We start from the raw sequence: 56,631 nt of genomic DNA on the forward strand, positions 1-56,631 counted from the left end.
AGGCCGGACCGGCCTTCGAGCGCGTGGTGGAGGCCAACATCCTTCTGTCCGGCGCTGGCTTTGAGTCGGGCGGCGTTGCCGGCGCCCATGCCATCCACCATGGCCTGTGCGAGTTGCCGGACGTGCACCATCACCTGCACGGCGAAAAGGTCGCCATCGGCGTGTTGGCGACGCTGCTGATCCACGGCAATCGGGACGAATACGAAAAGGTGCGCGATTACTGCCTGTCCGTCCGGCTGCCCACGCGCCTGTCCGATATCGGCATCGTGGAGGTGAGCGACGAAAAGCTCCAAGCGGTCGCGCAGCGCGCCTGCCGGCCGGGCGAGATCATGGAAAACGAACCCATCACCGTCACGCCGGACATGGTCGTGGCGGCGCTGCGGCAATTGGCCTGACAGAGTCCCGGGGAGGATTAAATCGCATGCAAGAGACCGTCGAAACATTCCGCAAGGACCTCTTTTCCGGCCAGCACGTGATTGTGTCCGGCGCGACCAGCGGCATCGGGCTCGACATTGCCCGCGGCTTCGCCGCGCTTGGCGCCGAGGTAACGGCAACGGGATCGTCGGCCGACAAGATCGCCGGCATGGGAAGCGAGAGCGCAATCCGCTTCACGCGGCTGGATGTCCGCGACCGGGCGGCCGTCAAGGCGTTCTGCGCCGATCAGGAGCGCTGCGATGTCCTGATCAACGGCGCCGGCATCGCCCGTGGTGGCGCGGAATGGGACGAAGACATCTTCCTCGACACGATGGATGTGAACCTCAACGCCCAGTTCCGGCTTGCCATCGGCCTGAAGGACCGGCTGGCTGAGCGTGGCGGCAGCATCATCAACATCGCCTCGATGCTCAGCTACATGGCCGATCCGGGCGTGCCGGCCTACACGGCCTCCAAAACCGGTGTCCTGGGGCTGACCCGCGCGCTCGCGCACAAATGGGGCCGCGAAGGAATCCGCGTCAACGCCGTGGCGCCCGGCTACCACAAGACCGACATGACCAAGCCGATCTGGTCGGTGCCCTTCGGCGAAGAGGCCGTGTCGCGCCGCACGGCGCTGGGCCGCTGGGGCACGACGATCGATCTCGTCGGTCCGTGCCTCTTCCTCGCCTCTCCGGCCGCGGCCTACGTGACCGGAATGTGCCTGGAGGTCGATGGCGGCTTCGTGACGGGCAACCCGCTGGAGGCGTAGGCCAGCGGCACGTGCAGCACGGCATCTTTTTCGGGGGGCGGTGCCCCCCGTCCGCCGTTCAGGCGGCTCCGGCGACGGAGCGCAGCAGGCCCGCAATCGTCATCGCGGCGGGCGAAAGATAGGCGTCCGGCCGATACAGGAGCCCGAAAGAGCGGCGATATGTCGTCTGTGCACAGCGCAGCTCGACAAGCTCGGAGGCCGCCAGCCGTTCCCCGGAGCAAAAGCTGAGCAGATCGCTGCCGCCGACCAGACGCGGCATGAGCACCAGCGAATTGACCTCGATCCGGACGCGGGGCTTGCGAAGTCCCGCACGCTCGAAAGCGTGGTCCAGCCATCGCCGGAGCACGACCGAACTGGACGGCAGGATCCAGTCATAGTCGAGCATCGCTTCCATGCTTGCCTGCCGCCCGGCCAGCGGGTGGCCCGCCCGCGCCACGACGACGACATCGTCGAAGATCAGCGGCTCGGACTGGAACTCGTCCCCGCCCGGCCCCGTCGGGCTGACGAGCATGTCGAGTCGGTCCTCCCGCAGGGCGTTGCGCAGCACATCGTTCATCCCGGTCACGAGATCGATGGTGATGCCGGGGGCCTCACGCATCATCCGCTCGATGACGTCGGGCAACAGCGTCTCGGTCACCGTCGCCGACGCGCCGAGCCGCACATGCCCACTGACGCCGGTGGCATGGTCGGACAATTCCCGCCTGGCATCGTCGATCCGCTGCAGGATCGACCGCGCCCTTTGATGGAAGACCCTGCCGGCCGGTGTCGTCTCGACGTGGCGGCCCTTGCGCATCAGGAGCGGCGTGCGCAGCGCCTCTTCCAGCCGGTCGATGCATTTGGTGACCGCCGGCTGGGTGACGCCCAGCCGAGCCGCCGCCGAGCCGATGCCGCCCGTCTCGATCACCGCCGCGAAATAACGCAGATCCCGCTCGTTCAAAGCATTCCTCGAAGTTATAAATACTGGAATATTATGTATTAGACAGAATTTTTCGGCAATGGTTGATTACCCCCCGTTCTGGGAGGATCAACGCATATGCCACCTATCGTTCTCGTCACGGCACCATCGCTGGCACCGGCCGGGCGCGCCGTTTTGGACAGCGCGGGCTGCGATATCCGCTACGTGTCGGGCTTTTCGGATGTGGACGGCCTGCACCGGCTCCTGCGTGAAGAGCGGGTCGAGGGGATCATCTCCCGGACCATGCATCTGACCGCCGACATGATGGATTCCTGCCCGAGCCTCAGCGTGATCTCCAAGCATGGCACGGGCACCAGCAACATCGACATGGACGCCGCCACGCAGCGCGGGATCGCCGTGTTTTCGACGCCCGGCGCCAATGCGCGCGCGGTGGCAGAGTTCACCATCGGAACGATGATCGCCGCCATGCGCCACGTGGCCCGCTTCGATCGCAGCGTGCGCAACGGCGAATGGGTGCGCAGCGGCGACGGCGCCGAACTGTCGGGGCGCACGCTCGGCCTGGTCGGCTTCGGCCGCATCGCCCGGCAGGTGGCTGCGGTCGCCCGCGCCCTCGGAATGCGGGTCATTGCCCATGATCCGATGATCGACCCGACCATCGCCACGCTGGAGGGCGTCTCTCTGGTCCGTGAGCTGGACGCGCTGGTGCGCCAGAGCGATGTGTTGAGCCTGCATTGCCCGGCCGTGCGCGGCGCCCCGCCCATTCTCGATGCGCGGCGCCTGGCGCTGCTGCCGGTGGGCGCGGTCGTCGTCAACACCGCGCGCGGCGAACTGGTGGACGAGGCCGCCCTGGCGGCGGCACTCGAAGCGGGCCGGGTTTCGGCCGCGGCGCTGGACACCTTTGCGCAGGAGCCACTGGCGGACGGGCCCCTGCGGCGCAATCCCAACACCGTCCTGACGCCGCATATCGGCGGCTCGACGCCCGAGGCGCTGGCCGGCATGGCCGAACAGGCCGCACGCAACGTGGTGGCGTGCCTGAATGCCCGCAAAGCCGACAGGCCGCTGGCCGACGAGATCGCCGCCCTATGCCTCAACCGCAGCTTGCTCGAGGCGCAACCAGCGCATCTGCGCGGCGCAATTGCATGAATGACGGCCATCAAGGCCGCACCGTGACGACACCCCCTGTTCAAGCTGAGCGCATGAAGGACGAGCGACCATGAATCAGACGATCAAGCCTGCCGCTGCGGCATGGCCAACCGGCTTCCAGGTCAAACCGCGCGTCGAAACAGTGCCGCAGGCGCTGATCGAGGCCTATCGCAGCGTGCCGTCCTGCCATGCCGGCGACGTGATCGGCCGCCACAGCGGCTCGCGGGGGCTGACGCCTTACCATCGGGACCTGTCGGCCGTCATGGTCGGCCCGGCAATCACCGTGCGCATCCGGCCGGGCGACAATCTGATGATCCATCTTGCCATGATGATGGCCGAGCCCGGCGACATCATCGTCATCGATGGCGGGGGCGATCTGTCGACGGCAGTGATCGGCGGCCTCATGCGCACCACGGCCCTGGCGCGGCGCATTGGCGGCTTCGTCCTGGACGGGGCGCTGCGGGACGTTGCCGAATGGGCGGAAGGCGGGATCTGCGCCTATGCCATGGGCAACACATTGCGGGGCCCATCGAAGGACGGACCGGGCGAAGTGAACGTGCCGGTCTCCTGCGCCGGCATGAGCGTCCTGCCGGGCGACCTGATCCTTGGCGATGGCGACGGTGTGATCTGCATTCCCGCCGCGCAGGCGCAGGAGCTGCTCCCCCTGTGCCGTGCCCATGCGCAGAAGGAGAAGCAGATCGCCGCCGCGAACGCGACCGGCACACTGGATCGCGCGCGCTTCGACGCCCTGCTGCGCGCCAAGGGGTGCCCGGTCTAAAGCCGGCATGCGCCCGTGAGGGCGCGTAGCCCTACCTGCCGAGCCGCGCCGGCCACAGGCCGACAATGTTGGCCCAGGGTCGGCCGGCCTTGCGCAGGACAAGGATGCCGTCCACCACCACGACGGCCACCAGCACGGCGCCGATCACCACGGCCTGCCATTCGGACGGCACGGACAGGAGGTTGAAGGCATTGGTCATCAGCGTCACGAAGAGGACGCCCGCCAACGCCCCGACATAGGACCCCTTGCCGCCCGCGATGGAGCCGCCGCCGATGAGGCAGGCGATGAAGATCTGCATCTCCAGCCCCTCGCCCATATAGCGGTTGGCCATGCCGACCCGCGCCGTCATCAGGACGCCGGCCAGCGCCGCCAGCCCGCCCGACAGGACGAAGCACCAGAACTCCACCCGTGCGGGGCGGATGCCTGTTGCGCTGGCAGCGCGCGGATTGCCGCCGAGGAACAGGAGCCCACGGCCCGGCGCCGTCAGGCGCAGGAAGGCTTCGAACAGGACACAGAGCAGGAGCGCGAAGAGGAACAAGCCGGACAGGTTGCCAAAGCTCCATTGGCCGAGCGCGCTGAAGCCGGGCGGGAAGGATGTGAAGCCGGCCAGAAGCTGCCCGGACATGACCACCTCGATCACGCCGCGCGTCATGTACAGGACGCCGAGCGTGACGATGAGGTGGTTGATGCCCACATAGGCGACCATCAATCCGTTGAAGGCGCCGATGGCGAGGCCGAGGGCAAGCCCGGCGGCAACGGCCACGATTACCGGCGCGCCGGCATCCAGCGCCATGGCCGAGGCGATGCCCGACACGCCCATCACCGCACCGACCGACAGGTCGAAGCGGCCGATCATGAACAGCGTCATCATGCCGAGCGCCACGATCAGATTGGGCGCGATGGCCGTCTGGAGAGAGGCCAGATTGTTGGCGTTCAGGAAGGCCGGTGACAGGACGGCCAGAACGAGCGCCAGGACGAGCGCGGCGCAGAAGGTCAGTGCCTCCTGTTCCAGGCGGCCATGGCGCAGGAATGTGAGCTTGGAACGCTTGGCCATGGTCCTACCGGCTCCGGCGGTTGAGGATGGTGTCGAAGGCTACCGTCAGGATCAGGAGAAGGCCGATGACGAATTGCTGGAAGACCGGCTCGATATCGTACATGATCATGCCGTTCAGAACGAGCGCCAGCAGAAGAAGGCCGAGCGCCGAGCCGCGCAGGTCCCCCCGCCCGCCATACAGGCTCGCCCCGCCGATGATGGCAGCCGTCACCAGCACGAATTCGAGGCCGAGCCCCATCCGCACATCGGCATGGGTGATGCGCGAGGCGGTGAAGATGCCCGCCAGGCCCGCCGTGACCGCGCTCAGCATGAAGGCGAGGATCTTGATCCGCCCCACGCGAATGCCGTGAATGGCGGCCGAACGGGCATTCTCGCCGATGAAGCACATGCGACGGAACAGGCCGGACTTGCGCTGGAACAGCCAGGCGATGAGCAGGATCGCCACCATGGCCACGATCGTGATGCGGATGTCGAAGAGGTCGGTCCGCGCAAGGCTGCGGAAGGCCCGCGGATAAGTCCGCCCGCCCAGATCATTGGCAATGACATTCGACAGGCCGCGCACGAGCAGCATGGTGCCGATGGTGAGCATCAGCGAGTTGATGTTGAAGCGCACGACCAGGAAGCCGTTGAGAAAGCCGATTGCGGCCGCCGCCATGAGCGCCACCCCGGCGGCCGGCCAGAAGCCCCATCCGCCAACGAGCAACGCGCCGGTCAGCGTGCCCGTCAGCGCGAAGACCGAGCCGACTGACAGATCGATCTCCTTCATGACCATCACATAGGTGAAGCCGATGATGGCGAGGAAATCGATGGAAACGCCGAACAGGATGGAGTTGAGGTTCTGCGCTGTCGCGAAGTTGGGACGCGTCAGCGCCAGGAACAGGAGCACGGCCGCCACCACCAGCGCCAGCGCCAGGATGTTGGAGCCAAAGCCCGGGCTTGCCACGCGCCGTGTCGCGGCGGCGGCTGCCGGCTTGTCGATGCTGCGGGCCAAACCCATGTCGTCCTTCTCCCCCGTCATCGTCCGCCCGCCGCAAGCGCCATGACCGACTCTTCGCCGAGCTCGGCGCCGCTGACCTCGCCGGCACGCCTTCGCCCGCGCATCACGACGATCCGGTGCGACAGGCGCAGAAGCTCCGGCAGGTCGGAGGAAAAGACGAGAACCGCCTTCCCCTCTCCGGCCTGCCGGCGGATGATGTCGTGCACCTCCGCCTTTGCGCCCACATCGACACCGCGCGTCGGCTCGTTCAACACGATCACCTCCGGCGCGCTGGCCAGACAGGCCGACAGCATGACCTTCTGCTGATTGCCGCCGGAGAGCTGCCTTGGCCGCACCTGCGGCCCGGCCGTACGGATGGCGAAACGCTTGATATCGGCATCTGCCAGCGCGGCGACGCCGCGCTCCCGGACCAGGCCGAAGCGCGAGAGACGGGTTAGGACCGGCGCGGCGATATTGTCGGCGATGCTGCGCTCCATATAGAGGCCGGCATCCTTGCGGTTGCCGTTCAGGTAGCTCATGCCCCGGTGCATCAGTTCCGCCGGCGAAAGGTCCCGCACATCGAGCCCGCATAGGCGAAGCTGACCGGCGACCGGCGGCACGATGCCGAACAGGCCATGCGAAAATTCCTCCGCGCCCGAGCCCTCCAGGCCGAAAACCCCGACGATCTCCCCCCGCGCGACCGACAGGTCCATATCCTCATAGGCATCCGGCAAAGTGAGGCCACGGACCTCCAGCGCCGGCGCACCCAGCGTTCCGCCGCCCGCCGCCATGGGCGCGCCATCCAGCGCACGCCCCACCATCCGCCGGATGAGATCGTCCTCCGAGAGCCCGTCATTGACGAGGGTTTCCACGAAGCGCCCGTCGCGCAGGACGGTGACGTGATCGGCCAGGGCCAGAACTTCCGGCAGCCGGTGCGACACGTAGAGGATCGTGTGGCCGGCGGCGCGCAGCCGCCCGATCAGGCCGATCAGCGTTTCGGCCTCGCGGTTGTTGAGCCCGGATGTCGGCTCGTCCAGGATCAGAAGCCCGGCATCGCTTTCGACGGCGCGCAGGATCTCCACGATTTGCTGCTGCCCCGGCGTCAGCTCGGACAAAAGGCGCCGCGTATCCATGTCGAGGCCGAAGAGTGCCAAAAGTTCGGCGGCTCGGGCATGCATGCGGCGGAAGTCGATCCGCAGGCCGCGTCGCGGGATGCGCCCGGCAAAGATGTTCTCGGCCACGGACATGTTGGGAAAGACGGCCAGTTCCTGATGGACCATGGCGATATCGCCCCGGCTGCGCTCGGCAGCGTCGGTCGGGCGCCCGGACAGGCGGACCTCTCCGGAATCGGGCTCGACCTCGCCGCTGATCACCTTCAGCGTGGTGCTCTTCCCGGCCCCGTTCTCGCCCAATATGGCGTGCACCTCGCCGCGCCGGACGTGGAAGGACACGTCCTGGAGCGCGCGCACGGCGCCGTAGGTCTTGCTGACCCCGGACAGGCTGAGAATGGGCGGTATGGTGGCGCCTTGCGTCATGGCTCGCCTTTCGCGGAAGCGATCGGTCCCGTTGGAACCGCGCCGCGTGCCGTGTGGCGGCGGCGCGGTCGTGCGGTCAGTAGGTCGGGAGGTTGGACCGCAGGAAGCCTTCGACATTGTCACCGTCGATCACTTCGGTGCCCATATAGACCCGGTCGGGGAACGGGTTGACGCCGGCTGCCGCGTTGTCGGCCGAGATCGGCACCCCGGCAAGGCCTACGGCCTGATCGTTGTAGGCTTCCAGGAACTGGACGGCCATGAAGGCCTGCAGGGCCGTCTTGTTGATGATCGAGGCATCGATCACACCGTCGGCGATGCATTCCAGAACCGGGTCCTCGCGGTCATGCACGATCACCGTCAGATCCGTGATGTCCTTGTCCAGCTCTTCCGCCGCCAGGCAGATGCCGGTTCCGGACGAGCTGTCCAACCCGACCACCGCGGTAATGTCGGGATAGGTGTTGAACATGGTCTTGGCGGCGTCGATGGCGGTCGAGGTCGTCGCCTTGTCGTCGATGCGGCCGGCCAGCGTCCATTGGCTGTTGGCGTCCAGATAGTCCTTCAGGCCCTGGAACTTGGCGTCGGTGTTGGAAGCACCCCAGTTGCCGGACGCCACATAGCTGCCGCTGTTGCCGCCCCGTGCGATCAGCTCCTTGGCCGTGTCGACGCCGGCCTCGTAATTGTCGAGCCCGATGAAGGTGAGCGCACCGCCATTGTCCGGCGTCACCGCCTCGATGACGATGACCGGGATACCCTGCTCCATCGCACGGCGGATGCCCGGCACGGCGCCCGGCTCCCAGAGCGTGGTGATGATGCCGTCGGGCTTGCGGGCGATGGCCTGTTCGACGGCCTCGGCGCCGGCGACAGGGTCCCAGCCCTGCGGGCCGAGCCGCTCGATCGTCACGCCGAACTGCTTCTGCGCATAATCCATGCCGAGCAGGCTGTCCAAGAGATAGGGGTGGCCCTGCAACTGCGACGCATAGACATAGGTCCGGCCGCCGCCCTCCTGCGCGGATGCGGCGGCGACGATGGACAGCGATGCCGCCGCAACGAGCGCGGCGGAACGAATGGACGTAAGACGCCCGCTGGATCTGATGGACATGCAAGTTTCCTCCCGGCGATGAGCGGCCGACCCCGCGCGGCGATGAAGCGGCGCGTCTCCCGGATCGGCTTGACCGAAGAGAAGCTAACAACGTGAAATTTACATGTCCATAAAATATTTTTCTTGAAAGTTATTTTCAGCGGCGGTTAGTTTCAGCCGTCGTCGATGTCGGAGGTGGGGCGCCTTGAAAGGCCAGCTGGGCATATTGGAGCACATTCAAAGTGTGCGGGGCAGCCTTAAGCCGACGCTGCAGCAGGTGGCCGATGCGGTGCTGGCGCAGCCCGACACGACGCGGCGCATGAACATCCGTGAGCTCGCATCCACCTGCGGCGTGTCGGAAGCCTCGATCAGCCGCTTCGTGCGGGATATCGGCTTTTCCAACTATCGCAGCTTCCAGATCCGCATGCTGGAGGATGCGTCCAACGGGGTCTCCATGCCCCGCGGCGCGCCGGAAGAAGGCCAGATCTACGAGAATATCGGCCGTCACGACACGGCCGACACCATTCTGACCAAGGTCGCCCACCGCAATGCTGATATTGCCAGGGCTTGCCTTTCCACACTCGATCCGAAGGCGCTCGAAGACGCGGCAGGCCGGATCGCGGAAGCGAACGTTTTGTATTTTTTCGCAGCAGGCCTCTCGGCGCTGGCGGCCGAGAATGCGCTTCTGCGCTTCGCGCGGATCGGCAAGCCGGCCATCTTCCACCGGGATCGCAACAACCAGCTTCTCATCGCCGGCTCCCTGCCGCCGGGCGGACTGGCCATCGGCATCAGCGATTCGGGCCGCACGCACCAGACCGTGCAGGCCCTGAATGCCGCGCGGCAGGCCGGCCTTGGCACGGTTGCGCTGACGGCTTTCGCCGATTCGCCGCTCGCGCGGCTCGCCGATATCGCGCTGATCACACCCGCCGGCTATGCGCCGGCTGGCGACGAGCCCATCCATGAAAGCATGGTCAGCAAGTTCGGGCAGCTCCTCGCCATCGACGTCCTCTATTCCCTGTCTGCCCTGCGCAACTTCGACGCGGCGGCGCAAGCCGTGCGCCGGGGCGATGCCATCATCCGCCAAAGCCGAACCGCGAGGCGCCAGAATGACCCGGAGTGACATGCTCGCCATCAACCGACGCTGGCCCCATCGTGGCGGCACACTGGAAGCGCTTCTGACCGCGACGCCGGAAGACCAGCCCTGCCCCGCACCGGCAGCCGACGAGATCGTCGCACGGGTCGAGGCGGTCTCCATCTGCTCGTCCGATATCAAGATCGTCCGGATGGGCGCGTCCCATCCGCTCTTTGCCGATGCGGCGGCCGATATCGACACGGTGCTCGGACATGAAGTGTGCCTGCGCGTCGTTGCCGTGGGCGCGCAGCAGGCAGCCCGCTTTCACCCCGGCCAGCGGCTCGGCCTGCAACCGGCGTTGCGCGTGGCGGGCAAGCGGCGCATCATCGGCATGGACCTGCCGGGCGGCTTCGCGCAGCTCTTGCGCCTCGGCCCGGATGCGCTCGACGGCTATGTCATGGACGTTCCCGATACCCTGCCAGCGGCCGCCATCGCACTGCTGGAGCCCTATGGCTGCGTCGAGCGGGCCTGGCGGCCCAATGCGCGCACGGCCCTGCAACCGGGCGGCCGGGCCCTGATCGTCAGCGCCGAAGGCAGCGAGGGCTTCGACTTGGCCGACGTGCCGGACTGGGCCGAGATCACCTGTGTGGGGCCTGCCCCCGCCTGGCTCGCCGATCGGCCGGCACGCTTGGTCGACACGCTGGAACAGCTGGCGCTGGCCGGCGAAAGCTTCGACGATATCCTGGCCCTCGGCTCAGTGACGGCGCAGTGTCTGACACGGCTCTGCGCCCTCATGGCCAACGGCGCGCTGCTCCTGCAGGCGCGCAGCGATGCCGCGCAAGGGCTGTCGCAGCTCGATCCGGCGCGCATCCATTACGACCAGCTCGCCTTCCTCGGAACGCGTGAGCGCCGCATCGAAACGGCTTTCGAACCGGTCCGCCAGCGATACGACGCCCGCCCCGGTGGGGTCGTGCTCGTCCACGGCGCCGGCGGCGCGATGGGGCGGATCCACGTCCACCGGCTGCTGCAACTTGAAGACGGTCCGGCCACGATCATCGCATCGTCCCGCAAGGGCAAGCGTCTTGCGGATCTGACGGCCGACTTTGGGGACCTCGCAGCGCGGGCGGGCAAGCGCCTGGTGGTGACCGATACCGACAGCCTCGCCGACACGGTGGCGCGGCTGGCGCCGCAGGGCCTTTCCGATGCCGTGGTGGTGGCCCCCGATCCGGGCGCCGTGCGTCAGGCGGCGGGCTGGCTCGGGCATGGCGGCCTTCTCGCCGTCTTTGCCGGCTTTCCCTATGGCGAGCGGCTTTCCATCGATCTGTCCCGCGTGGCGCTGGACGGGCTGCGGCTGACGGGTTCGACCGGCTGCTCGCTCGCCGACATGGAATATGTCCTGGCGCGCGTGTCGTCCGGGCAGCTCGACCTGTCCGCCAACATCGCGGCGGTCGGCGGGCTCGACGCCCTGCCGCAGGCGCTCAAAGCCGTCGCGGACGGCAGCGTTTCGGGAAAGATCGTCATCTATCCGCAACGGCCGGATCTGCCGCTCGCGCCTGCGGATGGCTGGACCGTGGCCCGGGAAGCCGGACTGACCGGCTGACCGCGCCCGGGCGGCTCTCGGGAGCGGGCCGCAGACGGGCAGCGGGTGGAAGAACATGAAATGGGAGGAGGACGCACCGTGGTAACCCATGTGATCGGCATCGATATCGGCACCACCGGCACCAAGACCGGGGTCTACGACAGCCAGGGGCGCTGCGTCGGCGAGGCTTTCGAGGAATCCGTCCTGCATTACCCCCAGCCCGGCGCCGTCGAGCAGGACCCGGACGAGATTTTCCGCTCCGTCCTGTCCACCGTGCGCCGCGCGGTCGGGGCCGCCGGCATAGCGCCTGGCGATGTCGCGGCCCTGGCGATCAGCGGGCAGATGGCCGGCATCATGGCTATCGACGCCGACTGGAACCCCGTCACCCATTACGACAGCTGGCTGGACACACGCTGCGCGCCCTACCTTGCGGAGCTTGCCCCGCACGAGGACGATATCATCCGCACCTGCGGCATGGCGCTGGCCTTCAACCACGCGCCCAAGCTTCTTTACTGGCGGGACCGGAAAGACATCTGGAACCGCATCTGCCGCTTCGTGCAGCCGGCGGGTTTCGTCGCGGGCCGCCTGGCCGGGCTTGCCGGCGCGGATGCCTTCATGGACCGCACCTATGTGGCCTTTTCCGGCTTTGCCAGCGGGGAAACATCGCGCTGGAACGAGGAACTCCTCGGCCGTTTCGGCCTCGATACATCCAAGCTCCCCCGCATCGTCGAGCCCTGGGACATCATCGGCAGGGTGCAGCCGCAATGGGCGGAGGCGCTCGGCGTTGCCGCCGGCACGCCCATCGCGGCCGGCTGCGGCGATCAGAGCGCCAATGTGCTGGGCGGCGGCCTGGTGGACGAAGGCACGGTGTTCGATACGTCCGGCACTGCTGCGGTCTTTGCCACCGTCATCGGCCATTTCGGCACCGACACGCGATACAAGTGCCTGATCACCTGCGGCCATGTCATTCCCGGACTGTATTTCCCGATGGCCTATCTGGCCGGTGGCGGGCTCAATCTGCGCTGGTTCCGCGATGTCCTGTCCCCGCGCGAAAAGGCCGAGTGGGAAACCAACGGCATCAACCCCTACGAGGCGTTGGGCGCTGCGGCCGAAACGATCGCGCCGGGGTCCGAAGAGCTCATCTTCATGCCGCATCTGTCCGGGCGCAACACGCCCAACGATCCCACCATGCGCGGCGCGTTCCTGGGCCTGACCTGGCGGCACGACAAGGCGCACATGGTCCGTGCGATCATGGAGAGCATCGCCTATGAATACGCCGTCTACCTGCGCGCCGTGCGCGAGATCGCGCCGGATTACGACCCCACCTTTGCGGTGAACATCGGCGGCGGCGCGCGGTCGGCCGTGCTGCGCCAGATCAAGGCCGACGCGCTCGGGCTCGACTATCATGGCCTGCCAGGCGATGAATTCGGAACGCTCGGCGCGGCCATCGTGGCCGGCCATGCCGTCGGCATCTTCCCCTCTCTGCGGGAAACGGCCCGGCGCTTTGCCGGCCAGACACGGCCGCTCGCCACCTGCCGGCCGGAGGTGACCGCGCTCTACGCACCCTATGTGGACGCCTATATCGAGGCGATGGAATGCCTCTCGCCCTTCTACCAGCGCCTGCAGACGCGCTTGCGTGAGGCCGCACCGAAATCACATCCGTGATACAATGACACGAATGTAGATTTCTGCTTGCGCGCTCGTTTGTGGCGTAATATCACAAGCGTGACACAACATGCATGCCATGGGAGGCTTCAATGCGCGCCATCGTTCTCCACGCCCCGAAGGACATCCGCCTGGAAGAGCGCGACAAGCCGGTCGCCGGCCCGGGCGAGGTGCTCGTGCGCGTCGCCTCCGTCGGCGTCTGCGGATCGGACCTTCCGCGCATGCTGGTCAAGGGCGCGTGGAAGATGCCGCTGATCACCGGCCACGAGTTCTCCGGCCATGTCGCCGAGCTCGGAACCGGCGTCTCCGGCTGGAGCGTCGGCGAGCTCGTCGCCATCGCCCCGCTCATCCCCTGCCATGAATGCGACCAGTGCAAGACGGGCAATTTCTCGCGCTGCAAGGATTACGACTATTTCGGCAGCCGCCGCGATGGCGCCTATGCCGAATATGTCGCGGTTCCGGTCGGTAATCTCCTGAAGTGCCCCCAGCATGTGGATCCACGCGCCATCGCCATGGTGGACCCGGCCTCCATCGCCCTGCATGCGCTCTGGAAGGCCGGCGGCATGACCGTCGGCCAGACGGGCGGCGTGGTCGGCTGCGGGCCGATCGGCCTTTACGCGATCCAGTGGATGCGCCTGATGGGTGCCTCCAAGGTGATTGCGGTGGACGTATCGGAAGAGAAGCTGGAACTCGCCCGCCAGGCCGGGGCGACGAACCTCGTTCTGTCGCGCGATCTTGCCGACAATCCGGAGCGTGCCGACGTGGTGATCGAGGCGGTGGGCCTCGATTCCACGATCAACGCCGCCGTGATGCTGGGCGCGCCCGGCGCGCATGTGACCTTCATCGGCATTCCGGTGCCGGACGTGAAGCTCGACAACAAGACGTTCCAGTACTTCCTGCGCCAGGAAATCTCGCTGCATGGCTCCTGGAACAGCTTCGGCGCGCCCTTCCCCGGCCCGCAATGGACGACGACGATCGAGAAGTTCGGCACCGGCGAGCTGAAGTGGGAGTTCATGATCTCCCACGATCTCGACCTTGCGGAACTGCCGGACATCTTCCGCCGGTTCGATGCGCGGGATCTGCACTTCTCGAAGGTTCTGTTCCGTCCCTGATCGTACGGTACCGAACGCATCGTCGGGGAGGAGGCCCGGATGACCCATGTCCTGACACTCGATCTCGGCACCAACGGTGTGCGCGCCGGCGTGTTCTGCCTGACGGAACGGCGTCTGTTGGCCAAGGGCGAAGCTCCCTATGCCACCGTGCACCGCCCACCCAACCGCGCCGAGCAGGATCCGGAGGATTGGTGGCGCTCGCTCGGGCTCGTCGTGCCGCAGGTCCTGGCCGCGGCCGGCCATCCGCAGATCGCGGCGGTGAGCGTGGCGACCTTCTCCTCCACCGTGGTCGTGGCGGATCGTGACGGCCGCCCGCTGGCCCCCGCCATCCTGTGGATGGACGCCCGCGCCGCCGCCGAGGCCGCCGTTTCGGACGGCATCGAACACCCCGTCCTCGACTATGCCGGTGGTTCCAATGCCGTGGAATGGCTGGTTCCCAAAGCCATGTGGCTGGCCCGGAACATGCCCGAACTCTGGGCGCGGACCGAGGTCGTCTGCGAGGCGCTGGATTTCATCAATCACCGGCTGACGGGACACTGGGCCGGCTCCTTGATGAACGCCACCTGCAAGTGGAACTACGACAGCCGCGCCCGCGCCTTCTGCCCCGACCTTTATGAAGCCTTCGGCGTGCCGGAGCTGATCGACAAGCTGCCGGCGCACATCGTCGATATCGGCCAGCCGATCGGCCCGCTCCTGCCACAGGTGGCACAGGCCTGGGGCATCGACGGCGCGCCGATCGTGGTGCAGGGCGGCATCGACGCGCATATGGGCACCTTTGGCGCGGATTGCGTAAGCCCCGGCCGGATGCTCCTGATCGGCGGCACCTCCAACGTTCACCTGACGCAGGTTGCCGATGACGGCGCGAAGGTCGACGGCGTCTGGGGCCCCTATCCCCATGCGCTGACGCCCGGCCTGCGAATGATCGAAGGCGGCCAGGTCTCTGCCGGCTCAATCCTGAAGTGGCTTTCTCAGGATATTTTCGGCCTGTCCGACGACGCGCTGCCGCAGCTCTTGGCGGCGGCCGAGGCCATCGAGCCGGAGGATACGGGGCTTCTGGCGCTGGACTTCTGGATGGGCAACCGCACACCCTATCGCGATGCGCGGCTGCGCGGCGCGTTTCTGGGCCTGTCCCTTTCGCACGACCGGGCCTCCATCTACCGCGCAGCGGTGACGGCGGTCGCTCTCGGGGCGGCCAATGTCATCGTGGACCTGGAACGCCAGGGTGTTGCGGTGGAGCATATCGTCATTGCGGGCGGCATCATGCGCAACCCCTTGTGGCTTGCCGCCACCGTGGATGCGATCGGCAAGCCCGTGGCCCTGGCGCAGGACGATAACCTCTCCCTCTACGGCAATGCCGTGGCAGCTTCCGTCGGGCTGGGACTGTGGCCCGACCTGACGGCCGCCGCCGCCGAGCTGAAGGCGCCGGTGCGCATGATGCATCCGGACATGGCCCGGCACGCGCAGTACCGCCGCCTCCTCGCCGACTATCGCGACGCGGTGGAAACGCTGACGCCGATCCTGCATCGTCTGGCGGACGGAACCGCACGCGGGGAACGCGCATGAGGGAAGAGCCCGAACGCACCGCCAACCGCCTGCCGGTGGACGAAAGCCGCGATCACCTCATGGTCCAGATCGCGCGCATGACCTACCAGCAGGACAAGACGCTGACGGACATCGCCGCCGAAACCGGCCTGAACCGCTGGCAGGTCAGCCGCCTGCTTCAGGAAGCGCGGGATCTGGGCATCGTGCGGATCGAGATCGTGCCGCGCACGCTGCGCCACCCCGAGCTGGAAACCCGCCTTGCCCGTACCTTCGGCCTGCGCGATGCCATCATCGTTCCTGGTCCGGCGGAACAGGGGGTCGATGCGGTGGCGCAGGTCGCCGGCCAGTACCTGGCGCAGATCAAGCCACGGCCCAAGACGATCGGCGTTTCCTGGGGCCGTACCATGGGCGCCGTTGCCCATTGGCTGCCGCCGGACTGGGCCGACGGGGTCAGCGTCGTGCAGATCAACGGCACGGTGGCGCCGATCCCCGGCATTGCGCATCACAACGACGTGGCGGAAACCTTCGCGCGAAAAGGCAAGGGCCGCATGGTCCCCCTGCCGGTGCCGGCCATCGTGGGCGAGCGGCTGACGCGCGAAGTCCTGGAGAAGGACCGGATCGTGGCCGATGTCCTGCGCCTTGCGCGGTCGGCGGAGGTGCTGGCCTTTTCGCTCGGCATCGTGGGCGAGGGTTCGGTGCTCATGCGCTCGGGCAATATCCTCAAATCCGAGATGGCCGGACTCATGAAGGCCGGCGCCGTCGGCGACATGCTCGGACATTTCATCAACCGCCGGGGCGAGATCGTCGATGCGGAGCTGGATGCCCGCACGATCGGGCTGTCGCTCGGCGATCTGCGGCGGTGCGACCGGGTCATCGGGATCGCCGCCGGGCCGGAAAAGCACGACGTCTCCTTGGGTGCGCTCCGGACAGGCTTGATCAACGTTCTCATCGCCGACGAGGCAACGGCACTCTTTGCACTGGAGCACGCTCATGACCGCTGAAACCATCCGTGCCGTGGCGGTACCGGGAACCGCTCTGGCCGACACGCGCAACGACCATCGCAACCCCGGCACGGCGCTGTCACCGGACATGTTCGCCGGCCACCCGGCCAATCGCAGCGCGGCCGAACGCCGTGCCGCCTCTCTCACCGCGCGGCGCAGTATCAAGAAGCAGTGGCAGGCCGCCTGGCTGATCAACGCGATCCGCTGCATCGATCTGACGACGCTTTCGGGCGACGATACGGCCGAGCGCGTCCGCCGGCTCTGCGCCAAAGCGCGCAACCCCGTTGCGCCCGCCATCCTGGAAGCGCTTGGCCTTGCCGATGCCGGGCTGACGACGGGCGCCGTCTGCGTCTATCCCACCATGGTTCCCCATGCCGTTCGGGCACTGGCCGGCAGCGGCATTCCCGTGGCCTCTGTGGCGACCGGCTTTCCCGCCGGGCTGATGCCCCTGCCCCTGCGGCTGGAGGAAATCCGCTACGCCGTGGCCGAGGGCGCGGACGAAATCGACATCGTCATCACGCGCGAGCATGTTCTGAACGGCAACTGGCAGGCCCTCTACGACGAGGTCTGCGCCATGCGTGAGGCCTGCGGAGACGCGCATCTGAAGGCGATCCTCGCCACCGGGGACCTGCAGACGCTGCGCAACGTCTATGCCGCATCCATGGTGTCGATGCAGGCCGGGGCAGACTTCATCAAGACGAGCACCGGCAAGGAAGGCGTCAACGCCACGCTTCCGGTCAGCCTGGTCATGCTGCGGGCACTGCGCGACTATCTCGACGCCACGGGCCACAGGGTCGGCTTCAAGCCGGCCGGCGGCATGAAGTCCGCCAAGGACGCCCTGTCCTGGCAGGTCCTGATGAAGGAAGAGCTCGGGCGCGACTGGCTGGAGCCCGACCTGTTCCGGCTCGGCGCATCCTCCATGCTCGGCGATATCGAACGCCAACTCGAACATTTCGTCACCGGCCGCTACGCATCGTCGTCGCGTCACGCCCTGGCGTAAGGAGCCATCACGATGGATACGATCACGGACATCCTGAAGACCATGGAATACGGGCCGGCACCGGAAGACAAGAGCATCGTCACGCAGTGGCTGGCGCGCCACGAGGGCGGCTTCGGGCACTTCATCGACGGCACCTTCACGCCGGCCGCCGAAGGGTTCCAGGTGGACAACCCCGCCACGGGGGACAGGCTGGCGAGCGTCAGCCAGGGCACGGCGGCCGATGTGGACGCGGCGGTCAAGGCGGCGCGCGCCGCGCAGCCCGGCTGGGCCGCCCTGTCGGGCCATGAACGGGCCCGCCACCTCTATGCCCTTGCCCGCCACATCCAGCAGCATGCGCGCTTTTTGGCGGTGCTCGAAACGCTCGACAATGGCAAGCCCATCCGCGAAAGCCGAGATATCGACGTGCCGCTCGTCGTGCGGCACATCTACCACCATGCCGGCTGGGCCGAGATCCTGGCGGACGAGTTCCCGGCGGCACGCCCGCACGGCGTCTGCGGGCAGATCATTCCGTGGAATTTCCCGCTGCTCATGCTGGCCTGGAAGATCGCCCCGGCGCTCGCCGCCGGCAACACGGTGGTCCTCAAGCCAGCCGAATACACGCCGCTGACGGCGCTCGCCCTGGCGCAGATCGCCGAGGAAATCGGCCTCCCGAAAGGCGTCCTCAACATCGTGACCGGCGATGGGGCGACGGGCGCCGCCCTGGTCGGCCATCCGGGCGTCGACAAGATCGCTTTCACCGGCTCGACCGAGGTCGGCAAATCCATCCGCCGCCAGCTTGCCGGAACGGGCAAGGCTTTGACGCTGGAACTCGGCGGCAAATCACCCTTCATCGTCTTTGCCGATGCCGATCTGGACGCGGCCGTGGAAGGCGTTGTCGATTCGATCTGGTTCAACCAGGGCCAGGTCTGCTGCGCGGGCTCACGCATTCTGGTGGCGGAGGCCGTGGCCTCGCAGTTTGAAAGCCTGCTGCTGCGCCGCATGAAGACATTGACGGTCGGCGACCCGCTCGACAAGAACACCGATGTCGGGGCCATCGTGCATCCGGTGCAGCTCCAGCGCATCCGCGCGCTCGTGGCGGCCGGAGCGGCGGAAGGCGTCACCCTGCATCAGGGCACGGCGCCGGAGGGCTGCTTCTTCCCGCCCACGCTGGCGACGGAGGTCCAGCCGGCCTCGATCCTGGCGAGCGAGGAGATTTTCGGCCCGGTCGTCACGCTGACATCCTTCCGCACGCCGGAAGACGCCATCGCGCTCGCCAACAACACGCGCTACGGCCTTGCCGCATCCATCTGGTCCGAGAACATCAACCTGGCCGTGGACATGGCCGCACGAGTCAAGGCGGGCGTGGTGTGGATCAACGCCGCCAACATTTTCGATGCCGGCGCGGGCTTCGGTGGCTACCGGGAAAGCGGCTTTGGCCGTGAGGGAGGCCGCGAGGGGATGGAAGCCTATCTGGCCCATCCCGCACCGCGTGGCCGCAAGGCGGAGGAAGCGCCCGCCAAGCTGGTGTCCACGCCCGTCGCCGGGCTCGGCTCGAGCGCGGTCGACCGCACGGCCAAGCTCTATATCGGCGGCAAGCAGGCGCGGCCCGACAGCGGCTACTCCTATGCGGTCGGCGGTGCGGAGGCCCCGGTGGGCCTTGCCGGCCTCGGCAACCGCAAGGACATCCGAAATGCGGTGGAGGCCGCGCACAAGGCGAGCGGCTGGGGCGCGCAGACGGGGCACAACCGTGCGCAGGTCCTGTACTATCTGGCGGAAAACCTGTCGGCGCGCGCCTCCGAGTTCGAGGAACGGCTGAAGCGTTTCGGCCAGGCCGGGACCGTGGCCCGGGCCGAGGTCGACAGCGCGGTGCGCCGTATCTTCTGGTACGCGGCGCAGGCCGACAAATTCGACGGCGCCGTGCATCAGACCAAGACCTCGCATGTCACGCTCGCCATGCATGAGCCTCTGGGCGTCGTCGGCATCGCCTGCCCCAACGCCCTGCCGCTCCTGGGCTTCGTGTCGCTCGTCCTGCCCGCCATCGCCATGGGCAACCGCGTGGTCGTGGTGCCGTCCCAGGCCCATCCGCTGGCCGCCACAGATTTCTACCAGCTCCTCGACACGTCCGACGTGCCGGGCGGTGTGATCAACATCGTCACCGGCGAACGGGACGGTCTCGCCCGCACGCTCGCCGAACATGACGATGTCGACGGGATCTGGTATTTCGGCACTGCGGCCGGTGGCAAGATGGTCGAGGAACTCTCCGCCGGCAACCTGAAACAGACATGGGTGGAAGACGGCGCCGCGCGCGACTGGACCACGGCCCAGGGCCAAGGCCGCGCCTTCCTGCAGCGTGCCACCCAGGTCAAGAACATCTGGATCCCATACGGCGAATGATCATCTTCGACTGCGACGGCGTGCTGGTGGACAGCGAGATCCTGTCCAACGGAATCGATGCCGAACTGATGAGCCTGGCCGGCCACCCGATCACGGCCGCGGAGCTGATCCGCGGCTATATCGGCCGGCCCAAGGCCGATATCTGGCAGGCCGTCGCGCAGTTGCGCGGCGCGCCCTGGCCGGATGGGCTGCTGGAACAGGCCGACGCCCTGCTTCTGGAGCGCATCGATACGGAGCTTCAGCCCGTCGCCGGCGTTGCCGCCGCGCTGGCCGAGCTGCCGGGGCGCAAGGCCGTGGCCTCGTCCTCTGCCCTGCCCAAGCTGCGGCGCTCGCTTGCCAAATGCGGGCTCCTGCGCATCTTCGACCCGGCCGTCTTTTCCGCCAGCCAGGTGGCGCGCGGCAAGCCGGCGCCCGACGTGTTTCTGTTCGCGGCCGAGCAATGCAACGTCGCGCCATCGGCCTGTATCGTGGTGGAAGACAGCGTAGCCGGGGTTCAGGCGGCTTTGGCTGCGGGCATGAAGGTCGTCGGCTTTACCGGCGGCCTACACACCTATGCCGAGCATGGGGAGCGCCTGCGGGAAGCCGGCGCCCTCGATGTCGTCAGCCATATGAGCGCGTTGCCGGCGCGCGTCCGGGAACTGGCGCCGGAAGCGGGCTGACGGCCCGCTGTTCGCGCGGCGGCAGGATCTTGGCCGGGATGCCGACCGCCGTGCAATAGGCCGGCACATCCTGCAGGACCACCGCATTCGCGCCGATCCGCGCGTGATCGCCGATCGTGACGGCGCCGAGGATCTTGGCGCCGGCGCCGATATCCACATGACCGCCGATCACCGGCGAGCCGGTCTCACCCGCGGCCAGCGTGACCTGCTGGAAGATCATGCAGTTGGGGCCGATCCGGCTGTCGGGATGCAGGATGATGCCGTTGGGATGCGGCATGATCAGCCCGCCGCCGATCTCCGCCTCGATATAGATTTCGCACTGGGTGACGAGTGACCAGAGGCGGTGCTGGTTGGCCCACCAGCGGCGCGCCAGATAGGCCACCGGGCCGCGGCGTCCACGCCAGGACTGGTACTTACGGATCGCCCGCAGGAGGCGGCGGGACGGATCCCAAAGCCGCTGCGGCGCCTCGCGGCTCCAATCCGCGATGCGCGCCGACACCGTCTCCGCCTGATCCTGTACCATCGAACCCATCCTCGAACGCCGGCGCCGCTATGGCGCCGTCAGCTCCATTGTCGGTTCGCCGGCCCTCGTCCCGCAAGGTCGAAGGGCATCATCCTTTGGACGGATGGAGATCGCCCGGCTCAGAAGAGGTCGAGCGAGAAGGTCTTGGAAATGCCGATGCCGAAAAAGAACTGATCGCGGCTGCCGGTTTCGGCAATCGGGGAATCGGCCGCATCACCCACCAGCCGGTTGTAGCCGGCCTGCCCGTTCAGGAACCAGGTCGGCTTGAATTCCAGCCGTGTCTCGGCATTCACGCCGACCGACTTGAACCCGCCGGACGCTTCGAAAGCCTCCAGCCGCCCGCCGGTGGCAAGGCTCTCTTCCGGCGAAACCGAGAAATACGTGTCCGCATAGTCGCTCGAGGCGAGCGACGCCGTCGGGCCGAGCTTCAGCGTCAAAATTTCCGTCGGGCGGTAGATGGCATTGGCGCCGAACTCGCCCACGAAGCCCTCGGCCTCGCCGAAGGCGTAGCGTGCCTCACCATAGACTTCCGCGCCGTAGGCCGGGGCGAAGTCCCAACCATAGCCGAGGCGCAGGCCGAGTTCATAGGTTGCGTCGAGGTCCCGCAGGCCCGCCAGATCCGCATAGTCCGATGCCTTGCGCTCGCCGACATAGCCGAAAGACGGGCCGATGCTCAGCCCCGTATCCAGCCCACCGCCGAACTCGACCAGCCCCGGAATGTTCAGGTAATGCAGGCGGATGACCGGGCTCGGCACGATCTCGTAAGTATCGGCGCCCTCATAGGCGGGCCGGACCAGCGGACCGACGCCCAGTTCCAGGACGATGTCGGCGCCGGCCTCCGGCGCGCCGCCCGTCGGCTCCTGCGCCATGGCCGGAGCATATGCAAACAGGCCTGCGGCGGCAGCGGACAAGAGACGGTAACGCATGGAACTGATCCCCCGAGCAAGCGGTGCGCCTGCATCGGGAAATTTGACCAGATTGCTTATGATATCAACCGGCGGTCGCATCTTCCCGCGCCCACTATGGCAGTTGCGCCACATGGATGCCTTTGCGCAACAGAACGCTTCGGACTGTCAGCGAACCTGGTCGAGCAGACGCTTCAACTCAAGGAGTTCCAGGAGAACCTGGTTGAGCCGCGCGGCCGCATCCGGCGGCAGGGCGCTGGCGCCCGCGCCTGCGCGATCGCGCCGCAGAAGATTGGACAGGGCCCCCTTCTGCCGGTCGGCAGGCTCGGCCGGCGGCAGTGGCGCCTCCGGTACATGGCCCATTTGCGGCGTGGCCATGGCGTCCAACCCCTGCGTGTCCCCCGCCCCGATCGCGATGACGAAGCGGTTGCCGCTTTCCTTCAGGATCTTCTGGACACCCTTGATCGTGTAGCCCTTCACATAGAGCAGATAGCGGATGCCCTTGAGCAGATCGATATCGTCGGGCCGGTAGTAGCGCCGGCCGCCGCCGCGCTTCATCGGCTTGATCTGCGGAAACCGCGTCTCCCAGAAGCGCAGGACATGCTGCGGCAGGTCGAGGTCTTCCGCGACCTCGCTGATCGTGCGGAAGGCGTCTGCGCTTTTGTCCACCATTCCGGGTCCCCGCCTATTCGGCCGCCTTCAGCACCGATTGCGTCCGCTCCAGATGCGCAGCCAGGATGCGCTCCTTCATGACGTTGGACGGCTTGAACACGGTGACGCGGCGGGGCGAAATGGGAACTTCCTCGCCCGTCTTCGGATTGCGGCCGACGCGCTCGTTCTTCTCACGCACCAGGAAAGAGCCGAAGGACGAAATCTTGACGCTTTCGCCCCGGGCGATGGTTGCGCAGATCTCTTCCAGAATGGACTCCACCAGATAGGCGGATTCCGTCCTGGAAAGCCCGATCTTGCGGAAAACAGCTTCTGCAAGATCGGCGCGCGTGACCGTCCTGTCGCCCATGTCTACCCCTCGAGATTAGATGGCTTTGCGGCTGGCACCCCCTGCCAAGGCCGTGTCGCCTGTTGCCCACCATACCGAATAGGCAAATGAAATCAAGGCCGTTCAAGACCAGCGGACGATGGTCGCGCCCCAGGTGAAACCACCACCCATAGCTTCCAGGAGCACCAGGTCGCCCTTGCCGATGCGGCCGTCGCGCACCGCGCGGTCCAGCGCCAGCGGGATGGAGGCGGCCGATGTGTTGCCGTGATCTTCCACCGTCATCACGACTTTCTCCGGCGCGATGCCGAGCTTCTTGGCCGACGCTTCGATGATCCGCCGGTTCGCCTGGTGCGGCACGAACCAGTCGATATCCTCCGGCCCGATGCCCATGGCGGCGAAGGAATCATCGATGACATCGGTGATCATGCCCACCGCATGCTTGAAGACCTCGCGGCCCTCCATGCGCAGCTTGCCGACCGTCCCGGTGGTCGACGGGCCGCCATCCACATAGAGCTTTTCCTTGTGGCGTCCGTCGGAGCGCAGCTTGGACACGAGGATCCCCTCGTCCTCCAGCGTGCCCGCCCCCTCGGAAGCTTCCAGCACCACGGCGCCGGCACCATCGCCGAACAGGACGCAGGTCGTGCGGTCCGTCCAGTCCAGAATGCGCGAGAAGGTTTCCGATCCGATCACGAGCGCGCGGCGCGCCATGCCGTTGCGGATGTAGAGATCGGCCGTGGTGAGCGCATAGACAAAACCGCTGCACACCGCCTGCACGTCGAAGGCGAAGCCATGCTCGATGCCGAGCCGGCTCTGCACCTGGACGGACGAAGCGGGGAAGGTGTTGTCCGGCGTCGCCGTCGCCAGAATGATCAGGTCGATATCGTCCGGGACGAGCCCCGCAGCGTCCAGCGCCCGCCGTGCCGCTGCCTCGCCCATGGAGACGGTCGTGTCCTCGGCCGCGGCCATGTGGCGCCGCGCAATGCCGGTGCGCTGCCGGATCCATTCGTCCGACGTGTCGATGATGCCCTCGAAGTCGAGGTTGCTCATCACGCGGGCGGGAAGATAGGAACCCGTGCCGCGGACGATGGAGCGGATCGTGGTCATGTCAGGCGCTCTCCGCCGCGGAACCGGCCGCGGGCTCATGTGCGGTCAGGCCGGAATTGAAACTCTCCAGGTCGCGGCCGATCGTGTTCAGAAGATCGGCCGTGGCCATGGCATGGGCGATGTCGAAGGCGGCTGCCGTGCCTTCGGCGTCCGAGCCACCATGGCTCTTGATGACGATCCCATTGAGGCCCAGGAACACCCCGCCGTTCACTTTGCGGGGATCGAGCTTCTCGCGCAGCCGGGCAAAGGCGCCGCGTGCCAGAAGGTAGCCGAGCCGCGCCATGATGGTGCGCGTCATGGATGCGCGCAGATAGGACGCGACCTGCTTCACCGTCCCTTCGGCCGTCTTCAGCGCGACATTCCCGGTGAAGCCTTCCGTCACCACGACATCGACCGTCCCCTTGCCGAGATCGTCCCCTTCCACGAAGCCGTGATAGCGCATAGCCGCATCGGGGCTTTCACGCAGGAGCCGACCGGCTTCACGGATTTCGTCCTGGCCTTTGACCTCTTCGACGCCGATGTTCAACAGGCCGATGGTCGGCCGGTCGATCGCCAGGACGGCGCGGGCCATGGCCGCGCCCATGACGGAAAAGTCGACGAGCTGCTGGGCGTCCGCCCCGATCGTGGCGCCGACATCCAGGACGATGCTTTCGCCCTTCAGGGTCGGCCAGATGCAGGCGATGGCCGGGCGCTCCACATTGGCCATGGTGCGCAGGCAGAACTTGGCCATGGCCATCAAGGCGCCGGTGTTCCCGGCCGAAACGGCCACGTCCGCCTCGCCCGTCTTGACCGCGTCGATGGCACGCCACATGGACGATTTGTACCGCCCCTGCCGCAGCGCCTGGGAGGGCTTGTCCTCCATCCGCACGGCGACCTCGCAATGATGGAACACCGATGCCGCCTTGAGGCGCGGATATTTCTCCAGCTCCGGCAGCACGTCGGCTTCGCGACCGAACAGGACGAAGCGTGTGCCGGGGTGGCGTTCCAGCGCGATGTCGGCACCCGGCAGGATCACCGAGGGGCCGTGGTCGCCGCCCATGACATCCACCGCGATGCGGATTGCGGTATTGGAATTCAACTCTTGTTACCTTCCATCGCGCCCCGGCATACACTGCGCCGGGCGCGCCAAAATAGCCATTTGCACCGTGACGGCAACAGCACTCAGGAGTTTTCCCGATCCGTGCCGCCGCGCAATGTGCCGAGCCCCGCAAAGGGCGACGGGGCCTTGGCATCGGGCTCCGGGTCGGTATCGAAAGCCTCGAATGCCGCGCCGTCCTCTCGCGGGTAGGGTTCCATTGCCAGCGCCAGTTGCTCCTCGAGCATGGCGCCGAGGTCGATCCTGTCACCGCAATAGGTTTCCGGTATGTCATCCCCATCCGGATCGAGATGAATTTCTCCATCATCCGTGCTGCGGGGGCGGTGGAGCCGCGAGCCTTCCGGCAGGAAGACGAGGTCCAGCGGCTGCGCGATCGTCTCCTCGACGGGCTCCAGCGTCACGACGGAGGCTTGGCGCAGCACGGCATCGAGGGTTCCGCGCACGCTGACCCCGTCGCGCCGCCAGGGCGCCACGGTCAGTTGCGCGGAAAGGCTGTCGAGCGACAGGATGCCCAGGAACGCGGCGAGCCCACGACGCTCGTCGTCCGACGCCTCGTAGGTCAGCTCCAGGCCGGTCTTCGGCAATCTGGAAACCACCACGTCGAAGTTCAGGAAATGCTCGTCGGCGGCCCGATCCTTCATGTCGCTCATCCCGTCCTTCCTGAGTGCCAGTGTCCGGCAAGTATCGTTTCCGTGTCCAAGGTGGCGTTGAGCTTCGCCTCGTCCAGCATATAGGTGCTCCAGAAGGCGATCGCCGCATCGTCGAGCGGGGCTTCCCCGCCAAGCTTCTGGTCCCGCACGGCGGAGCGCAGCGCCGCCGCGTCGTCGCCCTCCAACGGCCCGCGGAAGGCATTGACGCGCTGGTAGAAGAGCCCGGCCAGTTTGCGCATGCGCTTGGGCACCGCCATGTAGCCGATTCCCATTTCCCGCATCGTGTGGTCCATGTCGGTCATGAAGCGGTCCACCAGATCCTGCGACAGGGCCGCCAGCTGCGGATCGGCGCGGCACCGGTGCAGGAACAGGAACACGCCGATGGCCAGCGCATCGAAGCGGCCCATCACCGTGTCTGGCAGCCCGCCCTCCACGAAGAAGCGCGGCTGGCGCGCATGGTCCACCACGCCGTCGTAAAGCCTTGCGACGATCTCGCGGTTGCGCCGCCTGCGGCGAAAAGCTTGCAGCATTGTCGTTACCCGGCATGCATTCCCTGTGCCTGCCGTTCGCATGCGCCGGTCCCAATTGCAATCTCGCCTTGGAAACGCCCTGTTCCAATTGAGGTACTGTTGCTCTAAAGGTTCCTGACCCGAGGGTTCGAGACGACACGCGCCAGGTTGAGTTGGCGTCCGGGTCTTCTCAGACAGGGCCTTTCGAGCGTCCTCAAGAGGGAGACATACCGCGTGACCAGAATTGCCACTCCCATCCGTCCTGTCCTGGCGGCATTTGGGCTTGCCTCCATGCTCGTCGTGTCGGGCTGCCAGACCGCGGAAGTGTACAATCAGGGTTACATTATCGACGAGCAGTCGCTGTCTCTCGTTCCGGTCGGATCGAGCCGCGAGCAGGTTCTCCTGGCGCTCGGATCGCCCTCCACGACGGCGATCTTCGACAATGAAGTCTTCTACTACATTTCGCAGAAGCGCGTTCGCCAGTTCGCCTTCATGCAGCCCAAGCTGGTCGATCAGCGCATTCTGGCGATCTATTTCAACAAGGACAATCGCGTCCAGCAGATCGCCAATTACGGCCTGCAGAACGGCGAACTCTTCGATTTCGTCACGCAGACCACCCCGACCGGCGGGCGCGACCAGAGCTTCCTGGGCTCCATCCTGTCCGAACAGCCCGATCCGGCATCCTCGGTGCGCCGCGCGCTCGAGCCTGGCTCGATGTAAGGCTGCCCCGGCCCGTCCAGAACGCCAAACGGCGCGTCGTTCCCGGCGCGCCGTTTCTGCATCCAGCCGCTCGGGGCGGATCGGATGGTATCAGGCGTCCTTTTCCAGATCCCGTCCACGCCCTTCGCCGCGCGAGCGGCGCGACACACGGTCGAGCACCGCATTGACAAGCCGCGGCTCGTCCTCGGTGTAGAAGGCCTTGGCGATGTCGACATACTCCGTCACGATCACCGCCACCGGCACATCCTTGCGGCTCGTGACCTCGTAGGCGCCGGCGCGCAGGATGGCGCGCAGCGTGGCGTCGAGGCGCGACAGCGGCCAGTCGGCCGTCAGCGAGGAATGGATCAGCGGGTCGATGCTCTTCTGGCCGCGCACAACGCCGGACACGACATCGCGGAACCAGGCGGCATCGGCCTCGCGGTACATGTCGCCGTCCAGTTCCTGGCCGAGCCGGAAGGACTCGTATTCCGCCACCGTCTCCAGAAGGCTCGTTCCGCCCACATCCATCTGGTAGAGGGCCTGCACGGCGGCCAGCCGGGCGGCCCCGCGTTTGTTGGCCGGGCGGAACGTGCGCGGGCTATCGTCGGACATGGCGTCAGCCCCCGAGCTGCGTGCGCAGCGAGATCATCGTCAGTGCGGCGGCGGCGGCGTCGCCACCCTTGTTCTTGCGGTCGGGAATGGCCCGCTCCAGGGCCTGCGCCTCGTTCTCGACGGTGAGGATGCCGTTGCCGATGGCGACGCCCTCCATGGTCAGGTCCATGATGGCGCGGCAGGATTCGTTGGAGACGATCTCGAAATGGTAGGTCTCGCCGCGGATGACGCAGCCGAGCGCGACGAAACCGTCATAAGCCTTGCCCCCCACATCCTCTCCCGCCAGGGCGAAGGTGATGGCGGCCGGAACTTCCAAAGCACCGGGAACGGTGACGACATCGTAGGTCGCCCCTGCCCGCTCGAGTTCCGCCTTGGCGCCGGCCAGGAGGTGATCGGCCAGGTGGTCGTAGAAGCGTGCCTCGACGATGAGGAGATGGGGTGCGGATGCCATGGGGCGTACAAGACCTTTGAAACGGAGCCTGCGGCGCGGGGCGCACGCAAGTGTCCAATGCAGTGTCAGATGGCTTGGTTCGACGGATCTGCGCGAAACAGGCGTTCCGCATAGCGCGCAATCTGATCGACCTCAAGATTGATGCGATCACCTTTCTGCCTTTCGCCCCAGGTCGTCACCTCCAGCGAATGGCGGATCAGAAGCACGTCGAAGACATCGTCCTCCACGCCGTTCACGGTCAGCGACGTTCCATCCAGGCAGACCGAACCCTTGACGGCGATGAAGCGCTTCAGCGCCTGCGGAGCCCGGATGCGGAAACGTACGGCCTCCCCCTCCTCCTGTACGTCCACGATCTCGGCCATGCCGTCGACATGGCCCGATACGAGATGGCCGCCCAGCTCGTCGCCCACGCGCAAAGCGCGTTCCAGGTTCAGGGCGGTTCCCTCGGCCCAGTCCTGCGCGGAGGTCAGGCGGAGCGCTTCCTCCCAGGCTTCCACCTCGAACCAGCGGTCGTTGGCGCCGGCATGCGGCAACGCGGTGACAGTCAGGCAGACCCCCGAGCAGGCGATGGACGCGCCGATATCGATGCCCGCGGGGTCATAGGCGGTGGCAATGCGAAATCCGCGTCCCGCGTCGAGCGTGCGCACGGCCGTGACACGGCCGATATCGGTTACGATCCCGGTGAACATACTGGGTCAGTCCTCTCATATTCCTGCCAGCGGTCCGCACCCAGGATCATGTCCCGGCACAGGCGCATCTGTCTTAAGTGCGCTGCCGCCAGGGGGGATGCAACCCGTCCTTCGCCCAGCGGCCGCTCGCCCCGCACGCAAATGATGCGATCGGCAAGCCCCGCATCCAGCACCGTGCGGCCGAAACGCGCGCCGGCTTCGAAGAGGACGCTGGATACGCCGAGTGCATAGAGGGCGGTCAGGAGCCCGGCAGGCCCGCCCGCCCCATGCGGCACCCGGAGGATCCGGCAACCCATCCGCTCGAAGGGCACGGTGGCCTCCTGCGGCAGCGTCTGCGCAACGGCGATCACCGTCGGCACGTCCCGCGCCGTCAGAACGAGCCGCGCCCCTTGCGGCATATGGAGTGCCGGATCGTAGACGACCCGCATGGGCGAACGCCCCTCCAGGCCTGGCAGGCGGCAGGTCAGCGCCGGATCGTCGCTGCGCACCGTCCCGACGCCCACCAGGATCGCGTCCGCCCTGGCGCGTTCCAGATGCGTCTGGGCGTTGGCGACCGCGCCGGTGATGGCAGCCTGGACATAGCCGGCGGCGGCGATGCCGCCATCGGCGGAGTGGGCAAGCTTGACCGTCAGGAGCGGCCGTCCCAGCCTTTGCCGGGCCAGGAAGCCGGCCAGCGGCTGCGCGGCCTCTGCGGCCGCCACGCCGGTTCGTATGGTAATTCCCGCTGCCTCCAGCATGGCGAAGCCGCGGCCGTCGACACGCGGATCGGGATCCCGCAGCGCGGCGACGACCCGGGCCACGCCCGCCCGCACCAGCGCAGCCGAGCACGGCGGGGTGTGTCCGTGATGCGAGCACGGCTCCAGCGTCACATAGGCCGTGGCCCCCGCGGCCAGCGGCCCGGCCTCTGCCAGCGCCACGACCTCGGCATGCGGCCGCCCGCCCGGCGCCGTCACACCGCGGCCGACGATCCGCGCCTGCGGCGTGCCGGCACCCTGCACCAAAAGTGCCCCGACGGAGGGGTTCGTGCCTGTCAGCCCCACATGGCGCTGCGACAGGCGGATGGCCGCAGCCATGAACCGCGCATCGTCGAGAGCAAGTGAAGCCATGGTCTGCATGGCGGCGCGGCTCAGTCCGCTTCGCCCGGTACGCGTCCTGCCAAAGGCGGCGCGGCAAGTTCGCGGATCAGGGCTTCGAAATCCCCTGCCTCGCGGAAATCGCGATAGACGGAGGCGAAGCGCACATAGGCGACGTCGTCGATCCCGCGCAGAGCCTCCATCACGTGGCGGCCGATCTCTTCGGACGAGACCTCCCCGTCGCCGCTCGACTCGAGCTGGCGCACGATGCCGGAAATCATCCGCTCGACGCGCTCGGCTTCCACCGCGCGCTTGCGCAGGGCAACTTCCACCGAGCGGGCCAGCTTGTCACGATCGAAGGGGACCCGGCGGCCGGACCGCTTCACCACCGTCAGATCGCGCAACTGCACGCGCTCGAAGGTGGTGAAACGTCCGTTGCAATCGGGGCAGACGCGGCGCCGCCGGATGGCGGCACCGTCTTCGGCCGGACGTGAATCCTTGACCTGCGTCTCCTGCGATCCGCAGAAAGGACAACGCATCGGTCAGCCGAGCGTGGGGTAGATCGGGAAGCGCTCGGTCAGCGCCATCACCTTGGACTTGACCCGCGCCTCGACCTCGGCGTTGCCGTCCGGATCGTTGGAACGCTTCAGCCCGTCCAGCACCTCGACGATGAGCTGCCCGACCTCGCGGAACTCCTGCGTGCCGAAGCCGCGCGTCGTGGCGGCCGGCGTTCCGAGCCGCACGCCGGAGGTGATGGTCGGCTTTTCCGGATCGTTCGGCACGCCGTTCTTGTTGCAGGTGATCCCCGCCCGGCCGAGCGCACCTTCCGATGCCTTGCCGGTCAGAAGCTTGGGACGCAGGTCCACCAGCATCAGGTGCGTGTCGGTGCCGCCGGACACGATGTCGAGCCCGCCATCGCGCAGCACTTCGGCCAGGACGCGGGCATTGTCCACGACGGCCTTCATGTAGCTCTTATATTGCGGCGTCAGCGCTTCCTTGAAGGCCACGGCCTTGCCGGCGATGACATGCATCAGCGGCCCGCCCTGCAGGCCCGGGAAGATCGCCGAATTGATCTTCTTGGCGATATCCTCGTCATTGGTCAGCACGAGGCCGCCACGCGGGCCACGCAAGGTCTTGTGCGTGGTGGAGGTGACGATATGGGCATGCGGGAACGGGCTCGGATGCTCGCCGGCCGCCACGAGGCCCGCGAAATGCGCCATGTCCACCCACAGGAAGGCGCCGACCGCGTCGGCGATGGCCCGGAAGCGGGCGAAGTCAATCCGGCGGGAATAGGCCGAGCCGCCGGCCACGATGATGCGCGGCTTGTTGTCTTCCGCCAGTCGGGCAACCTGATCGTAGTCGATCAGCCCGGTTTCCACATCCAGCCCGTACTGAATGGCGTTGAACCAACGGCCCGACAGATTCGGCCGGGCGCCGTGGGTCAGATGGCCGCCGGCATCCAGGCTCATGCCCAGTATCGTCTCTCCCGGGGCAGACAGCGCCATCAGGACGGCCTGGTTGGCCTGGCTGCCGGAATTGGCCTGCACATTGGCGAAGTTGCAGCCGAAGAGCTGCTTTGCCCGCTCGATCGCCAGCGTTTCGGCCACGTCCACATATTCGCAGCCACCATAATAGCGGCGGCCGGGATAGCCCTCGGCATATTTGTTGGTCAGGACGGAGCCCTGCGCTTCCAGCACGGCGCGCGAGACGATGTTTTCCGAAGCGATCAGCTCCACCTCGTGCTGCTGGCGGTGCAACTCGCCCCGCATCGCGTCGAAGAGTTCCGGATCGCCCGCGGCGATACCGTCGGTGAAGAAGCTGTCGTGACGGTGGGACTGTTCCTGCGCGATAGCCTGCGACATGCTGGATGCTCCGTTGTGACGCCGTTTCCCTGTAGGGGAAGCCGACCTTGGGCTGCCTCTATCATGGAACCCTAGCCAGTGCCACACTTGCCGCACCCGTGCACAAACGACAAAAGCCGGCAGCATCGCGCCACCGGCTTTCGTTTCGATCCTTGGGTGGAAGGCTCCGCCCGGGACGGTTTGCCGTCAGTAGGTGATGCCCGTCGCCACCTGCTCGCCGGGCTGGTAGGCCACCGGACGCAGGTCCGACATGACGAGGTCGGACGAGCCGTCGCGAGCGTAGATATCGTCGCGGAACTGCACGACCGTCGGGTCCGTCGCCCAGGCGGTGAGGTAGGTGAAGTGCAGCGGCACCGGATCGGAGATGTCCACGTCCTTGCGCTCGCGCCGGGCGATGATCTGCTCCATGGTCGCGCGGTCCCAGCCTGGCGTGTTCTTGGCCAGCCAGACGATCAGGTCGCGCACGTTCTGGACGCGCACGCAGCCCGAAGACTCGAAGCGCATCAGCTGCGAGAAGACGCTCTGCTGCGGCGTGTCGTGCATGTAGACCGAATGCGGGTTCGGGAAGTTGATCTTCACCGACGACATGGCGTTGTTCTTGCCCGGGTTCTGGCGGAACAGGTAGCGGGTCGCTTCCTCGGTGTTCCAGTCGATGCGCGAGGGCGGGATGACACTGCCGTCGCTGGCATAGATAAAGATGTCGTTCCGCTCGAGATAGGTCGGATCCTTGCGCATCAACGGGATGATGTCCTTGCGCACGATCGAGGTCGGGGCATGCCAGTACGGATTGAGGTTCAGGTTGGTAATGCGCGACTTCAGGATCGGCGTCTGGCGGTCGATCTTGCCGACAACGGCCGTATGCCGCTGCACCACGCGACCGCCTTCGACGGCCTCGATGCTGGCCGCCGGGATGTTGACCATCACGAAGCGCGGCGCATCGTAGGTTTCCGACTGCAGGCGCTGCAGGTTCACTTGAAGCTGGCCGAGCCGCACATTGGCCGGCACGTTCATGGCCTTGTAGGTATTTTCGGCGACGACGCCGTCGGCCGGTATGCCGTGGCGGGACTGGAACCGCTTCACCGCCGCGTCGACATAGGTATCGAAGGATGCCGACTGACCCGCGCTGCGCGGCAGATCGCCCGAAATGGCGAGGCGCTCGCGCAGGGCCATGACGGACGGATGCTCGACGCCCAGGCGCAGCTTCTGGCCTTCCGGCACCATCGGCCAGCCGCCGGCCATGGTGATCTGGTTGTAATGGCCGATCGCCTGCTGCATCGCGCCCGCGGTGGAGGGCGAGAAGACGGGCTGGTTGGAGCGCACCGGGGCCACATTGGCCGAACGCGTGTCGAACTGGTCGTTCCAACCGCCGCGGTTCGGCGACATCAGGACATCCTGCAGCGCCTGCTGCGCGAAAGCCGAACCCGGCAGCGCGGCCAGCCCTGCGGCGGTTGCTGCACCAGCGACGACCGCCCGGCGCGTAACCCTTGCCTGCGTCAGGCGCGAAACCTTGTCGACCATTTGAACCCCCTGCACATTGCCGGCTGAGACGAAGGGTCTAGCACAGGCTTGGTAAATCAAAAGAAAACCGGCAGGCGCAAAAACCCAGCCACATCCATCCGGCAAGCCATGTCAATATGGCCAAAGCGTGGAAATTGCGCGGCAAATCCTCTTGAGCGGTATGGACCGGTACAGACAGCAAGGGCGCTGCGGCCGATCGGCCACAGCGCCCTTTATGCTTGCGCCGCCGCCGCCACCGTTCAGAGGCGATACATGATCGAGTCGTTCCAGAAGCGATCCAGCCTCTGGAGGGCGCGGTTCATCTTCTGGAACTCGAGTTCGCCGAGGCCGCCGACCTTGTCGATGGACACGATGTGACGATCGTAGAGATCGGCCACCATCTCGGCGACGGCAAGGCCTTCGGCGGTCAGCGAAATGCGCACCGCCCGCTTGTCGGCGGCCGACTTCTGGTGGTCGATGAAGCCGAGTTCGACCAGCTTCTTGAGATTGTAGGACACGTTGGAGCCCAGGTAGAAGCCGCGCGTGCGCAGCTCACCAGCCGTCAGGATGCTGTCGCCGATGTTGAACAGGAGCAGCGCCTGGACGGCGTTAATATCGGTCCGGCCGTTGCGGTCGAACTCATCCTTGACCACATCGAGCAAGCGCCGGTGCAGCCGCTCGACGAGTTGCAGCGTCTCCAGATAGAGCGACTTCAGCGGCGCGCGATCGTCGCTCGCCTCTTCCCTTTGGGCCGCCGTATGGGCGTTCCGCTGGATCGTCATGCGTTCCTCGCTCCGGTTCAATTCCAAGGTCGCCGCCGAGAAGACGGCAGTCGGACCCGAGCTTCCCCTCCAGGTGTTGAACGCCACCTTAAGGTGTAGCGTTAACGAAGGGTTAAGGGGGGTCTGGCTGCGATCGGAGTCAAGGAACGGTTAAGACCTTGCCACTGCCTGCCGGCGGGCGAGCGTTGCGCCGCGCCACCGCGACAGAATGTCGGCAATGCGCAGGAGCAAAACGAGGCCCAGCCCCACGCCATGGCCGAGCACGATCCAGTCGGCGCCGGGAAAGCTGAGCTGCGAGAACGCCAGAAGCCCCGCTTCGATCAGGGCGACCATGGCCCACAGGACCGCGCCCCAGGAACCGGCCAGCCACAGGCCCAGCCCGGCAACCGGATACAGGACCGCGAAGGTGCAGGCAGCGGCGCGCAGGCTCAGCGGCATCAGGTCGAATCGCCAGAGCGGGGCTTCGTACAGGCCGGCGAGCCGCGCCCAGTACAGCGCCCCCATCGCAAAGAAGCACAAGGCCGCCAGGCGGTAGATGGCGGAACTGATCCGTCGGGTGATGGGCTTTGCGGATGCGGTCGTGTCGGTCTTGCGGATCATGGCGCGAGTGTACCGGTGCCCCCGCCCGCTTGTGAAGTGCCAAGCTGGCGCCGGACGGTGCCGAGAACGGTTCCAATCGGGGACAAATCTCAGTAGAAGTCGGCGCGGACGGTGGGTCCGCGGGAGCGCGCCTTTCGTCCACGCATCCGTGCGGCGGGCCGACCTGTCGCCAATGGCGGCGGCAAAGGCTTCCGCGCACGACACTGGAAGGCACTGTTGCAATGAGCGGCCACGATTACAGCGACGTTTCCCGCGCGATCGACATGGCGACGGGCGGACGCCGCCACCGGCGCCTTCGCCGAACCGCATGGTCGCGCGAGCTGGTCCGTGAAACGCGCCTGTCGGGCTCCGACCTCATCTGGCCCATCTTCGTGCGCGATGGCGGCGGCGAGGCCGAGCCGGTCCCCTCCATGCCGGGCGTCTTCCGGCACAGCGTGAACGGCTGCGTCGAGGCGGCACGAAAGGCGGACGATCTCGGCATACCGGTCATCGCGCTGTTCCCCTTCAACGACACCACCCGGCGGGACGAAAACGGCACCGAGGCGCTTAACCCGAACAACCTCGTCTGCCGGGCCGTCCGCGCCATCAAGGCGGCCGTGCCGCAGATCGGCATTCTGTGCGACGTCGCGCTCGATCCCTATACGAGCCACGGGCATGACGGCATCCTGCGCGATGGCCATGTCGATAACGACCTGTCGGTGGAGGCCCTGTGCCAGCAGGCCATCGTTCAGGCCGATGCCGGCTGCGACATCATCGGCCCGTCCGACATGATGGACGGCCGGGTCGCGCTGATCCGCGCCGCCCTGGACGGCCAGGGCCTGCGCGATACGATGATCATGTCCTATGCGGCTAAATACGCATCGGTCTTCTACTCGACCTTCCGCGACGCGGTGGGCTCGAGCGGTGTCCTGAAGGGTGACAAGCGGACCTACCAGATGGATATGGGCAATGGCGACGAGGCGCTGCGCGAAGCGGCCCAGGACATTGCCGAAGGGGCGGACATGATCATGGTCAAGCCCGGCCTGCCCTATCTGGACATACTGGTGCGGCTGACGCAGGAGTTCAACATTCCCTGCTTCGCCTACCAGACCTCCGGCGAATATTCGATGATGATGGCGGCTGCCGAGCGCGGCTGGCTGGACGGCGATGCCGCCATGATGGAAGTGCTGACAGCCTACAAGCGGGCGGGCGCTGCCGGGGTGCTCACCTACTTCGCCCCCCGCGCGGCCGAGGCGCTGCGCCAACGCGGCGTCTGACCGGCATTGCGCGGCCCGCACTTGCGATGGGGGGTGTGCGCCCCCATTATCTTGCGGCAGGATTCCCCTGCCTCAAGGAGCCCAAAGCCATTATGAGCCGTACCGTCGAGCTGACCCCGGACAACGCCCTCGTGAACGACGTTCGCGCCTATCGCGGTGTGCGGACGCGGCGCATCCTCGCCTTCCTGGTCGACTATACGCTCGTTCTGACGCTGTCGGTTCCCGTGGCCATCGTGATCGCCGTCTTCGGCCTTCTGACGCTCGGCCTCGGCTGGATGCTCTATGCGGTGATGCTGCCGCTCGTGGCCATCTTCTACATCGGCTACACGATGGGCGGGCGCAGCCAGGCAACCCCCGGCATGCGACTCTTCGATGTCAAGGTGGCCCGGCTGGACGGGCAGAGTGTCGATCCGGTCCTGGCCGTCCTGCACGGCGTCCTGTTCTGGGCCAGTGTATCGCTGCTCACGCCGCTCGTGCTTCTGGTGACGCTCTTTACCCGTCGCAAGGAGCTTTTGCACGACTATCTCCTCGGCACCGTCGTCGTGCGGCGCTCCTGACCGGCACGCTGCGACAAGCGGGTCGTTTGCGGCCGCGCCGGTTTGGCGTAGAGTTGGGTGGTAGGCCGGGCGCTGGCACAGCGTCATATGGGTGGCACGATCGATGACAGCGCATCCGCAGACGCCGCAATTCTTCCTGACGTCGCCCTCGGTGTGCCCCTACCTCCCCAACCAGTTCGAGCGGAAGGTCTTCACCCATCTCGTCGGCAACCGGGCCGGCGAGCTTCTGGACCTCCTGACGCAAGGGGGTTTCAGGCGCAGCCAGAACATCGCCTACCGTCCGGCCTGCGAACATTGCCGCGCCTGCATTTCCGTGCGCATCCGCGTGGACGAATTCCAGCCCAACGGCTCCATGCGCCGGGTCATGAAGCGCAACCGCGATCTGATCGGCCGGATGGACCCGGCCGGCGCGACGAGCGAACAATATGCCCTCTTCCGGCGCTACCTGGACCGTCGGCATGCCTCGGGCGGCATGGCCGAAATGTCGGTGCTGGACTACTCCATGATGGTGGAGGACAGCCAGGTCGAGACGCGGCTGATCCAGTATCGCCGCCGTGGCCCTGATTCGGGGTTTGCGCGCACATCCGATGGCGCGCTCGTCGCCGTTGCGCTGACCGACATCATGGCCGACGGCCTGTCGATGGTCTATTCCTTCTACGATCCGGACGAAGTCAGTCGAAGCCTCGGCACATACATGATCGTCGATCATGTCGAACGCGCTCGCGCGCTCGGCCTTCCCTACCTGTATCTGGGCTATTGGGTCGAAGGGTCCGACAAGATGGACTACAAGATCCGCTTCCAGCCGCAGGAGCATCTCGGCCCCACGGGCTGGGCGCTCTACGAAGGCTCCGACCGGCGGGGCTGATGGGGGCCGCGCCCGCCAGCCGGACCCGTCTCAGGCGTTGAACTTGCCGCTCTTGGGAAAGCCCTTCGGCACCAGCTTGCCGGCCTGGGCCCTGTCGCCCCGCCACTCGACCAGCTCTTCCGCGCTGCGCAAGAACTGCCGCCCGCCGGAATCCTGCCAGCTCAGCCCCTCCGCCAGGCGGAAGACGCGCAGGTCCGAGAGTTCGCCATCCTTGTAGCGCTGCAGCCGCACGCCCTTGCCGCGGGTCATCTCCGGCACCTGCGCCATGGGGAACACGATGAGCTTGCGGTTCTGGCCGACCACGGCGACCATGTCGCCATCGGCCGGCACGGCAAGGGCCAGGCGCCCCGTACCGCTGACGTTCAGGATCTGCTTGCCGCGCCGCATCCCGGACAGAAGGTCCCCCTCGCCCACGATGAAGCCGTTGCCGTCGCTCGACGCGATGAGGCGCTTAACGGTCGGGTTGGCGACGAAGCCGGTCACGATGTCCTGGTCGTCCTCCAGCTCGATGGCCAATCGGATAGGATCACCATGCCCGCGGCCGCCGGGCAGGCGATCCGCCCCCAGGGTGAAGGCGCGGCCATTGGTGGACAGGAAGATGAGCTTGTCCGTCGTATGGGCGGGGAATGCGAGCTTGAGCGTGTCGCCTTCCCGGAAGGTCAACGTCGACGTATCGCTCAAATGGCCGCGCATGGCCCGCAGGAAGCCCTTCTGCGACAGGACGATGGTCACCGGCTCGCGCTCGATCATCGCCTCGGCGATGCTGTCGGCATCGTGGTTCGGCGCTTCCGCAAAAAGGGTCCGCCGCCGGCCGAGCTTGGTCTTCTTGGAGAAGGTCTCGCGTACCTCGCGCACTTCGTCGGCGACGGCCGTCCATTGCAGCGTGTCGGAGGCCATCAGGGCCTCTTTCTCCTGCTTCTCGGCCGTCAGGGCGTCGAACTCGCGGCGCAGCTCCATTTCCTCGAGCTTGCGCAGGGAGCGCAGTCGAAGGTTCAGCACCGCCTCGGCCTGCGTGTCGGTCAGGACGAAGACGCGCATCAGCTCGGCCTTCGGATCGTCCTCCTCGCGGATGATGCGGATGACCTCGTCGATGTTCAGGAACACGATGAGGTAGCCGCCAAGGATTTCCAGGCGGCGTTCGATCTGCCCCAGCCGGAAGGCGGTGCGGCGCTGCAGGACGGTGCGCCGGTGGTCCAGCCACTCCACGAGCACGTCGCGCAGCGACATGACCTTGGGCACCTTGCCGCCGGACAGGACGTTCATGTTCAAGGGAATGCGGCTTTCCAGATCGGTCAGCCGGAACAGGGATTCCATCAGGAGTTCCGGATCCACCGTGCGGGCACGCGGCTCCAGCACGATGCGCACGTCTTCGGTCGACTCGTCGCGAATGTCGGCCAGGAGCGGCAGCTTGCGCGCCTGCAGCAGATCGGCGATCTTTTCGATCAGCCGGGATTTCTGGACGAGATAGGGGATCTCCGTCACCACCACGACATAGCCGCCGCGGCCGGCCTCTTCCTTTTCCCAGCGGGCGCGCACGCGGAAGGAGCCGCGGCCGGTCGCATAGGATTCACGCAAGGAGGCGGCATCCTCCACCACGACGCCGCCGGTCGGAAAATCCGGCCCCTGGACGAAGCGCAGGAGCGTGTCGATCCCGGCGTCGGGCGTTTCGATCAGCTTGAGCGCTGCGTCGCAGATCTCGGCCGCATTGTGCGGGGGGATGGACGTGGCCATGCCGACGGCGATGCCGGACGATCCGTTGGCCAGAAGATTGGGGAAGGCGCCGGGGAGCACAACCGGCTCCTCGTCTTCCTCGTTGTAGGTCAGGCGGAAGTCGACGGCGTTTTCGTCGATGCCGCGCAACAGGAGCGTGGTGACGTCCGTCATCCGCGCCTCGGTGTAGCGCATGGCCGCCGCACTATCGCCGTCGATATTGCCGAAATTGCCCTGGCCGTCGACCAGCGGGTAGCGGATCGCGAAATCCTGCGACAGGCGCACCAGCGCATCGTAGATCGAGGCGTCCCCGTGCGGGTGGAACTTGCCCATCACGTCGCCCACGATGCGGGCGCATTTCTTGTAGGCCTGGCCGGGATCCAGCCGCAGGACACGCATGGCATGGACGATGCGCCGATGGACGGGCTTCAGCCCGTCGCGCACATCGGGCAAGGCCCGGCCCATGATGGTCGACAGGGCATAGGCAAGGTACCGCTCTTCCAGAGCGGCCTTCAGGTCCACCGGTTCGATGTCGCCGCCCCCGGCGGGCGGTTCGGCGCTTTTCCCCATATGTTTCGCCTAGCCGACAGGCGGAAAAAGAACAAGCAAGGAACACAGCTTTTCCAACGCTTTGAGTCGCGATCTTCCTTTTCGCAACCATGACGGATTGCTTTCCAGGCGCGGAGCGCCATAAACCCGGCATAGAAATCGGATCTAAGGGCCCAGGTTTCCGGCCGCCGCCAGATGGGGCGGCTTTAAGGCAACGACGACGAAGAGGTTGCATTCTCATGATGGTTAAGCGCTCCCGCGGCCTTCTGGCCGGCCTGGCAATCGCCCTGGCAAGCTCCACGGCCGCCTATGCAGCGGACGGGCAGGCCTTTGCCGAGCGGCTGAAGACGCTCCTGGAGCCGCAGGGCGTCGTGCTCACCTATGCCGGCGTGGAGAATTCCGGCGACGACGTGGTGATCAAGGGCGCCAAGGTGGCGACCGACAAGGAAGCGCTGGACCTCGGCGACCTGACCTTCGAAACCGTGGCCGGGACGGCGGAGCAGGGCTTCACCGCTGCCCGCCTGGACCTGCAGGATGTCGACAAGACCGAGAATGAGAACCGGCTGTCCATCAAGGGCATGGAGATCGAAGGCCTGCAACTGGCCGGAACGGCCCAGGCGAGCGATCCTGCCATGCCGACCAGCGTGAAGTTCGACCGGGCCGGCCTCGACTCCATGACCATCCAGCAGAACGGCAAGGACGTCGTCACGCTCGGCACGACGGAGATGACGAGCACCGGCGAAGGCGCCGGCGGCATTTCCGGCACGTTCAACGTCAGCGAGTTCATGGTCGACACGACTGCGGATCCGGAGTCCGAGGGCTCCAAGACCATGGCTGCCATCGGCTATCCGCAGGTGCGCGGCAGCATTGACGGCACCGGCGCCTGGACGCCGGCCGACGGCAAGCTGACCCTCGATCCGCTCAAGATCGTCTGGCAGGATGCCGGGGAACTGGATTTCGCCTACACAATAACCGGTTACACCCCGGCCTTCATCCAGCAGCTCAGCCAGCTTCAGGCGCAGATGGCCGCCAATCCGGAGGCGAGCGACTCGACGGGCATGGCGGTTCTGGGGCTGATCTCGCAGCTCTACCTGAACAATGCGCGCCTGTCCTTCACCGACAATTCGCTGACCGACAAGCTGCTCGAATACTACGCCCAGCGCAACGGACAGACCCGGGACGAACTCGTAACAAACCTCAAGGCGTCGCTTCCTCCGATCCTGAACTACCTGCAGAACCAGGCCTTCCAGGAACGCGTTCAGGCGGCAGTGGACGCCTATCTGGACAATCCGGAAAACATGACCATCACCATCGCCCCGCAGACGCCGGTTCCCGCCACGCAGGTAATGGGCGCGGCCATGGGCGCACCGCAGACCCTGCCGCAGGTCCTGAACCTCGAGGTCACCTCCAACCAGTAAGCCGCCACTCGCGGCACAAAGAAAACCCCGGGGCCCTGTTCGGACCCCGGGGTTTTTTCGTGGCCACAAGCCGGCGCGCGGATCAGGCCTTGGGCGCCACCGGCGCCGTGCGGATCCCCAGTTCGCGCAGCTGCGCGGGCATGGCTTCCGAAGGCGCGTTCATCAGAAGGTCGAAGGCCTGCTGGTTCATCGGGAACATGGTGATTTCCCGCAGGTTGCGCACGCCGCACAGGAGCATGACGATGCGGTCCACGCCGGCGGCCATGCCGCCATGCGGGGGCGCCCCGTACTGGAAAGCACGGTAGAGACCGCCGAACCGGTCCTCGACATCCTGGCGGCTGTAGCCGGCGATCTCGAAGGCCTTCACCATGGTTTCGGGAACGTGGTTGCGGATGCCGCCGGAAGCGATCTCGTAGCCGTTGCACACGATATCGTACTGGAACGCCTTGATCGACAGGGGGTCCTGCCCTTCCAGCGCCTCGATCCCGCCCTGCGGCATGGAGAAGGGATTGTGCGAGAAGTCGACCTTCTGTTCTTCCTCCTGCCACTCGTAGAAGGGGAAGTCGATGATCCAGGCCAGTTCGAACCGCTCGCGATCGACAAGGTTCAGCTCCTCGCCCACGCGGGTGCGCGCGGCGCCGGCGAAGTCGACGAACTTCCTGGGCTGCCCGGCCACGAAGAAGCAGGCGTCGCCCGCCTCCAGCCCCAGGGCCTGGCGGACGGCCTCGGTCCGCTCATCGCCGATGTTCTTGGCCAGCGGGCCGGCACCGGCGATGCGGCCTTCTTCCTCGCGCCAGAAGATATAGCCGAGGCCGGGCTGCCCTTCGCCCTGCGCCCAGGCGTTCATGCGGTCGCAGAAGGCGCGCGAGCCACCCGTCCGTGCCGGAATGGCCCAAACCTCCACCGTCGGATCGGCCGCGATCATGTTGGCGAAAACCTTGAAGCCCGAACCTGCGAAATGCTCGGTCACCGCCTGCATCTCGATCGGGTTGCGCAGGTCCGGCTTGTCGCTGCCATAGGTGCGCATGGCCGTGTCGTAGGGGATGCGCCGGAAGGTCTGGCTGACGGGCTTGCCGTCCGCGAAATCCTCGAACACGCCGCGAATGACGGGCTCCATCGTCTGGAAGATGTCTTCCTGCGTCACGAAGCTCATTTCGAGGTCGAGCTGGTAGAACTCGCCCGGCAGGCGGTCCGCGCGGGGGTCCTCGTCGCGGAAGCAGGGCGCGATCTGGAAGTAGCGGTCGAAGCCGCTCATCATGATGAGCTGCTTGTACTGCTGCGGCGCCTGCGGCAGCGCGTAGAACTTGCCCTGGTGAATGCGCGAGGGCACCAGGAAGTCGCGTGCGCCCTCGGGCGAGGATGCGGTCAGGATCGGCGTCGAGAATTCCGTGAACGCCGCCTCCGTCATGCGACGGCGCATGGCGGCGATGATCTGCGTGCGGCGCATGATGTTGCGATGGAGCGTCTCGCGGCGCAGATCCAGGAAGCGGAACTTCAGGCGCGTATCTTCCGGGTAGTCAGGCTCCCCGAAGACCGGCAGCGGCAGTTCGCGCGCCTTGCCGAGAACCTCGATCTCGCTTGCAAACAGTTCGACCTCGCCGGTCGGCAGCTTGGCGTTGATCGTCTCGGGCGACCGCGCCTTCACCGCGCCATCGACGCGGATGACCCACTCGCTGCGCACGGTCTCGGCCGCCGAGAAGGCCGGGGAGTCCGGGTCGACGACGATCTGGGTGATTCCATAATGGTCGCGCAGATCGATGAAGAGCAGTCCGCCATGGTCGCGAACCCGATGGACCCATCCGGACAGGCGCGCGGTGGTTCCGACGTCCGCAGCCCTCAGGGCCGCGCAGGTATGGCTGCGATAGCGATGCATGGTCTCTTTCTTCCCGGCGCCCCGCAGGGCGCCCTTCGCGGTCCCGGATCGGGATTTTGGTTGGGCTTTCTGTTTGGCGCGGAAAAGCGCATGCCATGCCCCTCCTGTCAAGATTTTCGGGCCTGTGCGCGCCGCAGCGCCGCCTCGGCGCTTCAACACCGGGCCAAATCGCAATAAGAAGACACCATGAAGCTGATCACGACCACCGCCGCCCTCCGCGAAACCTGCGATGCGCTTGCCCGCTCCGCCTTCATAACCGTCGATACCGAGTTCATCCGCGAGACGACCTTCTGGCCGGAGCTCTGCCTGATCCAGATGGCGGGCGAGGACCTGGCCGTGCTTGTGGACCCGCTGGCGGAGGGGATCGATCTGCAACCCTTTTTCGACCTGATGGTCGATCCGGGGGTGATCAAGGTCTTCCATGCCGCGCGCCAGGACATCGAGATCATCTACAAGGAAGGCGGCGTCATCCCCGCCCCGCTCTTCGACACGCAGGTCGCGGCCATGGTGTGCGGCTTCGGCGAATCCATCGCCTATGACCAGCTCGTGGCACGCACCACGGAGGGGCGGATCGACAAGACCTCCCGCTTCACGGATTGGCGCGCCCGCCCGCTGACGCCGAGCCAGCTCCAATATGCGCTGGCCGACGTGACCTATCTGCGCGAGGCCTATGAGGTCCTGATCAAGATGATCGACGATCAGGACCGGCGAAGCTGGCTCGATGGCGAACTCGCCACGCTCGCCGCGCCGGAAACCTACGATCTCCACCCCGATCTTGCGCATACGCGGCTGAAGATGCGCGTCAAGAAGCCGATCGAGCTGGCAGTGCTCCGGGAGATCGCCGCCTGGCGGGAGCGCGAGGCGCGCCACCGCAACATCCCACGCGGCCGCGTCATCAAGGATGACGCGCTCTTCGAGGTGGCACAGCAGCAGCCGCGCACCGAAGAGGCGCTCGGCAAGCTGCGCACCATCCCGCGCGGCTACGAGCGCTCGGCGTCCGGGCGGGAACTCCTGGCCGCCGTCGCCCGGGCGCTGGCCATCCCCAAGAACGAGCTGCCGCCGGTCGGCCGGCCGCCGGCCGTTCCCGAAGGTACGGCGCCGGCCGTCGAGTTCCTGCGCGTCCTGTTGAAGATCGTCACCGAGGAAGAAGGCGTCGCCGCCCGGATGATCGCATCCAGCGACGACCTGGAGAAGATCGCCGTGCATGGCGCGGCGGCGCAGGTTCCGGCCATGTCGGGCTGGCGCCGGACGCTCTTCGGCGAGCGCGCCCTGGAACTCCTGTCCGGACAGGCGGCGCTCGTCTACCGCAACCGCAGGGTAGAGGTGATCAGCGCACCGGTGGCGGATCCGGCCTGACGGCCTGCCTTACGCCATTCGAGGTCGCTTGACAGGACGCCGCAGTCGTATTTCTCTGCACTGGTCTACTGGTCCAACCAGTCTATCAGAGGGTCTATGAGCCTGTCAGTCGGCTCCGTGTCGCTGTCCGAACTGTCGACGATCCGCGAGGGGATCGTCCGGCAGCCGATCCGCGATGCCATTGCCGACAAGCTCTCGCTCCTGATCGCCAGCGGCATTCTCGAAGTCGGGGACCAGCTCCCCGGCGAGCGGGAACTTGCCCAAGCGCTCGGCGTCAGCCGCGAAGCCGTGCGCGGCGCCATCCAGACCCTGTCGCAGCGTGGCATCCTGGCCGTCTCGCAGGGCGCGCGCACGCGGGTCGTCAGCGCCGATACGGGCCCGGTCACGGTCGGCCTTGCCATGGCCCGGGCGGTGGATTCCTACCGCATCGAGCATGTGAACGAAGCGCGGCTCCTGGTCGAGCGCCGGCTGATCCAGGAAGCATGCGGGCGGGCCACGGCGCGCCTCATGCGCAAGCTGCACGATCTCGTCGACGCGCAGGCGATGATGCTGGACGATCCGGTCCGCTTCCTGATCTGCGACCGGGAGTTCCACGTCACGCTCTATCGCGCATCGGGCAACGCGCTGCTCGCCGATTTCGCGACCGACCTTTACACCTACATGATGGAGCATCGCCGCCGCGCGGTCCGGCTGACCGACGCGATTGCGCGCAGCGTGCGCGAACACGCAGCCATCGTCGCGGCCCTGGATGCCCGCGATGGCGCGGCGGCCGTGGCGGCCTTCGCCCTGCATACGGGGCGCATCCGCGAAACGACGCTCCAAATGATGCACGGGCGCGATCCGCCCGCGGCACACCCGGCGCAAAGACCGCGACAGACCGGTCGACGCCACAACCCGTCCTGAGAACCAAGAAGGACCCATCGGGAGGAACCATGGAACGCAGAACACTTCTCAAACTGACGGTCGGCGGCGCTGTGACGGCCGGGGCCGGCTTCGGGGCCCTGTCGCGGGCGTTCGCCGCGGGCAAGGACATCGTCTACCTGACGCCCGGCCTCGACCTGCCCTTCTGGCGCTACCTGTCCAAGGGGATCGAGAAGGCCGTGACCGACAAGGGGCACGGCTTCCAGGCGCTGGACAGCCACAACAGCGCCCAGACGCAATTGCAGAACGCGCAGGATTCCATCACCCGGGGCGTCGGCGGCATCATCATCTCGCCGACCGACTCCTCCACTGCGCCGAGCGTGCTCAGCCTGGCGGAAAAAGCCGGCATCCCGGTCGTCATCGCCGATATCGGCACCAATAGCGGCGACTATGCCTCCTTCGTCATCTCGGACAATTACCGCGGCGCGCACGATGTGGGCGTGGCGCTGGCCGAGGCGTTGAAGGCCAAGGGCTGGCAGGACGGCGGCGTTGCCATCGTGGCCATTTCCCAGGCCCGCAAGAACGGGCAGGCCCGCACGCAAGGCTTCCTGGACGGGCTCAAGGAAGGCGGCTTCTCCGGCCGCGAGGCCGGCATGCAACAGATGCAGAGCTACACGACGGACGAGACCTTCAAGTTCACGCAGGACATCCTGACCGCTAATCCGGACCTGCGTGGCCTGTTCATCCAGACCGACCAGCCGGCCATGGGCGCACTGCGGGCGATCAAGGCCGCCCGCCGCAACGGCGAGGTCCTGGTGGCGGCCTTCGACGGCATTCCGGATTTCGTGCCACTTCTGGAATCGGGGGAACTCGTTGTGTCCGGCATGCAGCAGCCCTATCTGATGGGCGTGCGCTCGGGCGAGGCTATGCTGCAGGTGCTGGATGGGCAGACGCCGGAGAAGGAGATCACCGTCCCGATCCTGGCCATCACCAGCACGAACATCGCGCAGGAGCTTCCGACCGTCAAGGAAACCGTCTTCGCCAACGAAGTCTGACGTGCCGAGCGGGGCGGCGTTCTGCCGCCCCGATCCACCATGGCCGTTTCGAGGAGGCGAAACACCGGTGTCGATTCATGCGGAGCCGCGGGCGCAGGAGGATCGTATCCTCCTGACAGCGCGGAGCATTACCAAAACCTTCGATCGGACGCGCGCCCTGTCGGGCGCGGAGTTCGAGCTTGTCGAGGGCGAAGTCCACGGACTCCTGGGCGCCAACGGCGCCGGCAAGTCCACCCTGTCCAAGGTGATCGCCGGTCACTATCTGGCCGATTCCGGCGAGATCACCTATCGCGGCCACGATATCCAGATGCGCTCCACGCGTGATGCGCTGAAGGCGGGCATCGCCATCGTGATGCAGGAAACGAGCCTCGTGCCCGATCTCACGGTGCTCGAGAACATGTTCCTGCCCGAACTCGGGCGGCCCGGCCGGCTCGACTACCACCGTCTCCGGCGCCAGGGCGAGGAAATCCTGGAAGCGCTCGGCCAAAGCGAGGGCCTGCCCTTCGACCGGGAAGTGCGCAGCCTGTCCTCCGCACAGAAGCAGCTGGTGGAAATCGCCAAGGCGCTGGGCGTGCGCGCCAAGCTGATCATCTTCGACGAGCCCACCGCCGCCCTGAGCCCGGGAGAGGTCGACCGGCTCTTCGAGGTGATGGCGCGCCTGCGGCAGTCCGGGCGCGGCCTGATCTTCGTATCGCACCGGCTGGAAGAGGTCTTCGCCATCACCGACCGCGTCAGCGTCCTGCGCGAAGGCCGCACGGTCATGGCCGCCCGGCCGACCGCGAGCTTCGCCCAGTCGGAACTGATCCGCGCCATGGTGGGTGCGGAGCTGCAATCCATCTACCACCGGGAGCCGGCGGCAGCGCAGCCCGCCTCGCAAGAGGCCCCTTCGGCGCCGCCGATCCTGTCGGTACGCAACCTCGCCTCCGCACCCATGGTGCGCGACGTATCCTTCGACCTCGCCCCGGGCGAGATCGTCGGCCTTGGCGGGCTTGTCGGCGCCGGCCGGTCCGAAACGATCGAGGCCATTTTCGGCCTGCGCCGCCGCGATGCGGGCACCGTGACGCTGCAAGGGCGCCCGCTTCCGGCCGACAGGCCGGACAAGGCCATCCGGGCCGGGATCGGCTTCGTGGCAGAGGATCGGCGCACGCAGAACATCGTTCCCGACTTCTCCGTGCGGGAAAACCTCCTTCTGGCGCATCTGGGTGCACATCGCGGCTTCTTCTGCAATTACCGCCAAAGCGAACGCCAGGTGTCCGAACTCCTGGACGGGCTCGGCCTGCCGGCCGAGCGGCTCATGGACGCGTCCATGCTGAATTTTTCGGGCGGCATGCAGCAAAAGGTCATCATGGCGCGTTGGCTGCTGCTCAATCCGCGCGTCCTGATCCTGGACGAGCCGACCAAGGGCGTCGATATCGGCACACGCGCCAGCATCTACGCCATGCTGCGAAAGGTGGCCGCGGCCGGCACGGCGCTGCTGGTCGTCTCGTCCGACTTCGAGGAACTGCTCGGCCTGTGCGACAGGGTCGTCGTCATGAGCGACGGCCGGTCCACCGCGACCCTGCCGAGCGCGGCCCTGGACGAAGAAAAGCTCACGCTTTTGGCCGCGCCGCGCACCTCGATGGAGCGCAACACGCAGCTTCTGGAGCGCCTGGCGGCGGAATTCAAGGGCGCCGGCTTCTGGGCGCTCCTGGAAGAGGACAGCCTCATCTGCCTGAACAGCGTGACGGCCAACGCCGCCGCCGATCCCGGCTTCTCCAGCGGCGAGGCGCGGCGCTTCGACGAGACGCGGATCGGCGCGGCACTCGCCCGGCGCGCCGGACATTTCGTGGACGATCCGCACCATGGGCGGCAAACGCTTCTCGTGCCGCTGCGCAGCCCGCGCGGGCACGATTTCGGCTGGATCGGGCTGACGGTGCCGCAAGGGGTCGAAACGCCTTTGGCCGATGCCATCCGCGCCCGCGTCGATGCCATGGCACAAAATCTTTGATGGGAACGCCGCAATGACCTCTGACACGATCTCAACGGCCCCGCGCAGCCAAAGGGGGCTGGCCGAACGCCTGATCCGGCGGCTGGAAGTGCGCATGACGCTGCTGGCGCTCTTCATCGCGATCTGCCTGTCTTTCCTGTCGCCCTATTTCCTGACGCAGTCCAACATCTTCAACATGCTGGACCAATCGGTGGTGATCGGCATCGTCGCCGTGGGCATGACCTTCGTGATCCTGACCGGCGGCATCGATCTATCGGTCGGCTCGGTGGCGGGCCTGACGGGCATCGTCCTCGGTCTTGCCTTGCGGGAGATGCCCATCGTGCCGGCCATCGCCGTCGCGGTGGTGGCGGGTGGGCTCATCGGCCTGCTGTCCGGCCTTCTCATCAATGTCTTCGGGCTCGCGGCCTTCGTCGTGACGCTCGGCATGATGGCGATCGGCCGCAGCCTCGCCTACATCCTGTCCGGGCAGACGGCGATCTCCACCATACCCGATGCCATGCAAGCCATCGTCTACACCACGGTGCTGGGCGTTCCGACCAACGTCTTGTTCCTGCTCGGCCTCTATCTCGTCGCCTTCCTGTACCTGACCTATACGAAGGGCGGCCGCACCATCTACGCCGTCGGCTCCAACAAGGAGGCCGCCCGCGCGGCCGGGCTGTCGACCGGCTTCTATGCCGTGCTTCCCTATGTCATCTCCGGGGCGCTGGCCGCCGTCGCCATCACCTTCTCCATCGCGCAGCTTCTGTCGGCCGACCCGCTGATGGGCAACGCCATGGAACTCGACGCCATCGCGGCGGTGGTGATCGGTGGTGCGAGCCTTTACGGCGGGCGCGGCTCCATCATCGGCACGCTGTTCGGCGTCTTCATCATGGTGATGATCCGCAACGGGCTGAACCTGATGGGCGTCTCGCCCTTCTGGCAGGGCACCGCCATCGGCACGATCATCATTGTGGCCCTGCTCGCCGAACGCCTCGTCAGCGCGAAGGTGAACCGATGAGCGACGCTCCTGCCCTCCCCATCCGGCTGTTCGGCACGCTCGAGGCGGCACCACCGCCGCGCATCCTGCGGGCCGGCGCGCTGACCGCCGAACTCGATGCTGGCAATCTGCGCCACATCCGCCTTGCGGGCGTGGAGTTGATCCGGGCCATCTCCTTCATCGTGCGCGATCGAAACTGGGGGACGTATAACCCGGTCATTCGTGACCTGACCGTGCAGGAGGAAGAAGACGGCTTCCTTCTGACCTACGAGGCGACGGCCGGCGACGCTGCGCAAAGCCTGACCTACAGCGCCCGCATCGCGGGGAAATCCGACGGCTCGGTCAGCTTCGAGGTGACGGCGCAGGCGCAGACGGCCTTCCTGACCAACCGCACGGGCTTCGTGGTGCTGCACCCGATCATCGGCGTCTCCGGCCGTCCGGTGCGGGTGGAGCATGCCGACGGCACGCTGGAGGACACGCATTTTCCCGACCGGATCGATCCCGTCCAGCCGATGATGAACCTGCGCGCCCTCACGCACGAGGCAGCCCCCGGACTGAGCGTCACCTGCCGCATGGAAGGCGATGTCTTCGAGATGGAGGATCAGCGCAACTGGACGGATGCCTCCTACAAGACCTATGTGCGCCCGCTCAGCCTGCCCTGGCCCTACACCCTGGCCGAGGGCGAAAGGCTGGAACAGGCCGTGCGGCTGAGCGTGGACGGCACCGCGCCGGCCGCCGCGGCGCAGGCCGAGCCCGTCGTATCATTGGGCGATGCGCCCGTGGGCACCGTCCCGCCGCTCGGTGCAGGGCTCGATCCCGCAGAAGTGCCGGCGCTGACCGGCGTCCCCGCGCCGGGGCTTGCCTATGTGATCTGCCACTACAACCCGGCACAGGGCCATGGCTTTGAGGATCTGCGGCGCATGGCGGAGGCGGCGTCATCCATCGGGGCCGAGCCCTGGCTGGAAGCCGTGATCGTCTCCGTCACCGATTATGGGGCCGAAATCGCCGCTTTGGGACATGCGGTCCGGGCGATCGGCACGCCCTTCCGCACCGTGGCCCTTTCGCCCGCGCCGGACCTCAAATGTACCCTTCCCGGCAGCCCCTGGCCGCCGGCTCCACCGCCTGAGGCGTTCTTCGAGGCGGCGCGGAAGGCCTTTCCCGGCGTCCGGCTTGCCGGCGGCATGTTCAGCACCTTCACCGAGCTCAACCGCAAGAACCCACCGACCGCGCTTCTGGACCTCATCACCTTTACCACCACGGCGACTCTGCATGCGGGCGACGATCACTCGATCATGGAAGGGCTGGAATCTCTGCCTTCCATGGCCGCAAGTGCGGCGCACATCGCCGGCGGCAAACCCTTCGTGGTGGGCCCCAGCGCCATCGGCATGCGGATGAATCCCTATGGGGAAGCGCCCATGTCCAATCCGGGCAATATCCGACAGGCCATGAACTACAATGACCCACGGCATCGCGGCCTTCTGGGTGCAGCCTGGACGCTGGGCTTCATCTCCCGCTTTGCAGATGGCGGGGCGGCGGCCATCGCCATGGGTGACCTGGCCGGTCCGGCCGGGCTTTTTGCCCGCCCGCAGAACTGGCCGCAGCCCTTCTTCGACGAGGGTGGCGGCCTGTTCCCGGTCTTCCATGTCATGCGTGGGCTCAGCTCGCTGAACGCCCTGCCGCGCCTGCCCGTGTCCCATCCCGATACGGTGGAGGCTTTGGCCGCCCGCCGCGGATCGGGGGTGGAGCTGTGGCTCGCCAATCGAACGGGCGCGCACCAGGCCATCCGCGTCCCGGCGGTGCTGGACCGAATGTCGACGCTCGACGCCGACAGTTTCCGCCAGGCGGCCGGAGATGCCGACCATATGGACCATGCCGAAGGCGCGCTGACCACCGGCCGTGTGGAGATGGGCCCCTATGCCGTGCTGCGGCTACGCGGCGGGTGACATTGGAACCAGGCTGCCATGCGCGGCGGCCAGTATGTCCTGTGTCAGCCCCTCCAGCGCCGCGCCCGCCAGGCGGTTGATCTGCCAGTGAAGCGGCACGTCGAGCGGCGTGTCCGCCTGCAGCTCGACCAGGCGGCCGGCATCTAGATGCGCGCGCACGAGCGGCTCCGGGTTCATGCCCCAGCCCATACCGGCAAGGCATGCATCCACGAAGCCCCGGCTGGAGGGCAGCCAATGCGTCGGCCCGATGACGGGCCGCCCGAAGACCTGCCGCGCCCAGCGCTCCTGCAGCCGGTCCTTTTCGTTGAAGGTCAGGCTCGGCGTATCGGCTAGGGCCTGCGCATCGAGCCCACGTGGCAGATGCCGCGCGACGAAATCGGGGCTGGCCGTCGCCAGGTAGCGCAGCGCGCCAAGCGGCACAACGCGGCAGCCCTGGACCGGACTGACCGAGGCGGTCACGGCGGCCACCACGCGCCCCTGTTCGAGCCATTCTGCCGTGTGATCCTGATCGTCCACCGCAAACTTGATCAAATGCCCCGTGCGCACCGCAAAGGCAGCGGCGGGCGCCAGAAACCAGGTCGCCAGACTGTCGGCGTTGATGCCGATATGCAGGACGGTTCGGGGCTGCTGGCCGGATGACCAAGTGGGCGGCGCTGGCAGGCGCTGCAGGAGCTCGGCTTCGAGCAGTCCGACATGTTCGACATGCCGGCACAGCCAGCTACCGGTCTCGGTCGCCAGGCAGGGGGTACCGCGCACGATCAGGACGGCGCCGAGCCGCTCCTCCAGCCGGCGCACGCGCTGCGATACGGCGGACGGCGTCACCCCCAGAAACTCGGCCGCCTTCTCGAAGCTTCCGGTTTCCGCGACGGCCGATACGGCACGCAAGGCGGCATAGTCCAGCATGATGAAGCGCTCCTTCATCGGGATTAGGAGATTTAACTGGCCTGCATCACTCACAGGCGGTAGCAGCCCCATCGACACGCCGCAACGGGGCCGACGCCATGCTGCATCTACCGACCTATCTGACGGGCTTTTCCATGGGGCTCGGCCTGATCCTCGCCATCGGGGCGCAAAACGCCTTCGTGCTGCGGCAGGGGCTACGCGGGGAGCATGTCCTGGCCGTGTGCCTGGCCTGTGCGCTGAGCGATGCGCTGCTGATCGCCATCGGTGTTGCAGGCTTCGGCCACATGGTCGCCCTGCTGCCGCAGCTCGAGCCGGTCATGCGCTATGCGGGTGCGGCCTTCCTGGCCTGGTACGGGCTGCGCAGCCTGCGCTCGGCGCTGGCGTCCACGGAGGCGCTGGCGGCGGCGCAGGGCGGGAGCCTGTCACTCAAGGCTGCGCTCGGCACGACGCTCGCCCTCACCTTCCTCAACCCGCATGTCTATCTGGATACGGTCGTGCTGCTGGGCAGCGTGTCCACCCAGTTCGAAGGGGCGCGGGCAAGCTTTGCAGCCGGGGCCATGACGGCGAGCGTCCTGTTCTTCTTTTCCCTTGGCTTCGGTGCGGCCTTTGCGCGGCCGCTCTTTGCGCGGCCCGGCGCATGGCGCCTTCTGGAAGGGGCCATCGCCATCGTCATGTGGACCATCGCGCTGCGGCTGGTCTTCGGCGCCTAGCGGACTTCCAGCCGCAGGGTCCGGTCGATCACCTTGGCGAATTGCTGGAAGCGCGCGCGCGGGCGCTCGCCCACCAGTTCGGCCAGGTCCTTGGGCACCACGAGCGTAAAGCCGCCGCGCGGATCCTGGATCCAGCGCAGCCGTTCCAGAACGCCCGGCATGGCCGCCGTCAGAAGGAAGGCCACCCGGAACAGAGACGCCAGGACGCGGGCCCGCTCCAGCATCCGCTCGGGGATCAGACGGTCGAGGTCGGGCACCATGCCCTGTTCGAAGTGGCCCTCGTAGCGGAAGTAGTTCGTCAGCCCGAGAAAGGTCCGGCCGGCATGGTCGAGCGCCGGGAAAGAGGCGTGCACGGTGAAGGACAAGGCCTGCCCGCCGCGATAGTCCGGATGCGCGCGCCAGCTTGCATCCGCCAGCAGGCACGCAGCGTCACGCAGGCGCTCTTCCTCCGGCGTCTCATCGATGCCGAGCACATGGAACGTATCGCGGGCAAAGGCGACGAGCTCTTCATTGTGCTGGGGCGAGCGCGCTCGCAACATGGACAGCTCGCGCGCCGTTTCGATCAGCGCGTCCCGCGCTGTCTCCGATTCGGGGAGCAGCGAGTGAAGGTAGCCCTCGCGCACCCCATAGGCAGAGACGACGACCTGCGCGGGCGACAGTTTCTCGATGACCGCCTGCAGCGTGACCGCGCCATAGGCCAGGAGCGGCCGGCGGCTGCGCGAGACGACGTCGATGCAGGGCAGCTTGTCCGGATCGCTCGATGCCACCTGGGCCAGGAAGGCAGTCAGGTTTTCCGCCGGCACGCTGTAGCCGTGCATCACCTGCAACGGGTATTTGACCTGTTCCATGTGCAGCTTGGCAAGGTTGCGCCAGGTCCCACCGACGGCATAGAAGCGCCGCCCGGAACAGGCGCCCGCCAGGGCACTGGTGCCGACAGCCTCGTCCGCGATGGCGCGGGCCCGGGCGATATCGCCGCCCGCCATGTCCCGCAGGCGCAGCCCGCCGAGCGGCAGGGTCAGCCCCTGCCCGATTTTAAAATCGGCCACGTCCACCAGTTCGAGGCTGCCGCCGCCGAGATCGCCGACGATGCCGTCGGGATTGAAGAAGCCGGCCAGGACGCCTTCCGCCGCATAGCGCGCTTCATCGGCGCCGGACAGGATGGTGATGGGGCAGCCGATGGCGGCTTCCGCCGCTGCAATGAAATCCGGGCCGTTCGAAGCTTCGCGCGCGGCGGCCGTTGCCAGCGGGTAGACGGCCTCGCAATCCGCCAGGCGCGCCAGCGCCCGGAAGCGCGTCAACGCCGCCAACGCGCTGTCGACGGCATCGCTGTCCAGCCTGCCCGTTCGCGCCAGGCCCTTCCCCAGACCGGACAGCACCTTTTCGTTGAAGAGCTGGGTCGGCGAACGGCTGTTGCCCTCGTAGATGACCAGGCGCACCGAGTTGGAGCCGATGTCGACGACGGCCACCGGACGGCGGCCGAAGATACGACCCTGCCCCTTGCGGGGATCAATCAAAGCGGGAGTGTTCGGCACGTTGCCTTGCTATCAGTTTGGGCGCGTTGGACTTCAGGGCCTTGCCGCGGCCGGACAGGCTCGGATTGGTCATGAAGTAGCGTTGCGCGTTGAAAGGTTGCTCGCCCCCGGAGGGAGAGATCCGCCGGGAGGTGCCGTCGGGCAGGACGGTCCAGCTCTGCTGATTGTCCAGAATGTTGCCGAGCATGATCTGTGAAAGAACCTGGCTGTGCACCGTGGGTGTCGTTATCGGAATCATGGTTTCGACGCGCCGGTCAAGGTTGCGGGGCATCAGGTCGGCCGAGCTCATGTAGACGAGCGCCTTTTCCGAAGGCAAGCCGTAACCGTTGCCGAAGCAATAGATACGACTGTGTTCCAGGAAGCGCCCGACGATGGATTTGACGCGGATATTCTCCGACAGGCCGGGAACGCGTGGACGCAGGCAACAAATGCCGCGCACCACCAGATCGATCTCCACCCCGGCCTGGCTGGCGCGATACAGGGCATCGATGATCTGCGGATCGACGAGCGAGTTCATCTTCATCCAGATCTGGCCGCCGCGTCCGGCCTTCTGGTGCTCGACCTCTTCCTCGATATGCTGGAGGATGCGCTTGCGCAGGTTGAGCGGCGAAACGGCGAGCTTGCGCAGCTCGTTCGGCTCGGCATAGCCGGTGATGTAGTTGAAGATCATCGCCACATCGTGGGCGATGTCGGGATCGGCCGTGAAGTAGGACAGGTCCGTATAGATGCGCGCGGTGATCGGGTGGTAGTTGCCCGTCCCCACATGCACGAAGGACACGATCTTTCCCTCCTCGCGCCGCACGACGAGCGACAGCTTGGAGTGCGTCTTCTTTTCGATGAAGCCGAACACGACCTGCACGCCGGCGCGCTCCAGGTCGCGCGCCCATTTGATGTTGGCTTCCTCGTCGAAGCGGGCCTTCAGCTCGACCAGCGCCGTCACCGACTTGCCGGCCTCTGCCGCGTCGATCAAGGCGCGTACGATCGGCGAATCGTTCGACGTGCGGTAGAGCGTCTGCTTGATCGCGACCACATTGGGGTCCAACGCGGCCTGGCGCAGGAACTGCACCACCACGTCGAAGGATTCGTACGGATGGTGGACGACGATGTCCTTCTCGCGGATCGCGGCGAAGCAATCGCCGTTATGCTCGCGGATGCGTTCGGGGAAACGGGGGATGTAGGGCTCGAACTTCAGGTCATCGCGCGGGAGCTTGACGATCTGCGATACGGCGTCAAGCGCCAGCATCCCGTCCATGACCGAAATCCGGCTCTCACTGACCGCCAATTCGCTCGTCACGAAGTTGCGGAGCGATTCCGGCATGACCTGGTCGAACTCGATGCGGATCACCGATCCGCGCCTTCTCCGCTTCAACGCCGACTCGAACAGGCGGACCAGATCCTCCGCCTCCTCCTCCACCTCGATGTCGGAATCGCGGATCAGCCGGAACGTCCCCTGTCCGCGCACGCGGTAGCCGGGGAACAGCCGCGTGATGAACAGGGCCACCACGCTTTCCAGCGGCACGAAACGATAGGTCCCGTCCTCCGTCACCGGCATTTCCACGAAGCGCTGCAGCGCGACGGGCAGGCGCAGAAGCGCGTTCATGCGGTGTGAGTCCCGCTCCCGCACGAGCGACAGCGCCATGGAGAAGCCGAGATTGGGAATGAAGGGGAACGGATGCGCCGGGTCGATGGACAGGGGCGTCAGGACGGGGAAGATCGTCTCGTCGAAATGGCGCTCCAGCCATTCGTGCTCGGCCTTCTTCAGATCACCCGCGGCGACGATCTGGATCCGCTCGGTCTTGAGCGCCTTGACGAGTTCGGCCAACGTCGCCTGCTGCGCCTCCTGAAGGAGCTCCACCTCGTCGAGCACGCGGTCGAGCTGCTCCTGCGGCAGGAGGCCGTCGGCGCTGCGCACGGGGATCTTCTCACGCACCTGGCCGGCAAGCCCGGCCACCCGCACCATGAAGAACTCGTCCAGATTGCCGGCCGAGATGGACAGGAAGCGCAGGCGCTCCAGAAGCGGGTGGTTGGTGTTGCCCGCCTCTTCCAGGACGCGCCGGTTGAATTGAAGCCAGGAGAACTCGCGGTTGACGAAACGGTCGGCCGGCAGCTCGTCGACACGCGGCGCCAGCTCGGCGGCGGGCGCTGCGGCAATCACGCCGATGGCCTCCATCAGCGGCCGGTCCGGCATGGCCGAAAGGGGAACGCCTTCCTCGCCCGCGCGGGCGGCGGCCATCACGGCAGAGGCGGCGCCATTGCCGACCAGCCCGTCCACCAAAGCGGCGGCGGCCTCTTCCGCTTTCTCGATTTCGACCGGTGGGAGCGGCGCGGGCTTGCGGGCGCGGGTGGCAGGCCGCGGCTTTGCGGCAGC

The 56,631-nt window shown here is 66.7% G+C and carries 52 protein-coding genes (1 of these 52 cut by a window edge); 25 read left to right on the plus strand and 27 right to left on the minus strand.

The genetic code is table 11. The annotated features are described in order from the left end of the window. A protein-coding gene (locus AUL30_RS17360) for a glycerol dehydrogenase (protein WP_062229171.1) crosses the window boundary here: on the plus strand, positions 1-395 show its end. Its footprint begins 676 nt before the window's first position; only the last 395 of its 1,071 coding nucleotides appear in the window; its start codon lies beyond the left edge, outside the window; the stop codon is at positions 393-395. 26 nt (positions 396-421) lie between these two features. Next, positions 422-1,180 carry an SDR family NAD(P)-dependent oxidoreductase gene (locus AUL30_RS17365; protein WP_062229172.1) on the plus strand — a complete coding sequence of 253 codons (759 nt, stop codon included), beginning with the start codon at positions 422-424 and terminating at the stop codon, positions 1,178-1,180. A 58-nt stretch (positions 1,181-1,238) separates the two neighbouring features. On the opposite strand, the gene AUL30_RS17370 is transcribed toward AUL30_RS17365, so the two are convergent. Continuing rightward, entirely contained in the window at positions 1,239-2,117 is an 879-nt protein-coding gene (locus tag AUL30_RS17370; RefSeq protein WP_062229173.1) for a LysR family transcriptional regulator, read from the minus strand. Between the two features lie 96 nt (positions 2,118-2,213). On the opposite strand from AUL30_RS17370, the gene AUL30_RS17375 reads away from it, so the two are divergent. Beyond that, positions 2,214-3,239: an NAD(P)-dependent oxidoreductase gene (locus tag AUL30_RS17375; RefSeq protein ID WP_083508037.1), complete on the plus strand. Its 1,026-nt coding sequence runs from the start codon at positions 2,214-2,216 to the stop codon at positions 3,237-3,239. Positions 3,240-3,309: 70 nt separating this feature from the next. After that, positions 3,310-4,017 (plus strand): RraA family protein, encoded by a 708-nt coding sequence (locus AUL30_RS17380; RefSeq protein WP_062229174.1) that lies wholly within the window; start codon positions 3,310-3,312, stop codon positions 4,015-4,017. A gap of 31 nt (positions 4,018-4,048) precedes the next feature. Here the strand turns inward: AUL30_RS17380 and AUL30_RS17385 are convergent, their stop codons facing one another. From AUL30_RS17385 to AUL30_RS17400, 4 genes are all read right to left on the minus strand, one after another. Continuing rightward, positions 4,049-5,071 carry an ABC transporter permease gene (locus AUL30_RS17385; RefSeq protein ID WP_062229175.1) on the minus strand — a complete coding sequence of 341 codons (1,023 nt, stop codon included), beginning with the start codon at positions 5,069-5,071 and terminating at the stop codon, positions 4,049-4,051. A 4-nt stretch (positions 5,072-5,075) separates the two neighbouring features. After that, positions 5,076-6,068 carry an ABC transporter permease gene (locus tag AUL30_RS17390; RefSeq protein WP_192843083.1) on the minus strand — a complete coding sequence of 331 codons (993 nt, stop codon included), beginning with the start codon at positions 6,066-6,068 and terminating at the stop codon, positions 5,076-5,078. 17 nt (positions 6,069-6,085) lie between these two features. Further along, positions 6,086-7,582, minus strand: a complete 1,497-nt coding sequence (locus AUL30_RS17395; RefSeq protein ID WP_062229177.1) for a sugar ABC transporter ATP-binding protein — start codon at positions 7,580-7,582, stop codon at positions 6,086-6,088. 76 nt (positions 7,583-7,658) lie between these two features. Next, positions 7,659-8,681 carry a substrate-binding domain-containing protein gene (locus tag AUL30_RS17400; protein ID WP_062229178.1) on the minus strand — a complete coding sequence of 341 codons (1,023 nt, stop codon included), beginning with the start codon at positions 8,679-8,681 and terminating at the stop codon, positions 7,659-7,661. A gap of 184 nt (positions 8,682-8,865) precedes the next feature. Between AUL30_RS17400 and AUL30_RS17405 the strand changes: the two genes are divergently transcribed. The 9 genes from AUL30_RS17405 to AUL30_RS17445 all read left to right on the plus strand — a co-directional run bounded on the left by AUL30_RS17405 (position 8,866) and on the right by AUL30_RS17445 (position 20,663). After that, complete coding sequence (locus tag AUL30_RS17405) at positions 8,866-9,780, plus strand: MurR/RpiR family transcriptional regulator (RefSeq protein ID WP_157070276.1); 915 nt, start codon at positions 8,866-8,868, stop codon at positions 9,778-9,780. Continuing rightward, on the plus strand, positions 9,767-11,332 hold the full coding sequence (locus tag AUL30_RS17410) for an alcohol dehydrogenase catalytic domain-containing protein (protein WP_192843084.1): 1,566 nt from the start codon (positions 9,767-9,769) through the stop codon (positions 11,330-11,332). Before AUL30_RS17405 ends, AUL30_RS17410 begins: the two co-directional genes overlap by 14 nt. A 60-nt stretch (positions 11,333-11,392) precedes the next feature. Beyond that, a complete protein-coding gene (locus tag AUL30_RS17415; RefSeq protein WP_083508040.1) occupies positions 11,393-12,976 on the plus strand; it encodes an FGGY-family carbohydrate kinase in 1,584 nt (527 codons plus the stop codon). A gap of 92 nt (positions 12,977-13,068) precedes the next feature. After that, positions 13,069-14,088 (plus strand): galactitol-1-phosphate 5-dehydrogenase, encoded by a 1,020-nt coding sequence (locus tag AUL30_RS17420; RefSeq protein ID WP_062229182.1) that lies wholly within the window; start codon positions 13,069-13,071, stop codon positions 14,086-14,088. Between the two features lie 39 nt (positions 14,089-14,127). Continuing rightward, the gene (locus AUL30_RS17425) at positions 14,128-15,651 is read left to right on the plus strand and encodes an FGGY-family carbohydrate kinase (RefSeq protein ID WP_062229183.1); all 1,524 of its coding nucleotides are present in this window, start codon (positions 14,128-14,130) and stop codon (positions 15,649-15,651) included. After that, positions 15,648-16,631: a sugar-binding transcriptional regulator gene (locus AUL30_RS17430; RefSeq protein WP_062229184.1), complete on the plus strand. Its 984-nt coding sequence runs from the start codon at positions 15,648-15,650 to the stop codon at positions 16,629-16,631. The genes AUL30_RS17425 and AUL30_RS17430 overlap by 4 nt, the downstream gene beginning before the upstream one ends. An 88-nt stretch (positions 16,632-16,719) precedes the next feature. After that, positions 16,720-17,631 carry a deoxyribose-phosphate aldolase gene (gene deoC / locus AUL30_RS17435; protein WP_062229323.1) on the plus strand — a complete coding sequence of 304 codons (912 nt, stop codon included), beginning with the start codon at positions 16,720-16,722 and terminating at the stop codon, positions 17,629-17,631. Between the two features lie 12 nt (positions 17,632-17,643). Further along, positions 17,644-20,004 (plus strand): aldehyde dehydrogenase family protein, encoded by a 2,361-nt coding sequence (locus AUL30_RS17440; RefSeq protein WP_062229185.1) that lies wholly within the window; start codon positions 17,644-17,646, stop codon positions 20,002-20,004. Next, positions 20,001-20,663, plus strand: a complete 663-nt coding sequence (locus AUL30_RS17445; protein ID WP_062229186.1) for an HAD family hydrolase — start codon at positions 20,001-20,003, stop codon at positions 20,661-20,663. Before AUL30_RS17440 ends, AUL30_RS17445 begins: the two co-directional genes overlap by 4 nt. Here AUL30_RS17445 and AUL30_RS17450 read toward each other — a convergent pair. The 8 genes from AUL30_RS17450 to AUL30_RS17485 form a co-directional block, all read right to left on the minus strand. Further along, positions 20,605-21,186, minus strand: coding sequence for a serine acetyltransferase (locus tag AUL30_RS17450; RefSeq protein ID WP_083508043.1), 582 nt, complete (start codon positions 21,184-21,186; stop codon positions 20,605-20,607). The two genes, AUL30_RS17445 and AUL30_RS17450, sit on opposite strands and share 59 nt — an antisense overlap. A 119-nt stretch (positions 21,187-21,305) precedes the next feature. Beyond that, positions 21,306-22,112: a MipA/OmpV family protein gene (locus AUL30_RS17455; protein WP_062229187.1), complete on the minus strand. Its 807-nt coding sequence runs from the start codon at positions 22,110-22,112 to the stop codon at positions 21,306-21,308. Between the two features lie 147 nt (positions 22,113-22,259). Then, a complete protein-coding gene (locus tag AUL30_RS17460) occupies positions 22,260-22,763 on the minus strand; it encodes a MerR family transcriptional regulator (RefSeq protein ID WP_062229188.1) in 504 nt (167 codons plus the stop codon). A gap of 13 nt (positions 22,764-22,776) precedes the next feature. Then, positions 22,777-23,109: an integration host factor subunit alpha gene (locus AUL30_RS17465; protein ID WP_062229189.1), complete on the minus strand. Its 333-nt coding sequence runs from the start codon at positions 23,107-23,109 to the stop codon at positions 22,777-22,779. A gap of 102 nt (positions 23,110-23,211) precedes the next feature. After that, positions 23,212-24,192, minus strand: a complete 981-nt coding sequence (locus AUL30_RS17470; protein ID WP_062229190.1) for a beta-ketoacyl-ACP synthase III — start codon at positions 24,190-24,192, stop codon at positions 23,212-23,214. 1 nt (position 24,193) lies between these two features. Then, entirely contained in the window at positions 24,194-25,231 is a 1,038-nt protein-coding gene (gene plsX, locus AUL30_RS17475; RefSeq protein ID WP_062229324.1) for a phosphate acyltransferase PlsX, read from the minus strand. Between the two features lie 122 nt (positions 25,232-25,353). Continuing rightward, positions 25,354-25,938 (minus strand): YceD family protein, encoded by a 585-nt coding sequence (locus tag AUL30_RS17480; RefSeq protein WP_244490883.1) that lies wholly within the window; start codon positions 25,936-25,938, stop codon positions 25,354-25,356. Then, positions 25,935-26,468, minus strand: a complete 534-nt coding sequence (locus AUL30_RS17485) for a ubiquinol-cytochrome C chaperone family protein (RefSeq protein ID WP_062229191.1) — start codon at positions 26,466-26,468, stop codon at positions 25,935-25,937. Before AUL30_RS17485 ends, AUL30_RS17480 begins: the two co-directional genes overlap by 4 nt. Before the next feature lie 270 nt (positions 26,469-26,738). On the opposite strand from AUL30_RS17485, the gene AUL30_RS17490 reads away from it, so the two are divergent. Continuing rightward, the gene (locus tag AUL30_RS17490; protein ID WP_083508046.1) at positions 26,739-27,167 is read left to right on the plus strand and encodes an outer membrane protein assembly factor BamE; all 429 of its coding nucleotides are present in this window, start codon (positions 26,739-26,741) and stop codon (positions 27,165-27,167) included. 90 nt (positions 27,168-27,257) lie between these two features. Here the strand turns inward: AUL30_RS17490 and nusB are convergent, their stop codons facing one another. The 9 genes from nusB to AUL30_RS17535 all read right to left on the minus strand — a co-directional run bounded on the left by nusB (position 27,258) and on the right by AUL30_RS17535 (position 34,712). Beyond that, on the minus strand, positions 27,258-27,758 hold the full coding sequence (gene nusB, locus AUL30_RS17495) for a transcription antitermination factor NusB (protein WP_062229193.1): 501 nt from the start codon (positions 27,756-27,758) through the stop codon (positions 27,258-27,260). Between the two features lie 4 nt (positions 27,759-27,762). Further along, positions 27,763-28,209, minus strand: a complete 447-nt coding sequence (locus tag AUL30_RS17500; RefSeq protein WP_062229194.1) for a 6,7-dimethyl-8-ribityllumazine synthase — start codon at positions 28,207-28,209, stop codon at positions 27,763-27,765. Between the two features lie 65 nt (positions 28,210-28,274). Next, entirely contained in the window at positions 28,275-28,898 is a 624-nt protein-coding gene (locus AUL30_RS17505) for a riboflavin synthase (protein ID WP_062229195.1), read from the minus strand. After that, positions 28,880-30,004, minus strand: coding sequence for a bifunctional diaminohydroxyphosphoribosylaminopyrimidine deaminase/5-amino-6-(5-phosphoribosylamino)uracil reductase RibD (gene ribD, locus AUL30_RS17510; RefSeq protein ID WP_083508067.1), 1,125 nt, complete (start codon positions 30,002-30,004; stop codon positions 28,880-28,882). Before ribD ends, AUL30_RS17505 begins: the two co-directional genes overlap by 19 nt. Before the next feature lie 20 nt (positions 30,005-30,024). Continuing rightward, on the minus strand, positions 30,025-30,510 hold the full coding sequence (gene nrdR / locus AUL30_RS17515) for a transcriptional regulator NrdR (protein ID WP_062229197.1): 486 nt from the start codon (positions 30,508-30,510) through the stop codon (positions 30,025-30,027). A 3-nt stretch (positions 30,511-30,513) separates the two neighbouring features. Next, positions 30,514-31,833, minus strand: coding sequence for a serine hydroxymethyltransferase (gene glyA, locus AUL30_RS17520; RefSeq protein ID WP_062229198.1), 1,320 nt, complete (start codon positions 31,831-31,833; stop codon positions 30,514-30,516). A 186-nt stretch (positions 31,834-32,019) separates the two neighbouring features. After that, entirely contained in the window at positions 32,020-33,351 is a 1,332-nt protein-coding gene (locus AUL30_RS17525; RefSeq protein ID WP_062229199.1) for a L,D-transpeptidase family protein, read from the minus strand. Between the two features lie 239 nt (positions 33,352-33,590). Further along, positions 33,591-34,112, minus strand: coding sequence for a transcriptional regulator LdtR (gene ldtR, locus AUL30_RS17530; RefSeq protein ID WP_062229200.1), 522 nt, complete (start codon positions 34,110-34,112; stop codon positions 33,591-33,593). A 150-nt stretch (positions 34,113-34,262) separates the two neighbouring features. Beyond that, the gene (locus AUL30_RS17535) at positions 34,263-34,712 is read right to left on the minus strand and encodes a DUF6163 family protein (protein ID WP_062229201.1); all 450 of its coding nucleotides are present in this window, start codon (positions 34,710-34,712) and stop codon (positions 34,263-34,265) included. A 221-nt stretch (positions 34,713-34,933) separates the two neighbouring features. On the opposite strand from AUL30_RS17535, the gene hemB reads away from it, so the two are divergent. From hemB to AUL30_RS17550, 3 genes are all read left to right on the plus strand, one after another. Beyond that, a complete protein-coding gene (gene hemB, locus AUL30_RS17540; protein ID WP_062229202.1) occupies positions 34,934-35,968 on the plus strand; it encodes a porphobilinogen synthase in 1,035 nt (344 codons plus the stop codon). Between the two features lie 92 nt (positions 35,969-36,060). After that, the gene (locus tag AUL30_RS17545) at positions 36,061-36,525 is read left to right on the plus strand and encodes an RDD family protein (RefSeq protein WP_062229203.1); all 465 of its coding nucleotides are present in this window, start codon (positions 36,061-36,063) and stop codon (positions 36,523-36,525) included. 103 nt (positions 36,526-36,628) lie between these two features. After that, positions 36,629-37,390 carry an arginyltransferase gene (locus AUL30_RS17550; RefSeq protein WP_062229204.1) on the plus strand — a complete coding sequence of 254 codons (762 nt, stop codon included), beginning with the start codon at positions 36,629-36,631 and terminating at the stop codon, positions 37,388-37,390. A gap of 30 nt (positions 37,391-37,420) precedes the next feature. Here the strand turns inward: AUL30_RS17550 and parC are convergent, their stop codons facing one another. Then, entirely contained in the window at positions 37,421-39,670 is a 2,250-nt protein-coding gene (parC, locus tag AUL30_RS17555; protein WP_062229205.1) for a DNA topoisomerase IV subunit A, read from the minus strand. A gap of 218 nt (positions 39,671-39,888) precedes the next feature. On the opposite strand from parC, the gene AUL30_RS17560 reads away from it, so the two are divergent. Then, a complete protein-coding gene (locus tag AUL30_RS17560; protein WP_062229206.1) occupies positions 39,889-41,067 on the plus strand; it encodes a hypothetical protein in 1,179 nt (392 codons plus the stop codon). Positions 41,068-41,149: 82 nt separating this feature from the next. On the opposite strand, the gene aspS is transcribed toward AUL30_RS17560, so the two are convergent. Then, positions 41,150-42,940, minus strand: coding sequence for an aspartate--tRNA ligase (gene aspS, locus AUL30_RS17565; protein ID WP_062229207.1), 1,791 nt, complete (start codon positions 42,938-42,940; stop codon positions 41,150-41,152). Between the two features lie 192 nt (positions 42,941-43,132). On the opposite strand from aspS, the gene rnd reads away from it, so the two are divergent. The 6 genes from rnd to AUL30_RS17595 all read left to right on the plus strand — a co-directional run bounded on the left by rnd (position 43,133) and on the right by AUL30_RS17595 (position 51,118). Further along, the gene (gene rnd / locus AUL30_RS17570) at positions 43,133-44,296 is read left to right on the plus strand and encodes a ribonuclease D (RefSeq protein ID WP_062229326.1); all 1,164 of its coding nucleotides are present in this window, start codon (positions 43,133-43,135) and stop codon (positions 44,294-44,296) included. A gap of 96 nt (positions 44,297-44,392) precedes the next feature. Continuing rightward, positions 44,393-45,199, plus strand: a complete 807-nt coding sequence (locus tag AUL30_RS17575) for a FadR/GntR family transcriptional regulator (protein WP_083508047.1) — start codon at positions 44,393-44,395, stop codon at positions 45,197-45,199. A gap of 29 nt (positions 45,200-45,228) precedes the next feature. Then, positions 45,229-46,212, plus strand: coding sequence for a substrate-binding domain-containing protein (locus AUL30_RS17580; RefSeq protein WP_062229208.1), 984 nt, complete (start codon positions 45,229-45,231; stop codon positions 46,210-46,212). Between the two features lie 67 nt (positions 46,213-46,279). Beyond that, positions 46,280-48,199 carry a sugar ABC transporter ATP-binding protein gene (locus AUL30_RS17585; protein WP_062229209.1) on the plus strand — a complete coding sequence of 640 codons (1,920 nt, stop codon included), beginning with the start codon at positions 46,280-46,282 and terminating at the stop codon, positions 48,197-48,199. A gap of 13 nt (positions 48,200-48,212) precedes the next feature. After that, entirely contained in the window at positions 48,213-49,196 is a 984-nt protein-coding gene (locus tag AUL30_RS17590; RefSeq protein ID WP_062229210.1) for an ABC transporter permease, read from the plus strand. Continuing rightward, complete coding sequence (locus AUL30_RS17595; RefSeq protein ID WP_062229211.1) at positions 49,193-51,118, plus strand: hypothetical protein; 1,926 nt, start codon at positions 49,193-49,195, stop codon at positions 51,116-51,118. The genes AUL30_RS17590 and AUL30_RS17595 overlap by 4 nt, the downstream gene beginning before the upstream one ends. Here the strand turns inward: AUL30_RS17595 and AUL30_RS17600 are convergent. Then, positions 51,104-52,021 carry a LysR family transcriptional regulator ArgP gene (locus tag AUL30_RS17600; protein ID WP_062229327.1) on the minus strand — a complete coding sequence of 306 codons (918 nt, stop codon included), beginning with the start codon at positions 52,019-52,021 and terminating at the stop codon, positions 51,104-51,106. The two genes, AUL30_RS17595 and AUL30_RS17600, sit on opposite strands and share 15 nt — an antisense overlap. Before the next feature lie 101 nt (positions 52,022-52,122). Between AUL30_RS17600 and AUL30_RS17605 the strand changes: the two genes are divergently transcribed. Beyond that, positions 52,123-52,731 carry a LysE/ArgO family amino acid transporter gene (locus AUL30_RS17605; RefSeq protein WP_062229328.1) on the plus strand — a complete coding sequence of 203 codons (609 nt, stop codon included), beginning with the start codon at positions 52,123-52,125 and terminating at the stop codon, positions 52,729-52,731. Here AUL30_RS17605 and AUL30_RS17610 read toward each other — a convergent pair. Beyond that, entirely contained in the window at positions 52,728-54,242 is a 1,515-nt protein-coding gene (locus AUL30_RS17610; RefSeq protein ID WP_062229329.1) for a Ppx/GppA family phosphatase, read from the minus strand. The genes AUL30_RS17605 and AUL30_RS17610 overlap by 4 nt on opposite strands. After that, positions 54,238-56,433, minus strand: coding sequence for an RNA degradosome polyphosphate kinase (locus AUL30_RS17615; protein WP_062229330.1), 2,196 nt, complete (start codon positions 56,431-56,433; stop codon positions 54,238-54,240). Before AUL30_RS17615 ends, AUL30_RS17610 begins: the two co-directional genes overlap by 5 nt. Positions 56,434-56,631 lie beyond the last annotated feature (198 nt).

The sequence above is a fragment of the Aureimonas frigidaquae genome, assembly GCF_001463905.1.
Taxonomy (GTDB): Bacteria; Pseudomonadota; Alphaproteobacteria; order Rhizobiales; family Rhizobiaceae; genus Aureimonas; species Aureimonas frigidaquae.

Bases quoted from the DNA above. Each gene is read 5' to 3' on its own strand.
- AUL30_RS17365 (WP_062229172.1), top strand. From the start codon at position 422: ATGCAAGAGACCGTCGAAACATTCCGCAAGGACCTCTTTTCCGGCCAG.
- AUL30_RS17375 (WP_083508037.1), top strand. From the start codon at position 2,214: ATGCCACCTATCGTTCTCGTCACGGCACCATCGCTGGCACCGGCCGGG.
- AUL30_RS17380 (WP_062229174.1), top strand. From the start codon at position 3,310: ATGAATCAGACGATCAAGCCTGCCGCTGCGGCATGGCCAACCGGCTTC.
- AUL30_RS17385 (WP_062229175.1), bottom strand. From the start codon at position 5,071: ATGGCCAAGCGTTCCAAGCTCACATTCCTGCGCCATGGCCGCCTGGAA.
- AUL30_RS17390 (WP_192843083.1), bottom strand. From the start codon at position 6,068: ATGGGTTTGGCCCGCAGCATCGACAAGCCGGCAGCCGCCGCCGCGACA.
- AUL30_RS17395 (WP_062229177.1), bottom strand. From the start codon at position 7,582: ATGACGCAAGGCGCCACCATACCGCCCATTCTCAGCCTGTCCGGGGTC.
- AUL30_RS17400 (WP_062229178.1), bottom strand. From the start codon at position 8,681: ATGTCCATCAGATCCAGCGGGCGTCTTACGTCCATTCGTTCCGCCGCG.
- AUL30_RS17410 (WP_192843084.1), top strand. From the start codon at position 9,767: ATGACCCGGAGTGACATGCTCGCCATCAACCGACGCTGGCCCCATCGT.
- AUL30_RS17415 (WP_083508040.1), top strand. From the start codon at position 11,393: ATGGGAGGAGGACGCACCGTGGTAACCCATGTGATCGGCATCGATATC.
- AUL30_RS17420 (WP_062229182.1), top strand. From the start codon at position 13,069: ATGCGCGCCATCGTTCTCCACGCCCCGAAGGACATCCGCCTGGAAGAG.
- AUL30_RS17425 (WP_062229183.1), top strand. From the start codon at position 14,128: ATGACCCATGTCCTGACACTCGATCTCGGCACCAACGGTGTGCGCGCC.
- AUL30_RS17430 (WP_062229184.1), top strand. From the start codon at position 15,648: ATGAGGGAAGAGCCCGAACGCACCGCCAACCGCCTGCCGGTGGACGAA.
- deoC (WP_062229323.1), top strand. From the start codon at position 16,720: ATGTTCGCCGGCCACCCGGCCAATCGCAGCGCGGCCGAACGCCGTGCC.
- AUL30_RS17440 (WP_062229185.1), top strand. From the start codon at position 17,644: ATGGATACGATCACGGACATCCTGAAGACCATGGAATACGGGCCGGCA.
- AUL30_RS17445 (WP_062229186.1), top strand. From the start codon at position 20,001: ATGATCATCTTCGACTGCGACGGCGTGCTGGTGGACAGCGAGATCCTG.
- AUL30_RS17450 (WP_083508043.1), bottom strand. From the start codon at position 21,186: ATGGTACAGGATCAGGCGGAGACGGTGTCGGCGCGCATCGCGGATTGG.
- AUL30_RS17455 (WP_062229187.1), bottom strand. From the start codon at position 22,112: ATGCGTTACCGTCTCTTGTCCGCTGCCGCCGCAGGCCTGTTTGCATAT.
- AUL30_RS17460 (WP_062229188.1), bottom strand. From the start codon at position 22,763: ATGGTGGACAAAAGCGCAGACGCCTTCCGCACGATCAGCGAGGTCGCG.
- AUL30_RS17465 (WP_062229189.1), bottom strand. From the start codon at position 23,109: ATGGGCGACAGGACGGTCACGCGCGCCGATCTTGCAGAAGCTGTTTTC.
- AUL30_RS17470 (WP_062229190.1), bottom strand. From the start codon at position 24,192: ATGACCACGATCCGCTCCATCGTCCGCGGCACGGGTTCCTATCTTCCC.
- plsX (WP_062229324.1), bottom strand. From the start codon at position 25,231: ATGGGCGGCGACCACGGCCCCTCGGTGATCCTGCCGGGTGCCGACATC.
- AUL30_RS17480 (WP_244490883.1), bottom strand. From the start codon at position 25,938: ATGAGCGACATGAAGGATCGGGCCGCCGACGAGCATTTCCTGAACTTC.
- AUL30_RS17485 (WP_062229191.1), bottom strand. From the start codon at position 26,468: ATGCTGCAAGCTTTTCGCCGCAGGCGGCGCAACCGCGAGATCGTCGCA.
- AUL30_RS17490 (WP_083508046.1), top strand. From the start codon at position 26,739: ATGCTCGTCGTGTCGGGCTGCCAGACCGCGGAAGTGTACAATCAGGGT.
- nusB (WP_062229193.1), bottom strand. From the start codon at position 27,758: ATGTCCGACGATAGCCCGCGCACGTTCCGCCCGGCCAACAAACGCGGG.
- AUL30_RS17500 (WP_062229194.1), bottom strand. From the start codon at position 28,209: ATGGCATCCGCACCCCATCTCCTCATCGTCGAGGCACGCTTCTACGAC.
- AUL30_RS17505 (WP_062229195.1), bottom strand. From the start codon at position 28,898: ATGTTCACCGGGATCGTAACCGATATCGGCCGTGTCACGGCCGTGCGC.
- ribD (WP_083508067.1), bottom strand. From the start codon at position 30,004: ATGGCTTCACTTGCTCTCGACGATGCGCGGTTCATGGCTGCGGCCATC.
- nrdR (WP_062229197.1), bottom strand. From the start codon at position 30,510: ATGCGTTGTCCTTTCTGCGGATCGCAGGAGACGCAGGTCAAGGATTCA.
- glyA (WP_062229198.1), bottom strand. From the start codon at position 31,833: ATGTCGCAGGCTATCGCGCAGGAACAGTCCCACCGTCACGACAGCTTC.
- AUL30_RS17525 (WP_062229199.1), bottom strand. From the start codon at position 33,351: ATGGTCGACAAGGTTTCGCGCCTGACGCAGGCAAGGGTTACGCGCCGG.
- ldtR (WP_062229200.1), bottom strand. From the start codon at position 34,112: ATGACGATCCAGCGGAACGCCCATACGGCGGCCCAAAGGGAAGAGGCG.
- AUL30_RS17535 (WP_062229201.1), bottom strand. From the start codon at position 34,712: ATGATCCGCAAGACCGACACGACCGCATCCGCAAAGCCCATCACCCGA.
- hemB (WP_062229202.1), top strand. From the start codon at position 34,934: ATGAGCGGCCACGATTACAGCGACGTTTCCCGCGCGATCGACATGGCG.
- AUL30_RS17545 (WP_062229203.1), top strand. From the start codon at position 36,061: ATGAGCCGTACCGTCGAGCTGACCCCGGACAACGCCCTCGTGAACGAC.
- AUL30_RS17550 (WP_062229204.1), top strand. From the start codon at position 36,629: ATGACAGCGCATCCGCAGACGCCGCAATTCTTCCTGACGTCGCCCTCG.
- parC (WP_062229205.1), bottom strand. From the start codon at position 39,670: ATGGGGAAAAGCGCCGAACCGCCCGCCGGGGGCGGCGACATCGAACCG.
- AUL30_RS17560 (WP_062229206.1), top strand. From the start codon at position 39,889: ATGATGGTTAAGCGCTCCCGCGGCCTTCTGGCCGGCCTGGCAATCGCC.
- aspS (WP_062229207.1), bottom strand. From the start codon at position 42,940: ATGCATCGCTATCGCAGCCATACCTGCGCGGCCCTGAGGGCTGCGGAC.
- AUL30_RS17575 (WP_083508047.1), top strand. From the start codon at position 44,393: ATGAGCCTGTCAGTCGGCTCCGTGTCGCTGTCCGAACTGTCGACGATC.
- AUL30_RS17580 (WP_062229208.1), top strand. From the start codon at position 45,229: ATGGAACGCAGAACACTTCTCAAACTGACGGTCGGCGGCGCTGTGACG.
- AUL30_RS17590 (WP_062229210.1), top strand. From the start codon at position 48,213: ATGACCTCTGACACGATCTCAACGGCCCCGCGCAGCCAAAGGGGGCTG.
- AUL30_RS17595 (WP_062229211.1), top strand. From the start codon at position 49,193: ATGAGCGACGCTCCTGCCCTCCCCATCCGGCTGTTCGGCACGCTCGAG.
- AUL30_RS17600 (WP_062229327.1), bottom strand. From the start codon at position 52,021: ATGCTGGACTATGCCGCCTTGCGTGCCGTATCGGCCGTCGCGGAAACC.
- AUL30_RS17615 (WP_062229330.1), bottom strand. From the start codon at position 56,433: ATGGAGGCCATCGGCGTGATTGCCGCAGCGCCCGCCGCCGAGCTGGCG.